The sequence below is a fragment of the Pseudomonas sp. WS 5078 genome (assembly GCF_012985745.1).
Taxonomy (GTDB): domain Bacteria; phylum Pseudomonadota; class Gammaproteobacteria; order Pseudomonadales; family Pseudomonadaceae; genus Aquipseudomonas; species Aquipseudomonas lundensis_A.
In genome coordinates this window covers 57,672-115,342 of record NZ_JAAQWX010000015.1, presented here as the reverse complement: position 1 = coordinate 115,342, position 57,671 = coordinate 57,672, and the positions used below count along the sequence as shown (strand labels likewise).

Sequence of the window (57,671 nt, the reverse complement as noted above, 5' to 3'; positions counted from 1 at the left end):
CGACCCGCTGTCGAGCAAGTCCATGGGCACCACCAACGCCTTGCGGCCCAGTGCGCGAATCGCCTGGGCCGTGCCATTCAAACTGCCGGGCAGCGGCGTGCCGTCGGGGTTGGATAAGCCGTGGCGATGGCTTTGGCCTTCCTCCACGCTGCGAGCACTGATGGCCAGGTCAAACCCGGCACGGGCAAACGCCAGTGCGGTCTCACGGCCAATACCACGGCTGGCACCGGTCACAAATGCCACTTTATTCATGGGAATTCCTTGGGCTCAAAATCGTTGGGGACGCGCCATGGCGTCCATCCCGCCGTCGACAAATAGCACACTGCCGGTGATGAAACTGGCCTGCGGCGATTGTAAAAAGGCCACCGCTTGGGCGATTTCAGCCGGTTCTCCGGCACGCCCCAACGGCGCTACAAACTCGCGCACGGCTTTGCCAAACCGGGCGTCGTCTTTGGCGGCTTGATGCAGCGGTGTTTCCACGGCGCCCGGAGCAATCACATTCAAGCGTATGCCCTGTGCGGCCCATCGCACGGCTTTGCGGCGCGCATCGCAGGTGACAGCATATTTGGAGCTGGCATAGGCAATGTGGGGCTGCGCCAAGGTGTTGGCCAGCTCCAGCGCTTGGGCTTCATCCCCAGCAAGCATGGCCGTGACCATGGGTTGTTGATCAGCGCCAGCATGGGTCGAGGCCACTGAGCCGATCACCAGCGCGGCCGGGTGAGCACCTTTGGACAATGCATCGGCCAGTCCCTCCAGCAATTCGCTGACGCCAAAGTAATTCACCGCCAACACCAGGCTGCTGGATGACGCAGTGACCCCCAGGCCGGCGCAACACACCAGCCCGTCCAGCACCCCGCCGCACTGTTCCAGGACCTGCGCTACCGCCTGTTCCCTGCCGGCTTTGCTGGACAAATCGGCAATCACGTCAGCCTGTGCGCGGTCGATCCCGATGATGCGATGCCCCGCTGCACGCAATGCCTCACACACGGCAGCCCCGATCCCGGACGCGGAGCCGCTGACAGCTGTCACTGGCATAAAATCTTCCTCGATAAGTACAGGCCCTTGGTGGCCCGATGGACGATCAACAGACGGCGGTTTCAACCTCTGCGTCTATTGGCTTAAAAAGCGTCAGGCGGTCTGTCGTATAGAACGTGCCAGTTGCGGAGCCGGGACCACCACTTTGTCAAGCGTTCGCAAGGCGCACTTGGGCTTTCCCAACGCGACCACGCTGTTCAGCAAAATCCTCACCAGTTCGGTCTGACGCCGCACGCCGGTTTTGGAGAAGATCGAGCGCAAGTGCGCCCGGGCCGTGTTGCGCCGAATATTGAGGTTTTCCGCGGCTTCTTCCAGCGACAAGCCATTGGCCAGCTCCATCGCCAGGGCGGTTTCGGCCTTGGTCAGGTTGAACAGCTGCTTGGTCACCACTTCGCTGGCCAGCGACTTGCCCACTGCGTCGCGGATGTACACCACGGCAGCGGGCTTGCTTTTACCCTCGGCCCACTCCAGCGACGGAATCGCTTCCACGACCACCCCGAGGCTGACCTGACCCGATGGCCGGGTGACGGACATGGCGTCCGCCGTCACGCCACCGTCGCGCACTTCGGCGCTGAAGGCGTGTTTGACCAGTCGCTGCAGCTCGCGGTTGTCACTGGGGTACGTCGCTTCCAGACGCCCGCCCACCAACTTCAGGCCGTCGGCGCTGCTGAGGATTTCTTCGGCAACCGGGTTCAGGCGCAAAACTTTGCCCGTCTCATCGAGCACGATGGTGGCCACCGACAGGCGACTGATGGCCTGGGAATACAGTTCGCTGATGGACTCACTGCGGTCCAACAGGTTGTGCATGTGCAGCGCGCGGCGTAAATGCGGTAGAAACATGCTGCACAGTGCCCGTTCAGACGCTGAAAACGCCGGTGAGGTTTTGGGTCGGGTAATGCGAAAGCGCAGTTTGCCGCCATCGGGCGTGGAAATATCGGCGCCCATCACGTGGTACACGTCCTGCGGCCCGCAGTAGGCCTTGAAATACGCTGAGGCGACCCAGTCGGCCTCGCTCATGATGTCTTCGACCGTGAACACCTGATCCAGCGCCTGCCCGGTAAACGGGGTATTGGTTTGCGGGTAGGTCTGGTAGGTCAGCTCGCCCTCGCCCTCAATGTCCCCCGCCACGATCATCAGGCCGAGGTCGGGCTGGTCCGGCACCCGTAAAATCAGCGTCGCGTAGTTGGCCTTGAACATCGTCCTGACGGCACACAAGGTGCGACCCATGATTTTCGGGTCCAGCGCGCCGTCATAAAAGCTGCCGACCATGTGATCGTAATCAGTCAATTCAAGTCCCAGGCTGGCCAGGGTCTGATGGTTCAAGGTCACTGTATCCATGGACGTTTCCTCGCAATGGGCGCAGTTCAAGACCTGCCCTTTTTTATTGTTATTGTTGCCAGCCGACCGACGCCGCAGCGCCTGTCAGTTAATCCGTTACGCCGTGCAAAGCGGGCCCAGTGTGGCGTTAATCCTGAACGGATCGCAATCCCGGGCAGCCCTGTGTTTTACCGGTTTGTGATGTCCTTGGCAGCGACGCTGGGTTTAAGCGGGTAATGCCCGCACGCGCGCTCTTTGGCAGCGTTTTTGACCTTGACCAGCGGCCGTCCGAGATTGAACCAGGCCGCCAGCGCCGGCAGCAGAAAGATCGCGCCCAGCACGTTGACCAGGAACATGAACGACAGCAGCACGCCCATGTCGGCCTGGAATTTCAACGGGGCAAACGCCCAGGTGCAGACCCCGATGGACATGGTCAGCGCGGTAAATACCGCCGCAGTACCTCGCTGGCACATGGCTTCATAAAAAGCGGTGCGCAGGTCCTTGCCATCGGCCATTTCATGCTGGATGCGCTCATACAGGTAAATGCCGTAATCCACCCCGACCCCGACCCCCAATGCCATCACCGGCAACGTTGCGACTTTCAGGCCGATGCCCAGCGTGGCCATCAGCGCATTACACAGAATAGCGACAATCGCCAGCGGCACCAGAATGCACAGCACTGCGCGAAACGAGCCGAACGTCAGCCAGCAAAACAGCGCCACCGAGCCAAACAGGGCCGCCAGCATCACCACTTCGGCCTGCTTGACCGCATCGTTGGAGGCCGCCATGACCCCGACATTGCCCCCCGCCAGCAGGAACTCGACGTGTGGGCCCTGCACGCTGGCGATGATGCGCTTGGTTTCGTCGACCACGTGGCTTACCGTGGCGCCTTCGTGGTCGGTCAGAAACACCAGGATCTGCATGCGCTGGCAGCCTTCAGTCACCAGACCGTCGTCCGGCATGTAAGCGCGCGCGCCTTGGCTCAGACCGCGTTCAGAACCGGGGATCGCTGACCAGCGCGGGTTGCCTTCGTTGTTGCCGGCAATCACGTTTTTACTCATGCCGGCCACGCTCTGCACCGACTGCACACCGGGCACGCTGCGTATCTGGAAGTCAAACGACTCGACAGCGCGCATCACCTCAGGTGCCAGGCAACCTTCTTCAATGCCCTTGACCTGCACGAACACCGACATCACGTCCAGACCGATGGAGTAACTGTTGATGATCTTCTGATTGTCCTGGTTGTAGCGCGAATCCGCCCGCAGTTCCGGCGCGCCAAGGCCAATATCGCCGACCGCCAGATCCCGTGCTTTATAGGCGCCGATGCCGAGCAGCATCAAGCTCACCGCAAACACGGCCATCGCCGGGCGCGGCTCGGCCAGTGCTGAAAGGCGCCACCACAAGGCATGCCTGCCGCGGGCCTGCAAGCCTTGACGCAGGGCACTGCGCTCTAGGGTCAGGTACGACAGGATGATGGGCAGCATCAGTTTGTTGGTGATGATCATCAGCATCACCCCAATACAGGCTGTCACCCCCAGCTCATGCACGATGGGAATGTCGATCAGCATGATCACGCCGAAGCCCAAGGCATTCATCAGCAATGCCAGCGAGCCGGGGATGAAAATCTTGCAAAACGCACTGTGCGCCGCCTGAACCGAGGAGCTGCCAGCCAGTACGTCCTGTTTCCAGGCGTTGGTCATCTGCACCGCATGGGACACGCCGATGGAGAAAATCAGGAACGGCACCAGAATCGACATCGGGTCGATGCCCAGACCCAGCAGGGGCAACAGGCCCAACAGCCAGACCACCGGCAGCAAGGCCACCACCAGCGCCACCAGCGTCAGGCGCCACGAGCGCGAATACAACCACAGCAACAGCCCGGTGATAACGAAGGCAATCACGAAGAAGCCGATAACCGTGTTCAGGCCCTCGACCACATCGCCCACCAGCTTGGCGAAACCGACAATATTGATTTCAATCTCGTCGTTGCTGTATTTGCTGCGAATGTCCTCAAGGCGCTGCGCGACCTCGGCATACGACACCGACTGGCCAGTCGTGGGGTCGAGGTCCTGCAAGTCGGCCCGTACCATCGACGACTTCAGGTCATTGGCCACCAGCCTGCCGATTTGCCCGGAACGCGCCACATTACTGCGCACTTGACTCAGGTCGTCGTCCGAGCCGGTAAAGCGAGGGGGCACCACAACATCCCCGAAAAAACCGTCTTCGGTGATTTCGATGTAACGCACGTTGGCCGTGAACAGTGACGTGACACTGGCGCGGCTGACGCCATTGATGAAGAACACGTCATCCGTGACTTTATTCAGGGTTTCGAGAAAGGCGCGGTTGTAAATATCGCCCTCGCCCTTCCAGCGCACGCTGACCAAAAAGCGGTTGGCGCCGGTGAAGTACTGGCTGAAATTGAGGAAGTTGACCATGTACTCGTTGCGCACCGGGATCTGCTTGTTAAAGCCCGGGTCGAGACGGGTGTGCGTGGCGCTGTAGCCCAGTGCCAGCGTCAGCAATACAAACAGCGCCAGCAGCGCCTTGCGCCAGTGGATCAACAGGTCGGCGGTGCGCTCGACCATGCGCGTGACAGTGGATTTAGCAACGTTCATTTAGCGCCTCTCATTGAGCTCGCGCAGCAACGCTGCTGTCCGTGCCCTGGAATACTCCGCGTTCACCGCCCACCAACAGGCGGTTGGCCCCCACCAGCACGGCCGAGGTCAATGTCCCCAGCCCCGACAGGCGCGTGGCACTGACCAGTTGGCCCTGGCCATCCAGGCGCACCATGGAACTGCCTGCGCCGACGATCAGCACACCCTCACCATTGGGCAACAGCGCATGGCCGTACAGCGGCAAGCTGTTGCCCACTGCCACCTGGTGCCAGGAATGACCGAAATCCTGCGTCACAAAAACATGGCCACGCATGCCGTAGGCCACCCAGCGCTGCGGGTTCAAGCGCACCACGCCAAACAGAGAACCGTTGTAGAACGGCGGCAGGGTTTCCCAGTGCTGGCCCGCGTCGTCGGTGCGCATCACCAACCCTTGTTCGCCCACCAGCATGCGCCGGCCGTCCGGCCCGCCGTCCATGCCGTTGAGGTGAGCGCTGTCCACGCTCAAGGCGGCGGTTTGCCAGGTGCGGCCATCATCGTCGGACTGATAGAACTTGCCGAAGCTGCCAAAGGCCAACACGTGCTTGCCGCCTGCGCTCCAGATCCCCAGCAGCGGTTCGCCCAGCTCGCTGTCGTGACGCACCTCCTGCCACTGAGCGCCCCGGTCGGCGGAGCGCAGAATCCAGCCGTCATGGCCAACGGCCAATAAGCTGTCATCCGCCAACGCCACCACTGCTGTGAGGGTCAGGTCGCGCTGCGGCTGGACCGTCGCCGGCTGCCAGGACACGCCCTGATCATCGCTGAGCAAAATCGTCCCGCGCTCCCCCACCGCCACCACGCGCTGGTCGAGGTAGAGCATGCCGTTGATTTGCAGGCGATCCGGGCGCAGTGGCTCGGCGGCGACGTCCAGGGTTTTGCGGGGGGCGAAGGTAAAGCCGATGGTGGCCGCGACGATCAGGCACACCAGATAACCGATTATCGAGCGCATGGTCGAGACCTCGTCACACGAGGCAGTTGCAGGGCGAATTGCATGCGGCCAGTCCTCTTCTTTTTATAGTCGTGGGTGCTCTGGCGAACTCAGCGGCGAGGTCGCTGGAACCTGGCCCCGATCATCGGACTGGTCAGTCACAGGCACATCGTCCAAATGGCCTAGCTGTCTGGAAGGAGGGTTTGAATCAGCGCGGGTGGCCGTTACGGTCGGCAACGGCCACCCATCACGCGGCAGATCAGATCAGGCGCTGGATCTGTTTGTGACGCCACACCAGGCGGTAGTAGGCGGTTTGCAAGGCCAGCATGGTGAGGTACGTAATCGGGAAAGCCATCCACACCCCTTGCAGGCCAAACTGCGCGTCCAGCAGGTACGCGACTGGCAACTCCACGCCAAGCACGCAGAAAATCGTGATTCCCATGGGCACCAGCACGACACCGCTGGCGCGCATGATGCCGCCCACCACCGCCTGAAAGCCAAAAAACAAAATGCTCCAGAGCATGATGTGCAACAGGTGTTCTGCCCGCACCCGCGCATCGGTATCGGTAATGAACAAGCCGAGCAGCCAGTGCGACAGCGCATAGCCCACCACTACCAGAGCGCCAGTCAGCCACAGATTGATCAGCAGCCCGGTGCGCAGGATCGGCCCGATGCGCTCCAGACGGCCCGCACCAATGGCCTGTGCGCCGAGGATCGAGGCAGTAATGGCGATCGACAACGCCGGAAATTGCACATAGTTAACGATTTGCGTCACCGCACCGTAGGCGGCCGTGGCCTGCGAACCGTGACTGTTGACCAGCGCCAGAATCACCAGCTCCGACAGCGACAGCACCACCATCTGCACACCGGTCGGCAAACCGATGCGCAACACCTTGCCCAAAATGGCGCGATCAAGGCGCAGTGCGGCCCACAGCTCACGGTCCGGCGCCATCACGCTGTTTTTGTAGCGCAAGCGCAGCCCGAGGAAGAGCATCGCCAGCACGTTACCCGCCAAACCGGCGTAGGCAGCACTTTGAATGCCCATGCGCGGCAAACCGGCCCAGCCGAGAATCAGTGCTGGGGTCAACAACAGCCCCACGGCCGTGGACACCATCAGCGCCAACAGCGGCGACACGGTGTCGCTGACACCGCGCAACAATTGGGTAAACAGGATAAACACCAGCAGCAGCGGCATGATCAACATCATGATGCGCGCATAGGCCACGGCATCGTCCAGCACATCGAGCGGCGTGCCCAAGCCTAGCAACGCGGGCCGCGCAAACAGACTGCCCACCACCGCCGCAAGCAAACCGATCACTAATCCCAGGGTCAGCGTGGCGCCGGTGATTTTCTTCACCATCGTCGTCTCGCTCGCGCCCCAGGCCTGCCCGATCAACACCGATGCCCCGGCGCCCAAGCCAATCACCAGGGCAATAAAGAAAAACACAATCGGAAACATGCCCGACACAGCCGCCAGCGCCTGAGTGCCCAGCATCTGCCCGATATAGATGCCATTGAGCGTGCCGGAGAAGCTTTGCAGGAAGTTAGACAGCACCATCGGTGCCAGAAAAATCAGGTAGATCTGCCACAGCGGCCGTTGTGACGGGGATCGCATAACCGGTTGACCTCAAAATAAAGCAATGAGGGGTTATACCGTAAATGGCGTGCTAATGGCGGGTTGTAGGCCATCTCGGCGGGCGCGGGCTGAGCGCCGGGCGGATGATCCTGACACCGCCCGGCCCGCACGTGAGGCTGTTTCAGGTGAGTTCAAACAACCCCGCCGCGCCCATCCCGCCGCCAATGCACATGGCCACTACGGCAAACCGGGCGCCGCGACGACGGCCTTCGAGTAAGGCATGCCCCACCATGCGAGCCCCCGACATGCCAAATGGATGCCCGATGGAAATAGCACCACCGTTGACGTTCAGGCGCTCGTTGGGAATGTGCAGAACGTCCCGGCAATGCACCACCTGACAGGCAAACGCCTCGTTGATTTCCCACAGGTCGATGTCCGAAACCGTCAGCCCGAAGCGCTTGAGCAGTTTGGGAATGGCGTACACCGGGCCGATGCCCATTTCTTCGGGCGCGCAGCCGCTCACGGCCATCCCGCGATACACGCCCAATGCTTCAATCCCGCGTTGCCGGGCTTCAGCGCGGCTCATCAAAAGAACTGCCGAGGCACCGTCAGAAAATTGCGACGCATTGCCCGCGGTGATGAACGCTCCTTGTTGCACCCAGTTACCGTCTTTCCATACCGGTTTGAGCGCGGCCAAATCGGCCAGCGTGGTGGACGGGCGATTGCATTCGTCGCGGTCCGCCACTACGTCCTGGTGACCAGCAGGCTTGCCTTCTTTATCAAACAGCAGCTTGCGCGCCGCCAGCGGCACGATTTCATCGGCAAACAGTCCTGCGGCCTGGGCTGCAGCCGTGCGTTGCTGGCTTTGCAGCGAATAGGCATCCTGCACCTCGCGGCTGATGCCGTAACGCGTGGATACAATCTCGGCGGTTTCCAGCATCGGAATATACGCCGTCGGCATGCACTCAAGCACTGCTTCGGACTGCGCCCGGTAGGTGTTTTTGTATTTGTTTTGCGTCAACGACAGCGACTCGACGCCCCCGGCCACGGCAATCGAAAGGTCGCCCGCCAGGATGCCGTTGGCCGCCAGGCCGATGCTCATCAACCCCGACGCGCACATGCGATCAATCGCCATGCCAGGCACCGTGTCGGGCAAGCCGCCGGTGTAGGCACACAAACGCCCGATGTTGTAGCCCTGGGTGCCCTGCTGCGCCGCCGCACCCATGATCACGTCCCCGACAGCGCCCGGTTCAATCCCCGCACGCTCGACCACGGCGCGTACCACATGGCCGCCGAGCACGGGCGCCTCGGTGTCATTGAATGAACCACGAAACGACTTGGTCAACGCCGTACGGGCAGTGGAAACGATCACGACATCATTGGCATTCATGCACAGGCTCACTGTTCAAGAGGGTTGAAGGTGTAACGGCTGATGGTGTCCACCACACAACCGGGGCGATCGCTGCCCTCGATTTCGACACTGATGCGCACCACCGCTTGCAGTGTGTCGCCCAGTGTTTCAACACGCAGGATTTCTCCGTGGCCGCGCACCCGCGAGCCAACCTTGACGGGGGCCGGGAAGCGCAAGCGGTCGCTGCCGTAATTCACGCCCATGGCCAGGTTGGCGAACTGCATGAGCTGGGGCATAAACAGGTTGGCCAGCGCCAGGGTCAAGTAACCGTGGGCGATACAGGCCCCGAACGGTCCCGTTGCAGCGCGTTCGGGATCGACGTGAATCCATTGATGATCGCCGGTGGCTTCGGCAAACAGGTTGATGCGCTCCTGGGTCAGTAGCAGCCAGTCAGTGCGGCCCAAATCCTGCCCCTGTGCCGCCAGCAACTGCTGCGCACTGTTAAACAGCGTACTCATGCGCGGCTCCTCAGGCTTGTTGCGAACTGACCGGCAACACTTCACCGACCATGTACGAGGCGTAATCACTGGCCAGAAACACCATGACATTGGCCACTTCCCACACTTCGGCGGCACGGCCAAAGGCTTCGCGACTGGCCAGTTGTTCCAGCAGGTCATTGCTGGAGGCCTTCTTTAGAAAATCATGCAAGGCAATCGACGGCGCCACGGCGTTGATACGCACCCCGCTTTCGGCCGCTTCCAGGGCGCTGCAACGGGTCAGGGCCATGACCCCGGCCTTCGCAGCGGCGTAATGCGCCTGTTCTTTCTGCGCCCGCCAGCCCAGTACTGAAGCGTTGTTGACAATGGCCCCGGCGCCGCGTTTTTCCATGTACGGCAACATGGCGCGGGTCATGCGCATGGTGCCGGTCAAGGTGATATCCAGCACCGATGACCACTGTTGGTCGGTCATGTCCGTCAGGCGCACCTGCCCCCCGAGCCCGGCGTTGTTTATCAGCACATCGACACCACCCAGCGCGTCTTCGGCAGCGGCGACCAGTGCTTGCACCTCGGCTTCTACCGTGACGTTGCACAGTTGCCCGAACACCGCCTGCAACCCGGTTTCGGCCTTAAGGCGTTCAACGGCTTCTTCGAGGCGACGCGGATGAATGTCGGAAATCATCAACGCGCGACAACCTTCTTCAGCGCAACGCTTGGCGGCGGCATAGCCGATCCCTGCGCCTGCGGCGGCAGTAATCAGAATGGACTTGCCGGCCAGCAGTTGGTGGCCGGGAACATAGGGAGGCGCCTGTTTCATGGTTGTGACTCTCTTGTGTAAGGTTTCAACATTTCAGCTTCCCCACACCCGTTGCGGCCTGGGCGCTTCGGCAAGGATCTGATCCAGCGCTTGCCCGACCTCTTCTGGCCGCCATTGCGCCCCTTTGTCCCGGGTCACCCCGGTACGCCAACCGTCGCCCAACGACAAGCGCCCGCCCTGACTCTCAATGACCTGCCCGGTGACGTGACCCGACAGCGCGCTGCCCAACCACACCACCAACGGCGCCACGTTTTCCGGCGCCCAGGCATCGAAGCCGCCGTCCTGGGGCTTTTTCACCACGTCCGGCATCGCACTTTCAGTCATGGACGTGCGTGCTGCCGGCGCCAACGCGTTGGCCGTCACACCGTAGCGCGCCAGTTCCGCGGCCTGCACCAGCGTCAACGCGGCAATCCCGCCCTTGGCTGCGCTGTAATTGGATTGCCCCACCGAGCCCTGTAAACCGGCACCCGAGCTGGTGTTAATGATGCGTGCGGCCACCGGCTGACCGGCCTTGGCCTGATCCCGCCAGCGCTTGCCCAGAATATTGGCGAGGCAAAAGTGCCCCTTCAAATGGACCCGCATCACCGCGTCCCACTCCTCTTCACTGAGGCTGATAAACATGCGGTCGCGCAGGATGCCAGCGTTATTGACCAACACATGGACATCGCCAAACGCTGCCAACGCGGCATCGACAATGCGCTGCGCAGTCGCCACCGTGGTGATGTCGTCAGCGTTGGCGATGGCCTGGCCGCCGCCCTCACGGATTTCTCCCGCCACCTGCTCGGCGGCTTCCTGACGAATGTCGTTGACCACCACATTCGCGCCTTCTTGCGCGAACGCCAGCGCATAAGCGCGCCCCAAGCCACCGCCCGCCCCCGTGATAATCACGGTACGTCCTTCACAAATCGCCATCTCTCTGCTCCTAAAGACGCTCAATAATCGTCACGTTGGCCTGTCCGCCGCCTTCGCACATGGTTTGCAAGCCATAACGGCCGCCCGTGCATTCCAGTTGATGGAGCAAGCTGGTCATCAGCCGCGCACCGCTGGCACCCAACGGGTGACCGAGGGCAATGGCACCGCCATTGGCATTGGTGCGTGCAGGGTCGTAATCGAGTTCGCGGGCCCACGCCATCACCACCGAGGCGAAGGCTTCGTTGATTTCCACCGCGTCGATCTCATCCATGCGCATGCCCGCTTTTTTCAACGCAGCGCGGGTGGCGGCAATCGGCGCAGTCAGGTGCCAGATCGGGTCATCGCCCATCACTGATAAATGATGAATACGCGCGCGCGGGGTGAGGTTGTAGCGTTTTAGCGCGGCTTCGGAGACCACCAACAGGGCGGCCGACGCATCACAGGTCTGACTGGAAACCGCAGCGGTAATGGAAGGAAACTCCGCAGCCACCGGTTCGAGCTCGGCCATTTTGGCCAGGCTGGTGTGACGGGGCGTTTCGTCGTCCACTAACCCTTCACAGGGCACGATTTGCGCTGCAAAACGGCCGCCGGCAATTGCCTCCAGCGCCCGACGATGACTTTCCAGCGCATAGGCTTCCATGTCCTGGCGGCTGATCTGCCAGTGATCGGCAATGCGCTGCGCAGCGTAAAACTGGTTCACGGGCTGATTGCCAAAACGCGCCTGCCAGCCCTTGCTGCCGGAAAACGGGTCGCTAAACCCCAGCGGCTGACCCGCCAGCATCGCGGAGGAGATCGGAATCTGGGTCATGGTTTGCACGCCGCCGACGGCAATCACGTCCTGCGTGCCGCTCATGACCGCCTGCGCCGCAAAGTGCAGGGCCTGTTGCGATGAACCGCATTGCCGGTCAATGGTGGTGCCCGGCACATTCAACGGCAGACCCGCCGCCAGCCAACTGGTGCGGGCAATGTCACCGGCTTGCGAGCCGATGGTGTCGACGCAGCCGAAGATCACATCATCGTATTCGTCGGCGGGTATCGCGTTGCGCGCTACCAGCGCCTTGAGTACATGGGCGCCGAGGTCGATGGCATGCACATGGGCCAGCGCGCCTTTGCGCTTGCCGGTCGGGCTGCGCAGCGCGTCAACAAGGTAGGCTTGGGGCATTGTTTAATCCTCGAAGGTATGGCCGGGGCCCAAGGGCGCGCCGCTCAGTACATGGGCTGCCACCCGGGCTTTATGCAAGGCGCGATCGCCCCATGCGCTGTCGAGCGCCCATGCGCGCTTCATGAACATTTGCAGGTCGACTTCCCAGGTGTAGCCCATGGCGCCATGCACCTGAATGCCGTGACGCGCCGCCAGCCAGCTGGCTTCGCAACAGGCCAGACGCGCCTGAGAGACCCACACGGGTGCCGTGCTCTGGCCATGTGCCAGCGCATAAGCCGCGCGATAGAGCACGGGTTTGGCGAACTCCAGTTGCGTGGCCACATCGGCCAGATGATGTTTGACGGCCTGAAAACTGCCGATGGGTTTGCCGAATTGCTTGCGCTGGGCGGTGTAATCCACCGACAGGTCCAGCATGCGCTGGGCCAGCCCCAACAGTTGCCCCGCCACGGACAATGCGCCGCGGCTGAGTGTTTGCGCCCACAAGGTGCGACCCAATTCACCCTCGGCCACTAACGTGGCGGCACTCGGCTGCCAACTGACCTGCCCCAGACGTCGCGAGGCATCAATGCTGGTGTGGTGCTGCACATCGACCTGCGAGCGCGGTACGGCATGCACTTCGTCGTCATGGGCCAACAGCAACAAGTCAGCATGCCCGGCGTCGGCTACCCACGGGTTGACCGGGTGCCCGACGGCAACCCGCAAACTGCCGTCGGCGATACCCGCCAGCCATTCGCCTCGCTTGAACACGCTGTCCGGCAACCCGGCAATCAGCGCGCAGGCCACATAAGCCGTGTCGGCCAGCGAATCGGGAATCGCGTAGTAACCCAATTCCTGGGTCATCAGGGACCACGCCACATCGTCCATGTCCAACCCGCCAAACGCTTGCGGCACCGACAGCGCCGTCAGGCCCTGGTCGGCAATTTTGTTGCGCAGGTCCGGGGAGCGGCCGACGTCGGTCTCCCAGATTTCACGCAGCATTTCCGGCGCGGCTTCCGTCATCAGAAACCGGCTGATGGCTTCGCGGAAGGTGAGTTGGTCGTCGCTAAAGGTAAAGTCCATACCCGCCCTCACTTCGGCAGACCGAGCATGCGCTCGGCAATGATGTTGCGCTGGATCTCATTGGTTCCGGCGTAGATCGGCCCGGCCTGAGCGAACAGGAAGCCTTCAAGCCAGTCATGGCCATCGCTGGCAGGTCCTGTCAGCTCGCCTTGGGCGCCCAGAATGCGCAGGGCCGTTTCGTGCATGCGCAGGTCCAGCTCCGACCAGATGATTTTGTTGGTGCTCGACTCAGCGCCGATCTGTGCACCACGACTCAGCCGTCCAACCGTGTGATAGGCCGACAAGGCATAGGCTTGCGCGTCCATCCAGGCTTTGCACACGGCCTCGCCGAGGCCCGGATCGCGGTCGGCGCTTTCGCGGTTGGCCTGGTACAGCTCCACCAGTTTTCGGGCGGTGTATTGAAAGCGGGCCGGGGAACGCAGCAACAAGCCCCGTTCGAATCCGGCAGTGGCCATCGCCACATGCCAACCCTGCCCTTCCTCGCCGATGCGGTTTTCCAGGGGGATGCGCACATCATCAAAAAACACTTCCGCGAACGCGTCTTTCCCGTTGAGTGCCTTGATCGGGCGCACCGTCACCCCCGGTGCATTGAGCGGCACCATGACAAATGACAGCCCGTGGTGACGGCTCGAAGTCGGGTCGCTGCGAAACAGTCCGAACAGCCAGTCAGCAAAGATGGCGCGGGTGGACCAGGTTTTTTGACCGTTGAGCACATACCCATCGCCATCGCGTGTGGCTTTGCTGGTAATGGCCGCCATGTCGGAACCGGCATTAGGTTCCGACCAGCCTTGCGCCCACATATCGACACTGGCCGCCATGCGAGGCAGAAACCGTTGCTTTTGCGCCTCGGTGCCGAACTCCATCAACGTCGGGCCCAACAGCAACTGGCCGTTCTGGTTGACGCGCATGGGCGCTCCGGCGCCGTAATACTCTTCTTCAAAAATCAGCCACTCGATCAGGTCACAGCCACGTCCACCCAACGCCGTGGGCCACATGACCATCGAAAGCCGGTTTTCAAACAGGGTGGCTTCCCATTGGCGGTGCTGCTCAAAACCTTCGCGGGTGTCATAGCTGGCCAATGGGGCCTTGGGCGCATTCGCGGCGAGCCAGTCGCGCACTTCCTGGCGAAAGGCGTTTTGTTGCGGGGAGTACGTCAGATCCATCGTCAGCACCTCAAAACGTAGCGTCGCGTTTTTCGACAAACGCACGGCGGGTTTCCGCGGAATCCGCACAGGTGTAGGCCTGCAACGTAAACCCCTGCTCCCAGCGGTATTTATCTTCCAGATTGCCGTCTTCGATGCCGTTGAGCGCCTCTTTGGCGATACGGATCATGGCGGGGCTTTTGCTCGCGATGGCGCGTGCGATCTGCAAGGCGGTTTCGCGCAGTTGTTCGCGAGGCACCACGCGCTCGATAAACCCGTACTGCTGCGCCTCGAGCGCGCCGATTTTGTCGCCCGTAAAAAACAGGTAACGCACTTTTTGCACCGGAAACAGACGCTGCAAATGCGCACCGCCGCCCATGGCGCCGCGGTCGACTTCTGGTAAGGCGAATGTGGCACATTCAGATGCCACCACAATGTCAGCGGCGCCGGTAATCCCGATGCCGCCGCCCAAGACAAAACCATGCACCGCGACGATCACCGGCACCGGGTTGCGGTGTACGGCTTTAAACGTGGCGTAATTGCCCGCGTTGACGTCAACGATCAGTTCCGGGTGCGCGTCCAGTTCCTTGATGTCGACACCCGCGCAAAACCCGCGCCCTTGTGCGCGGATCACGATGACTCGCACGTCGGGGTTTTGCCCAAGGGCATCGAGGGTGTTGGCCAGTTCCCGCCACTCGCGACTGTTGAGCGCGTTGACCGGCGGCCGGTCGATCACCAGTTCAGCGATTCCCGCGTCGATACTGGTGTGAAATGCGGTAGAGATTGCGCTGTTCACATGTGCTCCTGAGGTGGCGAAGGCATGGGAGCAGTATGGGAACGCAGACAGTGAGGATCATCGTCCGTTGAGACTAAACATACCCTCTGTACAGCGGCTTTCTGGCCACTGCCGCGCGCTCAGCGCGCGGGCACTTGCGCTGCGGCAGCAAATGATTACTGGCCGTCGACGATGGCTTTCGCCGCGTTGTTGAGCAGGTTATGCACCCTCTGAATCTCCTGAGGGCTCCAGCGACCATGATGGAGTTGCAGGGCATGGCGCACATTGTGAATTGCCTGATGAATCTCGGCTGGCCGGTCCTGGCCGCACAATGACCGGCGGCTGACGTCCATACGCATCCTTACCCCATTGAGCGCCACCGTTTGCTGACTCAATGAAAAGCGCCCGGCATCGGTAATGCGGTAACACTTCTTGCCACCATGAACGCTGACATCAACGAGTTGCCCCGCCTCAAGATGGGCCAGTGTGGGATAAATCACTCCGGGGCTGGGGCTGTAGGCCCCCTCAAACAACCCTTCTATTTGCAGGATCAGGTCATACCCGTGACAGGGCTGTTCAGCAATCATCGCCAGTATCAAAAGTTTTAAATCACCCGGAGCAAATACACGCGGACTTCGAATACCGCGCTCGCGAACCGCGCGCCTTTCAAATCCATCAGGGCTTTTCTCCCCTTGCCGCTCCTTATAATGACCGACCATAACTCCTCTCCCCTTGCGTTAAAAACGCCACATAAAACACACCTTAAAACACAACTCAAGCCACACTTGTAACGCCCATCAAAAAAACAGCTTACTTAACCTCGCCACGATATAACTTCCTTAAAGTTTTAAACTATCACACGGACTTTTCCACGCGATATAACGCAAATCAATCATTAAAAATACGCTCCCCACGCCCCATACAAGCTGAAGGACGCCATCACGAGCAATATCAATCAGAAATCATAAAGCCATCTCATTGATAAATAACAACTTTATTGCGTACAGAATCGAAATATCGTATTCAACCAGAAAGTTCATACAAACATAAAGGGATGCGTACTACGCAACGAAAAGAAAAAAACCACTCAAAGATTTATAGGCAACCTAACTAAGTTAGTTAATACTCTCGCCGCACTTTAAGTTCACCGCCCTTGACTACTTCAAAGTTGAGACTGTTGTTATACCCGCCGCCTACCTTACGGCCAATGGCGTGTGTTTAAACATGCGGTGACTTCGTGCACTTCACTTTTACTCATCACTGGATTTCAAACATGTTGAAGAAAATTGTGGCTGTCTCCCTGTTTGCCCTTACCGTTGGTTCCACCGTTGCCCAGGCTGCTGGTGAAGCCAGCAGCCTGATCAACATCAAGGCAACCATCCCGACTAAAACCTTCTTCGTCCTGCCGCACGACCCTCAGTTCGGTAAAGATGAAACCCTGCACTACAACCCCATCAACGGCACCTTGGGCAGCGTGAGCCAGCCATTCAACGTCAAAAATACCGACGGTTCCATTCACGCTTACATCGAAGGAGGCCCGGCCAACCTGTTCAACGGCAACCCGACCCAGAACATCGCCCTGAAGACAACGTTCAACGGCGTCACCCTGACGGCGTCGCCTCAAGAAGTGGTTGACGATGCGACCTCAACTCCCGGGGCCCGTGCAGACCTCGTCATCACAGCCGAAAAGCCCCAGGACGGCCAGGTCGGTGACTACACGGCGTTGTACACCGTGATCTTCGACAACGTCCCCCGCGTCGTCACGCAGTAACTACCGACTCCCCGTGGCATGACGGCGTTGCTCATGCCCTGCGCCCGGAGTCCATCCGGGCGCTGCGGGGCGCTTAAATTGCCTGCAATCAGAGTAATAAGTGAATGTTACCGATGACTCCCATCGCGGCGGCGCTTGCCTTGATTTTCGGCACGTCTGCGTTTGCTGCTCCTCCGGCAACCGGCACAACCCCACGTAGTCTGCTGGCTCAGGCCAAAGGCTTGCCTGCCGACTTCGAGGAACACTTATTTGATGTTCCGCTGGCCGTTCAAGTCGAACGCGATCAACAACAGGTGGGAGAAGCAATGATCGTCCTGACACGCGATGATCGACTTACCCTGCTCGAATTCACCGAGCATGCAAGCAGCCCACTGTCCCTCGACGAACGTGACTTATGGGCCAGTTACCTTAAACAGGGAGTGCAACTGGGCAACTGCACGGGCGAATGCCCGGAGCGACTGCTGGCCGTGCATTACGACCTTGAAAATTCACGCGTGTCTCTGCTAACCGAACGCGCAGAACGCGAGAGTCGAATCAGCCAGTACTACGAACTGCCTGCCCAGGGAAGCCGGGGGCTGATTATGCGCAACCAGCTCAATCTCAGCGCAGGACAGGATGAACACCTCAGCGGGCGGTTGGCAGTGGAAGCCAGCAGCAGCCTGGGCAATTGGTCCCAAGGCTTCAACTTGCAATTGTCCCGTCAAGGCGACCCTGAAGACAGCACGCTTTATCACGCTGTTTATGAAGCGTTTACGCAACGCGAGCTGGAAGGCAACTTTTTACGCCTGGGTTATTTCACCCCGAGCGCCGAAGGCCTGACTCGCCAGATCCGTACATTCGGCGCCACTCCGGACACCGCCCTGGGCGTGATGTATGGCAGCTCAGACAGCCTGGCTATTTCAATGCCCAAACCCAGCATTTATCCGGTCTACGTCACCGCTAACCGTCAGGCGTCAGTAGAGATCTACCGCAACGGCGTGCTGATTAACACCCAGATGGTCAACGCCGGGTTGCAAAGTCTGGACACCCGCCCACTCCCAGGGGGGATATATGAAGTGCAAGTGCGCCTGATCGAGGACGGACGCGTTACCAGCACCACCCCGGAACTCATCTACAAACCCAACAATTGGCGCAACCCCGACCAGCGCTGGCGGTACAACGTTTTCGCCGGGCGCGAGAGTACGCTGCTGAGTAATTGGGAGGAGCAAGCCAGCGGCGACATGACCGCCGGGGCCGCATTCAATTACCTGTTGCACCCTCGGCTTGTGGTCGGAGGGTCAGGGCGTCAGGTGAAACAAAATCTGCAACTGGGCACCTCCTTCGACTGGTCCATCGCGAACAACGCCAATCTGTACGCGAATGTGTACGAGACACAGAACTATGGCACCGGCATTGACCTGAACGGACTCTACAACTATGGCAACGGCAGCCTGGTGTTCAACCATACCCGCAGCTGGCTGGATACCCGCAGAACGTATGAAACCTTGCCCGACGGTACGCGCATTCGACAGCGCTCAGTGTTTGTTGGCCAAACCAGCAACTCATCCCTCGCACTGAACCACCGCTTTACCCCCAAAAGCAGCCTGAGTGCCCGGGTGTCCCACAGCCAGGGTTACACCGAAGGCATGGGCCTGGATGTGGGCTGGACACAAGTGGCTCATTGGTTTGGCAGCGACGGTAACTGGCGGTTTTCTTTATTTGACCGACCCGCCAGTGTGAGCTCCGGTGCAGCCCGCAATCGAGGATTTGACTTGACCTTCAGCCTGGCCCTCGGCGCTCCGGGCGAGCGCTGGTCTGCCAGCGTTGGCGGCCGCTCCGATCGTGACGGGGGACGCGACAACAATGCATCGGTCACCTACAGCAAGGACGTAAACGGCCACGTGCTGCAAAGTGTTTCGGCAACAGCGTCCGCCGATACCTACGGGGTGGGGTTGGCCGGCCGCGCCAGCTTTCAGACCGACACCCTGGATGCAGACGGATTTGTCCAACGCTCGTCCTACAACGGCAACCTGACAGGTGGACTTAACCTGGACAGCACATTCGCTGCCGGGGGAGGCAAAACGGTCATCACCCGCCAGCATCAGGGTCAGGGCTCCGGCATGATTGTCGACGTGGTAAGCGATGTAGAAGACATCCTGTTGCGCGCGGATGACCTCAGCGGTAGCAGTACAACATTGCGTGCGGGGCGTAACTTCGTACCCCTGACTGCCTATAAAAACAGTTCATTAAGTTTCGACTTCGAAGGCAACCACGCTCCGGCGGCCACGATTGCACCTGCACGCACGCGCTATCACTTGAATAAAGGGGGGGTGGGCTATCAAACAATCAATGTGCTGCAAACCGTCACGGTACTTGGCCGTCTGATTGATCCGTCGGGCCATCCGCTTAAAGGTCATCACATCATTAATCACGCAAGCCGTGGTGTCAGTGAAGTGGATGGGTTCTTTTCCATGGAGTTGAATAAACAGGCCCCCACACTGGAGGTACGCAAGGGTGATCGTGTGCTGTGCATGTTCCGTATCAATACCAATAAACGGTCGTCATTAAATGATGTCGTGGAGATCGGCGACCTGCGCTGCCATCCCGATACGTTGGCGCAGCCTGTCAATAAAGGTGAGGTTACAGGGTGAAACCACAGACACATATAAATCACACAGGCCATACCCCTGGCCTACAGTCGTCCCTGACGCGGCCTATTAAAACCGTGCTCATTCGCTGCTTTATTTCGCTCAGCTGTTTACTGGCACTCATTCCGGCGGCGGCGCTTGAGATGAACATTAGTGCCCAATTCAAACCGGACCCGTCGAACCCTCAGCACAACGTATTTGAGAATTTAACGCCCAACAATGGTGGTTATTGCAAATGGTACCCGGCCGCCTGTGAGGCAAAGGGCATTAAAAGCTTAAAAATTAAAACATTCTTCAGTTCAATTAATCCCATCGCGGCCAATCATACAGACCCCCGACAAGGTGCAATGGTCAGCGCGCCTTCAGAGTGGCGTTCATTAACGGTTACCCATAACCAGACGGGGGAAGTAGAAACCGTCAAGGTCCGAATTAATGGCTTGGGTTCTTCGGTTCGAACTGCTGCTGTCATGTCACTGGTCGAGGGCAGCGCCGGGTCTCCCTGGCAGGCACACAATGTGCTTTGGAATGGCGGCAACTGGGGAAATGCGCCAGCGCCGTGTGCCCGCCTGATGAATGGCAGTTTATATACCGTTGACTCGTTTGATTTCTTTTGGCAGATGCCCAGTCAGGGTGGCAGCTGTGGCAAGTCGCCCAAATACCCTATTCCGTGGATGCGATTTAACTACATTGACTTCTCTTATGAACTGGCCACCCCGAATCCACTGAGTATGTCATCCGGCGACTACACCGGCAGCATTACCTATACCCTGGGGCCCCGTCAGGATTTTGATATGGGCGATAACTTCCTGCCCGACGACCCGATACTGACATTGAATTTTTCACTCAGTGTCAAACACGTCATGAAGATTGAACTTCCTCCCGGTGGCAACCAAATCGTTCTTGAACCCAAAGGAGGCTGGCAACTTTGGCGTGCGGGGCGCAGGCCCGAAACATTATTTCGCGATCAAACCTTCCTGGTGTACGCCAGTTCACGTTTCAAAATGCAATTGGCCTGCGAGCGTGTTATCGGCGATACCTGCGGCCTGAGTAACGGCTCGCAACATGCAGTGCCCGTCCATTTATTTGTGTCACTGCCCAACGGATTACGACACGCCAATGGCGCGTCTGTTAATCGCCAGCCGTTATTGTTGAGCGGTGTAGGCACCGAGATGTTTGAACCCACTCAATACGTGGATCGAAAACCGGGAACATTGCACTTCGAAATAGACAACGCCTACGTCGCCGAGATGTTATTTCAAGAAGGCACCTATAAAGGAAGCGTCACGGTCATTTGGGATTCTGAAGTTTAAAAACTCACGCCACACACTTTTTGAGAACAAGAGCATGATCAGAGCACTCACGGGCCTATTGAGTATTTGGCTCATTTCACTGAACACGTTGGCCGGTCCCAATATTAATGTGGGCATGGTGTATGACTATATGGACGGGGATAAAAGCACGTACTTGAAACGCGTATTCAATGGGGGTGATAGTACCGCCTTTATCCGGGTGTCAATCAAGGAGATCGTTTACAAAGCGGACGGTTCCCGCGAAGAAGTCGAGGTCAAGAGCCACACAGACAGACGTGCACGCAATGGTTTGATGTCCAGCCCTGCGCGTTTGATCGTGCCCCCCAACGGCACACAAGGCGCACGACTTTTGTTCATGGGGCCACGGGATCAGGAGCGCTACTTTCGCGTGCGCTTCATACCTGTTGTACCCGAAAAAGAAGACGAGTTCGCATTGTCTGCCGACCAGGCCAATGACTATAAAAAAACCCTGTCGGCAGGCGTGAATGTATTGGCCGGTTACGGCACCGTGTTTTTTGTCAGGCCTGAAAACACCCACTTTGATACGTACATTGAAAACACAGCGAAACACTACCTGCTGCGCAACCAAGGCAACAGCGTGATTGTGGTCGACGAATTCAAGGACTGCGCTGCGAACGACATGCTGCAATGCAACCCCACCACTAAGACCCACATTCTGCCGGGACGTACGCTGCGCTTCGACAAACAGTCAGGGCGGCATTACCGATTCACGCTGGTGGAAGGCCATGCGCAAAAAAATATCGAGGTCAAACGCTGATGCGCCAGCTCCGCTTACCGGCGGCGCTGCTCACCGCGGCAGCCCTGTCTATGTGCACATCCTTTGCTTATGCAGCCCGGGATGAACACCGGTTTGATATCAGCGTCACTATCCCGACCTTTGATTTCTATGCCATCCCGGCGGACCCCGAGTTTCTTCAGCATGAACAACGCATGCCCTGGAATCTCGCCACAGCGACGCTGGATCCCTTGCGGACACAGTTCGACATGATCAATTCATCAGGCCCCATGACAGCCCGTTTGGGGTATGAACCCGTACTGTCTAATGGCCGTAGTACGTTTGGGCTAAAGGTCACGTTCAATAAGCAAGTCCTGACGTTATCCGACACCCTTGTCGTTTCTGCGGCGGATGCCTACCACGGCATACGCGTGCCGGTGCGCATTGACGCCCTGCCCCCTGGCGCGGGTTTTGAGCCGGGGGACTATTACGGCAGCGTGCAATTGATCTTTGACACAACGCCACCTTGATTGTGCTGGTTTGTCGGGTTCAAACGGACTAGTCCGGGTCAGGGTTTACGCGTGGATCACGCAACTTCATGCTGGCCGCCTCAATGCAATAATTAGGATAAGGAGCCGGTATGCAGCTTGCCCTGACAGATGAGCAGCGGATGATCCAACAGTCTGCGGAGCGCTTTCTGGCGCAGGTCGCCAGCTCCGATGCCGTACGCAGCGCCATGGCCAGTGAACGCGGTCAAGACCCACACACCTGGACGCAGATTGCGCAGGAACTCTATTGGCCAGCCCTGGCGATTCCAGAACTCTACGGTGGATTGGGATTAGGGTTTGCTGAGGTCTGTTTGTTGCAGGAACAACTGGGGCGCTGCCTGCTGCCCTCTGCGTTCTATGCCACTTGCTGCCTCGCGCTCCCCGCCTTGTTGCTGAGCCGTAACGAGGCACTCAAATCTCACTGGCTGCCGTTGATGGCAGCCGGCGAGATCACCGCCAGCCTGAGCTACACCAACACTCAACGCTGGGACGACAGCAGCATCGTGGTGTATGCCACGCCTCATAAAGGCGGCTACCAGCTCAGCGGCGAGTACCTGAATGTCATCGACGGCGCCGATTGCGACTTGTTGATCATTGCGGCCCGCACGCCGGGCAGCGTCGGGGAAGCCGGCATTCGCGTATTCGCCTTGCCTGCCGATACACCGGGGCTCGTCAGAGAAACCTTGCCGACCCTGGATCAGACCCGTCGCCTGGCCCGCATCACCCTTGAAAACGTCGTATTAAGCGATGAGCAGCTACTCAGCGAACCCGGCCAGGGCTGGGCGCTGCTGCGCGACACCTTGCATTTTGCCTGCGTGGGCTTGGCGGCCGAACAAACCGGCGGCGCCCAACAGTCGCTCGACATGACGCTGGCCTACATCGCCGAACGTCAGCAATTCGGGCGAAGCATTGCCAGTTTTCAGGCCATCAAACACCGCTGCGCCGACCTGATGCTGGCCGTTGAATGCGCACGCTCGGCCAGTTACTACGCCGCGTGCATCGCTGATGCGTGCCTGAACATCGATGCAGACCCTCACGTGCGCGAGCAACTGGCTGAGGCCGCCGCCACGGCCAAAATTCACGCCAGCGAAGGTTTCTTCCAATGCGCGGGCGAGTCGATTCAATTGCATGGGGGGGTGGGATTCACATGGGAATACGACCCGCATTTGTACTTCAAGCGCGCGCGGGCCAGTGAACAATTGTGGGGATCACCCGCCTTCCATCGCGAGCAATTGGCCAGACAGATCTTCGGGGAGCAGGCATGAATATTGGCTTCAGCGCGAAAGACGAACAGTTTCGTCAACACGTGGCGCAGTGGATGCAACAGCACCTGAGCGGTGAATTCAGCATTCTGCGTTTTCGCGGCGGACCGGGCGATGAGGATTTTGCCCCGCAGTTGCGCAAACGCTGGGAGCAAGAGCTGGCCAAAGGCAGCTGGATTGGCGCCGGGTGGGCTACTGAACACGGCGGCCAGGGTTTGAGCATCAATCAGCAAGTGATCTTTTACGAAGAATATGCACGCGCTGGCGGCCCTGGGCGCATGGGGCATATCGGCGAAGGCCTGGTAGGGCCGACGCTGGCGGCCTTCGGCACAGCGGAGCAACAGCAGCGATTTTTACCACCGATTTTGGCCGGTCAACAGTTTTGGTGTCAGGGATACTCCGAGCCCGGCGCGGGCTCCGATCTGGCCAACATCAAGACCCGCGCCAGCTTCGACGCGCAGCGCAATGAATGGTTGATCAACGGGCAAAAAGTCTGGACATCGCTGGCCCATGAAGCCGACTGGTGTTTTGTGCTGGCGCGCACCGAGCCCGCCAGCCAGGGCCATCACGGTCTGTCGTTTTTGTTGGTGCCCATGGCCCAGCCAGGCATCACGGTGCAACCCATCAAACAATTGACCGGCACCAGTGAATTCAACGAAGTGTTTTTTGATCAGGCGCGCACGGGGGCAGACAACCTGATCGGTCAGCCCGGCGAAGGCTGGAAAATCGCCATGGCGCTATTGGGGTTCGAGCGCGGCGTCTCAACGCTGGGCCAGCAGATGCAGTTTCAAAATGAGTTGGACGAGGTGGTGCGCATTGCCAAGGCCAATGGTGCGGCGCAAGATCCGGTTCTGCGCCAGCGCATTGCGCAAGCCTGGAGCGGTTTGCGCGTGTTGCGCTACAACTCGTTGCGCATGTTGTCCGGCCCGCAGGACGGGAGCCTGCGCCCCGAAGCGACCATCTACAAATTGGCGTGGTCCACCTGGCACCTTGAACTGGGCAAGCTGGCCATGGACGTACTGGGGCCACAAGCCGAGCTGCTGGCTGGCGCGCCCTATGCGCTGACACGCCTGCAGTCGCTGTTTTTATTCACCCGCGCCGACACCATCTACGGCGGCAGCAACGAAATTCAGCGCAATATCATTGCCGAACGCGCCCTCGGGATGCCCAGGGAGCGACGCTGAACCTGCCAGTCAGGGTGCGTCCTGCAGCCGTGCCAGCTCGCGACGCACCATGCTTGCGTATTCTGCCGGGCGCAGCGTGTACAACTGCCCGGCGACCCACGTAAGCCAACCATTGCCCATCTCGGGCTGCCGGGCTAACAGTTCAACAGCCTTGGCCGTTGCCTGTTCTTGATGCTGGCGATGAAATTCGCCGCGTGGCACTGTCACTCTTTGCTGGCCTTGAAGGTCAACTCACCTTTGCGCCACTTCGCCGCTTTGGCTGTGACCGCCTTCAGGGTTTTGCTCAGGCCCGTGGCCAGTTGTTCATTGGCGGCGAACACCAACATCACCCGCTGACCTTCCTTGAACACGATGCCTTCGCCTTGCGGCGAGCTGACATAGGCATAGTCGCCAATGCCATAAATGGTCATTTTGATCTCGCGGAACTTGATCTCGAACTTCCCGCCTTCACGGCTGGCAAGTACCGCCGCAGTGAAGTGATCGCCTACCTTCAACTTCAAGCCCGGTTTGTCATCGACGACCAATGCGGCTTCGGTATCGATTTCGGCCATGTAAGTATCTTCAGCCGTCTGCTCGGTGACATACACGAAACGGGATTGAAACAGTTTGACCAGACGCGCTCGCAGGTCACCCAACACAAACAACGCATGCATCTCCAGATTGCTGACTGCCAACGAAAAACCCTCGAAATATGAAGTTGTACTGCCAAAAAAGACAGGCAGCGAATAGCAAGCCTTAACTTGCCGATTTTGAAATCTGCGTTCAGCAAAACCTCCTGGACCACGGGTTCAGAAGTGACTGCAAGCCATCAGAGTGAAGGATTCCCGCCCCGACGCCACGCGCAATATGTACGGGCGTTTGTAGTACGTAGCCGCAGATTTAAACGACGAAACGGACTAGCGCAGTTAGGGGAGAAACCTGCTTTTAAAGACGTAATGTCTGACGCAGCGTTTTAAAAAAAAACCTTACAAATAGACGAACGCCGAAGGCCGACGTTTCAGTGCGTCCCAGCCTCGATACGAAAAACCTGTTGCTATGACAATTTAAACAAAGGAAGTCGTTCCATGGACAGATCAGATTTTCGTGCCTCACCCGTCAATGACGCTCATCGCACAGGCGACCCCGTTGACGGTGGGCCATTCTACCGGCTCCACACCGATTTTGGGTATACACAATCCCACCACTATCAAGTGATACCGATCAGTCACGGCTTTTTTCATGTGCGAGAAGCCCATACCGGCCAGATCAGGGGCTTTCGTTGCTCTCACCACGAAGCCTGCGCACTGGCAAGCCAGCTTGAAAGAACACAGCCCGATTTACCGGGTTCAGCCCCTCTTTGAAAACATCGCTTTCGTCAGTTCAATGACTTAACTGCGCCACTGCCTGTCAACAACTGCCATACTCGCGCAACAATCGACCCGGCCCATGCCGCCGGGTCGACCTGGCTCCATTACCTCCAAGGGAAAGTGACACGTGACGGAATTTGATATTGGCGAATTTTTTATCCGCGGTGAAGCCAGAGAAGTTGATGGCGAGTTTCAGGCAGTGATTGTGATGCGTGCCAAACCCCCTCTCAAGACCATCACCTACCACCAGGTCGAGAAAGACCGCTGGTTCAAAACTGCCGATGTTGCTGAAGTCGCAGGCAAAGAAGCTGCAAAAGCCCTGAAGGAAGCCGTGGATGCGGGCGCCTTGAACGCCTGAGCCCCGCCCTTTCGCTCAAGAAGCGCAGCAGCAGGCCGATAGCCTGGGTGAGTAGTGTTTAAGGGCATCACTGATGATTAACTTGAATTCAGCCCCTCGCCTTGCTGACTATCGTGCGGTTCTGACGGAAGACTCCGTGGCACCTGCCGCAGCGCCCAGTCTGGTGCAGCACATGCTGCGTGCTGATACACAACGCCCGGATTCGTCGGGCGACAGCCCGATAGAAGCCTTGCAAAAGCGCATCAAACTGCTGAAGAAACGCCTTGAACAGCTTCAGCAGCAACTGCGCCAGGCCAATGCGCGGATGGCCGCTGTCAAAGCCGGGCGCTATCGCAATGATGAGGCACGCATGGCCGCCATCATGAAGGCGAAAAGCCAGGTAGTCTCGCTCAACAGTGCGGCCTCTGTTGCACTCAGCTCACTCTTCGAAGCCGAAAAAGCATTGATCGGCAGCGTTAATCTCGCCATTTGAAGCCATGGTCTACAGTGCTACACGCACATCGGGTCGAACTCTCAGGGTTCAACGGCCTCAGATACCGTGTACTCACTTAGTTGCCTCAGGAGATGAACATGGACGAGACACCCATCACGCTGGAAAACCTGTTCAACCAGCTCGGCCTGGATGCAGATAGAGCTTCCATCGAGCAATTCGTTGCAGACCATTTTTTGGCTGAAGACGTGAAGCTGGTCGAGGCGCCCTTCTGGTCAACGGCGCAAGCGAGTTTTCTGAAAGAGAAGCTGGATGAAGACGGTCCGTGGGCGCTAGCGGTCGACGAACTGAATGTACGCCTGCACGAATCGGTTCACGCCTGAAGGCGTATTCCCACAGGGTTGGCGCTTAACTGCGCCAACCAGGCTGACTGACACTCTTCGGCTTCAGCGCGCGTTGAAAACGCGGTCCCGCGTTGCTCTCCATTAACCAACACCACCCAGCAGGCTTTCTGTCCGGCGTCGCGCATGCCCTTGGGCACCCCGCTCCCAATCATTACGGCGATATCGACTTGATTACGCATGATGGCCACTCCACCTGATTAGTTAGTCTCCTAACGATGTCGGCCATCTTAGTGACTAAATGCCGCAGGAAAAAGCTATGCCACGCATAGCTGAATTGCATGAGCGGTAACAATACCGTCACACGCTCAGGCTAAAAGTGGATCGTGTTGATCGTAAACCAGACGCCCGCCGTCTTGAGGCAGGTTGAAAAATGCTTGATCGACTGCGCCAATCCCGTCACCAATTGCTGCATTCCAGTTCGCAGACTGGTGAATGTAGCGCTGGCGAAGCAACCGCTCGTCTTCATGGCTCAACGCTATGCGCCCGGTCATTACGTGCATCAGAAGCTTGTCTGCAATGGGCAGCAACGCTTCAGGCAATCGCGTATCGGCCGTGTCTGACAGTGCCTTGAAAGGCACCCCTTGCTCACGGGCCAACGTGTGCATGACCCGTAAATACACCCGTGACAGATGCCCATACACACGCCGTCGCATATAAATCGCTGCCTGCACGCGCTGGAGCGGATCTTTGCGGGTGCCTAGCTGATGCGAGGCTGTGCGAATTTCCAACAGGGCCTGAGGGTCCGTATCGTCCAGTAAATCCCGCGCCTGCCACAACGGCAACTCAGCTGCAGTGGCCTTCCAGGCCTGGGTGAGCATTGGCGAAGTGCCCGGGCTCACCAGGTTGGTTTTCCACCGCGTGAGTAAGACGTCTTCCAGCATCTCCAGGGGATAGCCTCCACCGACGTCCGCATGTACGCCCGGAACGGCGACGTCCATCGGCCACTGCGGGGCAATTCGACTGAGAGCAAAATTGCGCCGCACCTCATCCCGCGCACTGAGCTGCACCACGTGGCGAGCACTGTCCGGGCCCAGATACAGATTGAGCCCGGGGTTCACGTCATCACTGATGTTGCCCACGTCTACCAGACCGCCCATGGCCGCCACTGTGTCAAATAGCCCGATGAAATTAATCTCGCAGGTGAATCCCGGGGCCAGTTCGAACAGCGTATCGAATCGGGTGGCATTCACCTCATTGGCAAAATGCCGCGCTGCCGCCGCCCCCCGGCTGAAGCCGAACAGATCCAGCTGCACACGCTGCAAGGCACGAGGCGGCAATACCTCAACAGCCTCCATCAGGCACTGCAACAGCCGTGCGTGCGCCTCTTTCGCCTTGCCCACTACACCGGTACTGCCGCGGCCGTAGGTCTGCGCCGGAAAGCGTGTATCCGCCTTGCCGGTGGTGGTCCCGATACCGCTGATATAGAGCGACGTCATCCTGATGCCATCAGCCTCAAAGGCCGACTGCACGGGGTAGTGCCGGTGAAGAAGGGCAATATTGGTGGGGACGCTGGCATAGCTGCTAGTGGGGTCTACCGTCAGGCCTTGTGCCCGACGCGCCTGCCCCAACTCGCTGTTGTACTGGTTATTGGCCGTTCCATCAAAAAAGACACCGACCCGCAACACCCTTCCTGTGTTGCTGGAATGACTCATCACACCTGTGCCCCTCTAGTAAGTGGTCCTCGTGCACACTGCGCGAGCCAATATAAGGGTGCAAAAATGCGCCAGCCAGCTCAATGTTGGACGGATGTGTACGCAGGTGTCACAAGAAAATGCCGAGTGCCAGCCAGGACGGCTGCTTGGCCAATCGCGCTACCGGGGCCGCTTGGCGCGGCCCGGCGAGGGCAGGCTCAGGCCTGACGCTGATGCTTGTCGATTTGCTCGTGACGCTCTTGAGCTTCGATGCAGTACTTGGTGGTCGGGCTGATCAACAGGCGTTTGAGGCCAATGGCGTCACCGCTGTCGTCACACCAGCCAAAGCTGTCGTCCTTGATGCGCTCCAGCGCTTGTTCCAGCTGAGGCAGCATGCGCTGGTCACGGTCAATCGCGTTGACCAGCCAGGTACGCTCTTCTTCAACCGAAGCGGCGTCTGCAGGGTCGGCCGGGGTGTCCAGGCTCTCGATCGCGATGCGATTCTGCTCAATCCGCTCGTGGGTTTCGACCTTCATGTTTTGCAACAGCTCAGTGAAAAAAGCATGTTGCTCGGCATTCATGTAGTCATCCGCCGGCATGGCCAGCAACTTATCCTTTGTCATTGATTTCTCTATAAAAAATACGTGCATTAAGGCGAATTAGGGAGCGTCCTGACCGATCTTCATCCCAACCAGTTAGGTGCTATCTATTTCAAGCGCCACCCGGCACTCAATTTACGAGGGGCGGCAGTCTACGGCCGAGTTATCGACTCAGCAACTGAAATGACAGCAATTTGTCCAGCAAAACCTGGAAAAAGACGAAAAACATGTCACGCAGAGGCTAATGGAGTGCATTGACGGCAAGAAATTCAATGCACTCACTGAAATCGCCCCCTTTTAGAGCACAAAAACCTGACCCTCGCGTGCGTTATCGCCAACGAGGGTCAGGTTTAAGAGACGGCGATTGCCGGGGACGCTACACAGCCCTGTCAGCGCTTAAGTTTGCGCTTGTTGCGGTACTGGTCGATCACCACCGCCACGACGATGATTAAGCCCTTGATGATGTCCTGAATATAGGCATCGACCCCCACAAAGGTGAAGCCGCTGGCCATGACGCCCAAGATCAGCGCGCCAATCACGGTGCCGGTAATTCGCCCTACCCCGCCTGCCAGACTGGTGCCGCCAATCACGGCCGCCGCAATGGCGTCCAGCTCATAGGACATGCCCATGCCCGCCTGGCCCGTGGCCGCGCGTGCCGAGGCGACCACGCCCGCCAACCCCGCCAGCAACCCGGCAATGCTGTAGACGATGATCAAGTGACGCTTGACGTTGATACCCGAGGTGCGCGCCGCCTGCATGTTGCCGCCGATGGCATAGGTGTATTTGCCGTATTTGGTGTAACGCAGGGCAATGTGGAAGATCAGCGCCACCACCAGAAAGATGATCACCGGCATCGCTCCATGGCCGATGGCCGTGTAGGAATCAGACAGCATGCTGACCGGTTGGCCTTCGGTGTAATAGCGCGCCAGACCGCGGGCGGACACCATCATGCCCAAGGTTGCGATAAAGGGCGGTATGCCGGTAATGGCGATGATGCTGCCGTTAATGGCACCGGCCAGCAGCCCGACCCCGAGCCCGGCGACCACCGGGATCCACACAGGCAAGTCGGTCAGCGAAGGAAACACGGCCCGGCTGAAGTCCGAGGTTTGCGCCAGACTTGCGGCCACCATGGCCGACAAGGCCAGCACCGACCCCGAAGACAGGTCAATCCCGGTCGTGATGATGACTTGGGTCACGCCAATCGCCAGCAAACCAATCACTGACACTTGCAGGATCATCAGCACCAGGCGCTGGGAGTTCATCAAAAAGCTCTGGTCACGCACGATCCAGCCGAACAATTCGAATACCAGACCGATGCCGATCAGCACCAGGAAGATGCTCAGTTCAGTCGGAAAGCGGCGACGGGATTTACTGGGTGCCATGGCAGGTTTGTTATCAGTTATTGCGTTCATGGACATGTGCCCTCTCACTCTGCGGTACGACCGGCCCAGACGCGGCCGGCGTGCTGAAACGGTTAATGAATCGCCGTGATGCCGGAGGCCAGTTGCATGACACGCTCTTGAGTGGCGTCGGCCCGATCCAGCGTGCCCATTTGCTCACCTTCATGCATGACCATGACCCGGTCACTCATGCCCAGCACTTCAGGCAGCTCCGAAGAAATCATGATCACAGCCATGCCTTCACTGGCGAGCAATGAAATCAGCCGGTAAATCTCGACCTTGGCGCCTACGTCAATGCCACGGGTCGGTTCATCCAGAATCAACAGCCGCGGGTTGGTCATCAACCAGCGCGCCAGCAAGGCTTTTTGCTGGTTGCCTCCGGACAGGGTGTCAATGCACTGCTCAAGCGACGGGGTTTTGACCCGCAGCTTCTTGCACATGTCCTCGCACAACGCGCGCAGAGCTTTTTGCTGGATGAAACCGTTGCCGGCGTAATGCGGCAGGATCGCCATTTCCATGTTTTCCAACACGGAAAGGCAAGGAAACAGGCCCGTCAACTTACGGTCTTCGGTCAACAGCGCGAAGCCCTTTTCAATCGCCAGGTTGGGGCTGGTGATGCGCAGTGCCTGACCGTCAAGCTGAACCTCACCGCCATCACTCGGGGTGATACCAAACAGGGTTTCGGCGATGTTGGTGCGGCCCGAGCCCATCAGCCCGGCGATCCCCAGGATCTCCCCGGCATGCAGATCGAACGACACACCGTCAAACACCCCGTCCAGACGCAAGTCACGCACTGACAACAGCAACTCCCCCAGCGGGTTTTCCCGCACCGGGAACAATTGCGTCAGCTCGCGGCCTACCATCATTGAAATCAGGCTGTCGCTGTCCATACTGTCGGCACGTTGCAGGCCGATGTAGGCGCCGTCACGGAACACCGCCACTTCATCGGCGATGGCGAACACTTCGTTCATTTTGTGGGTGATGTAAATGATGCCTTTGCCCTGCGCCTTGAGGTCGGCAATGATCGAAAACAGGTGGTCGACTTCTTTATCGGTAATGGCCGAGGTCGGTTCATCCATGATCAGAATGTCCGAGTCATAGGACACCGCCTTGGCGATTTCAACCATCTGGCGCTCGGCAATGCTCAGGTGGCCGACCAGCTCCTGCGGATCAAGGTTAATGCGCAAGCGCTCCAGCAGTTGCGCAGTGCAACGGTACATTTGGCGGTGATCGATCATGCGCAGACTGTTCAGCTGTTCGCGGCCGATCCAGATGTTTTCAGCGATGCTCATGTGCGGCATCAGGTTGAGCTCCTGATGAATCATGGCAATCCCGGCCTGCAAGGCCGCCAGCGGCCCATTGAAGGAGACGGGTTGGCCACGCAAGCGCAACTCCCCTGCGTCGGGCTGGTAGATACCGGCGATGATTTTCATCAGGGTGGACTTGCCGGCGCCGTTCTCGCCCATCAGCGCCAACACTGAGCCGGGGCGCACGCGCAGCTGCACGTCATCCAGGGCAATCACACCAGGGAAGCCCTTGCTGACACTCACCACTTCCAACAGGTAGGGCGCATCCTGCGCGGTGGCGTCAGGGGCAGACGCCACGGGCGGGGTCCTTGAAACAGTCGCTGACGCGAGCATAGCCAGTACTCCTCAGGCGCCCCGGTCTGTGCCGGGACAGCGGGCGAGGCCTGAGCCTCACCGCTTATTGTTGTTGTGGGGTTGAGTTGACGACTACTTTTTATACTGGTTGACGTTGTCTAGGGTGATCCGTTGGAACGGCACCCAGACCGCTTGCTCGTAGGGCTCCTTTTTGATCATTTTCAGCGCCGTCTCGACTGAGCCGTTGGCCTGCCCGGTGGCGTCCTGGAATACCGAGAGGGTTAAATTGCCCTTCTCGACCGCCCGCACACCGTCTTCAGTACCGTCGACGCCCGCAATCAAGACCTTGCCTTGCGCAACGCCTGCCTGCTTGAGCGCCATCGCGGCACCGATGGCCATTTCGTCATTGTTGGAGACTACGGCATCGAACGCCTGGCCCTGGGTGATCCAGTCATTGGTCAGGGTCATGGCTTTGTCCCGTAACCAGGCGCCGGTCTGCTCCTGAGCGATTTTGATATCGGGGTACTTGGTCAGTACCTCTTTCACACCCTTGGTGCGGTTAGTGGTGGAGTTGTTGGCCAGATCGCCGAGCAGAATCACAATATTGCCCTTGCCGCCCATCTTCTCGGCCAGGTACTGCATCTGCATGCGCCCGGCTTCAAGGTCATCGGAAGCCACTGTGGCTACGCCCTGCGGCAGGTCGGGGTTGTCGGGACGGCGGTTGACGTACACCAGCGGGATCCCTGCCGCGACGGCGGCGTTGGTAATACGGTTGGTAGTCGCCGTGTCCACCGGGTTGACGATGATCGCGTCGACCTTTTGGCTGATAAAGTTTTCGACCTGACTCAGTTGCTTGACCACGTCTGCACGGGCGTCTTCAAACTGCAACTTGACCCCTTCAGGATAGGTTTTGGCTTTGTCGTTCATCGACTCGCGCAGGTACGTCAGGTAAGTGTCATCGAACTGCGACATGCTCACGCCAATGTTGACATCGGCCAGGGCCGCGCCGCTGGCGAAGAGGATCGAGAGGGCAAGGGATGCGATACGTAAGCTGGGTTTCATTTGGGGCAGTCTCCACATTCTTGTTGATTTTATAGATGCGGTACTTGGTGGCGCTAAGCTGAAATTGACTCTATTGGAAAATAATTTCTACATCAACTGATTTTAGAATTTATAGCGTTCTATTTTCTATTTTAACCCTCAGCCAACGTCACAACTTCGCCCAGCTGCGCACTGCGTCGCGCAGCATCCAGCACCTGCAACGCTTGCACGGCTTCCAGCGGTAACACCGGTACAGGCCCTTGCCCTTGTACGGCCGCGATCATTTGCCGATAGAACTGATCCCAGCCCCCATGCTCGGACGGCACCCTTTCCCGCTCCTCGCCCTGTTCAAACCACCCCCAGCGTCGATGTTCTTCAGCCCCCCAGTGATCCCCTTCGCTTTTGGGGGTGCGACCTGCGAGCAACGCCGCTTCTTGCCCGTCCAGTCCTTCAACGCTGTAACAACCCGAAGTACCGCTCACCCGAAAACGCGGGCGCGGGCTGTTTTGCAGGACGCTGGCGCCGAGGTGGGAAACCACGCCATTGCGATGGGTCAATGCCATAAAGAAGCTGTGGTCAACGTCCGGGGCTTGAGGGCTGCTCGCCATCTCGGCGTACACCGACCTCACCGGGCCAAACAGTTGCAGCGCTTGATCCACGAGGTGACTGCCCAAATCGCGCAGCACACCGCCGCCGCTGGTAGTGCCTGCCGACGCAGGCGCATACCGCTCGATGAATGACTCCAGGCGCGTGACCGTCCCCAATGCCCCGGCATCAATCAGCTTGCGCACGGTCAGAAAGTCCGAATCCCAGCGCCGGTTTTGATACACACTCAGCAACACGTTTTGACGCTCTGCAGCGTCCATCAGCTGTTGCCCTTGCACAGTGTCGGCAGCGAATGGTTTGTCACTCACGACCGCAATGCCCAGCTCGATGGCTTGCATCACCACCTCGGCTCGCCCGTGCAGCGACGTGCTGATCACCAACAGGTCAACCCCGGCCTCTGCCAGTTGCGCCAGGCTGTCAAAGGGCCTGACTGCGGGGTAATCGTTGGCCAGTAATTGACGGCGCTCTGCTGAGCGCGTGACCACACCCGCGAAGGTCACGCCGGGCAGACTGGCGATCAACGGCGCATGAAAAAAGCGGCCACCCTGGCCAAATCCGACCAGTCCAATGCGCATGGCAATACTCCTTGATAGATCTGTGATCGGATTTGAGCAGCGCAAGGATGAGGGAAAGCTAGCAGCCTCACGCTACTCGGCAGCGACTACGCAGGGGGGGCAATAAAGAGGCGTCAGCCGTAAAAGCGCGGACGTTGCGGCAGTTCAACCTTTACGATTGCCCCGCTCTGCTGCGCTTCGATGCAGGCATCGGCTGCCACGGCGGCGGCAAAACCGTCCCATGCCGAAGGGCCACCAACGTGCCCGGCACGCACGCCGTCAATAAAGGCTTGCAGCTCGACGTCATAGGCCGCGATGAAGCGATCTTTCCAATCCATCAGAATCGCATTCGACAGTTTGGCCTCACTGCGCAGCTGCACTTGCGACGGCTCCGGGAGTTTGGCAATACCGGTTTCACCCACCACTTCGCATTGAATGTCATAGCCGTATTGGCAGTTCACGAATACTTCCACATCGATGCGCGTGCCTTTGGCGGTTTCCAGTAGCACCACTTGCGGGTCCCGCAGGTGCGCCAACGCTTTGCTGGTTTTGCGCGGGAAGACCACTTGCACCGACACATAATCGTCGTCGAGCAACCAGCGCAACACGTCCAGCTCATGGATCAAAGTATCCGTGATGGCCATGTCAGTTTTGTAGTTCTCACCCACTCGCGGGTTGCGGTGAGCACAATGGAGCATCAGCGGCTCGCCGATCTGGCCGCTGTCGATGACGGCCTTGAGCGCCTGATAACCCGCGTCGTACGGGCGCATGAAACCGACTTGCACCAACCGTGTGCCATGGGCGATTTCCGCGTCGACGATGTTGCGACAACCGGCCGCCGTTACTGCCAGCGGCTTTTCGCAAAACACCGGTTTGCCGGCCTGGATAGCCGCCAGCACATATTCTTCATGGCTCGGCCCCCAGGACGTGACCAGCACGGCCTGGACCTCAGCCGCCTGAATCAGCGCGTGCGCGTCCGGGTACACCTCGGCGCTTATGCCCAGCTCGGCAACCACCTGCGCCGCCTGTTGCAGGTTGATGTCCGTGACTGCCACCACCTGACTGCCGAGCAAGGTCTGGCTGCAACGACGAATATGATCACGGCCAATCGCGCCGGTCCCGATTACGCCCAACTTCAAGGCTTGAGTGTTCAACGACATGTGCAGACTCCTGTTGGATTTATAAGAGAGCGTTGCAATCAGTACTGCCGCACGTGGGCGAGCTGACGGTTTAGGTGCTTCGCGGCTTCGGCCGTGCGTGCGCTGGTGGACACTTGCGCCACGCCCACACGCCACCACGACAGGTAGCCGTGGATCATGGTTTTGGGAAGCACTTTGATATCAATGAGGGTGGACACCGTCTGCTGCCGGGCATCGGCCAGCGCCGCATGAAGTTGCTCAAGGGTGCTGACTTTATAGGTTTTGCAGCCGTAAGCCGCTGCACTCATGGCAAAGTCCACCGGTACCAGGCCGCCGTCCAGCTTGCCGGTCTCAGGGTTACGGAAACGGAACTCAGTGCCGAAGCTGTCCATGCCGTTGCCCATCTGCAAGTTGTTGATGCAGCCGAATGCCATGTTGTCGAGCAGCACCACGTTGATTTTCTGGCGCTCCTGAATCGAAGTGGCTAACTCGGAGTGCAGCATCATGTAGGAACCATCACCCACCAACGCATAGACCTCGCGCGCAGGCTCGGCCAGCTTGACCCCCAATGCGGCGTTGACTTCATAGCCCATGCACGAGTAGCCGTACTCCACGTGGTAAGTGTTCACGCCCTTGCTGCGCCAGGCCCGTTGTAGATCCCCGGGCAGGCTGCCTGCGGCCGCGACGATCACAGCGCTGTCGTCGAGGCTGTGATTGAGTACGCCCAACACCTGGCTTTGGGTCAGGCACGAACCGGTCAGCTCGATAAACTCACGCAGCACGGCCGGGTCCATGTGGTCACTGATTTCGGGCGTGAAGTCCGGCTGTTGGTAGTCGACCTGAAATACACGGTCCACTTCAGCCTCCAGTTGTGCCCTGGCCTGATGCGGTGCGTCACCCCATTGCGCGTGGTAGCCGCTGGCCGCCAAGCATTCACTCAGCCCTTGCAGCCCCGCCAGGGCATCGGCAACCAGTTGCACGCCATCAAGCTTGAGCGCGTCACAGGGGCTGACGTTGAGGTTCAGAAATTCGACTTCCGGGTGCTTGAACAACGATTTGGACGACGTGGTGAAATCGGTATAGCGGGTGCCGATGCCGATAATCAGGTCCGCCTGCGGCGCCAGCAGGTTGGCCGCCAAGCACCCGGTTTCACCGATACCGCCCATGTTCAGCGGGTGCGCTGACACGATGGCACTTTTACCAGCCTGCGTTTCTGCGAACGGAATCCCGAAGCGTTCGGCAAACGCCTGCAACGCGGCATTGGCGCCTGCGTATTTAACGCCGCCGCCACAGATGATCAGCGGCGTGCGCTTGCGCTGCACAATCGCCTGCGCATCGGCCAGCATCGCTACCGTCGGCACGCGTCGATCAATACGGTGCACGCGTTTTTGCAGAAAGTAATCCGGGTAATCGTAGGCTTCAGCCTGAACATCCTGCGGCAGGGCCAGGGTCACGGCACCCGTCTCGGCGGGATCGGTCAGCACACGCATCGCATGGAGAGCGGCGCTCATCAACTGTTCCGGGCGGTTGATGCGGTCCCAGTATTTGCTCACGGCTTTAAAGGCATCGTTGGTGCTGATGCTCAAGTCATGGAACTGCTCGATCTGTTGTAAAACCGGGTCGGGCTGGCGACTGGCGTACACATCCCCCGGCAACAGCAACAGCGGGATACGGTTGGCAGTGGCCGTGGCGGCGGCCGTCAGCATGTTGGCCGCGCCGGGGCCGACCGACGCGGTGCAGGCGTAGATTTTGCGCCGCAGGTGTTGCTTGGCAAACCCGATGGCCGCGTGGGCCATGCCCTGTTCGTTACGGCCTTGATGCACCACCAGGCTGCCGCTGTCTTGTTCCAGCGCCTGCCCGAGGCCCAGCACGTTGCCGTGGCCAAAAATCGTAAACACCCCGGCCACAAATTTGCTCTCGACCCCGTCCACTTCGACGTACTGGTTATCGAGAAACTTGACCAGCGCCTGGGCCATGGTCAGTCGTGTTGTCGTCATGTCTGCACCCTTGAACTTGCACAGCAGCTGCGGCAACCGGCGGTCCGGTTGCGCAGCGTTGTGAGCGATGATTATTTGGCCGTTGGCATGCTGAATTCAGGGCCTTTGGCGATGCTGTCAGGCCAGCGTTGCATCACGCTTTTGTAACGGCTGTAGAAACGAATGCCTTCTTCGCCATACGCATGATGATCGCCAAACAGCGAGCGCTTCCAGCCGCCGAACGAGTGCCAGGCCATGGGCACCGGAATGGGCACGTTAATCCCCACCATGCCGACCTTGATCGTGCGTGCAAACGCCCGCGCCACGCCGCCATCGCTGGTAAAGCAGGACACACCGTTGCCAAACTCATGAGCATTGATCAACGCCACCGCACTCGCGAAGTCCGGTACGCGAACGATGCCGAGCACCGGGCCGAAAATTTCCTGCTGATAAATGCTCATGTCGGGCGTCACCTGGTCGAACAGCGTGGCGCCGACGAAAAAGCCCTGCTCGGCACCCGGCACCTTGAGCTCACGACCATCGACGATGAGCTGTGCGCCTTGGGCCACGCCCTGATCGATAAAGCCGATCACCTTGGCCCGGTGCTCCGCCGTCACCAGCGGGCCCATTTCGCTGTCGGGCTGAAGGCCGTTGCCGACTTTGAGCCGGTCGATGCGCGGCAACAGTTTCTCGATCAACTGATCGGCCACATCACCGACTGCGACGGCAATCGAGATCGCCATGCAGCGCTCCCCGGCCGAGCCATAGGCAGCTCCCATTAATGCGTCTGCCGCTTGATCGAGGTCGGCATCGGGCATCACGATCATGTGGTTTTTGGCCCCGCCCAGCGCTTGAACCCGCTTGCCGCGCGCTGTCCCTTGCTGATAGATGTACTCGGCAATGGGGGTTGAGCCGACAAAAGAAATGGCTTCAACGTCCGGGTGTTGCAACAGTGCATCGACTGCGGCTTTGTCCCCTTGCACCACGTTGAACACGCCGTCCGGCAGGCCGGCTTCGGTCAGCAGACGTGCCATCAACAGACTGGCGGACGGGTCGCGCTCCGAGGGCTTGAGGATAAAACAGTTGCCGGTCACCAATGCCAGCGGAATCATCCACAACGGCACCATCACCGGGAAGTTGAACGGCGTTACACCTGCACAGACGCCCAGTGGCTGGCGCAGGTTCCAGTTGTCGATACCGCCGCCGATGTTGTCGCTGAAATCGGTTTTGAGCAGTGTCGGCGCGCCACAGGCGTACTCGACGATTTCGATCCCGCGGGTGACTTCACCCTTGGCGTCGGAGAAGACTTTGCCGTGTTCACGGCAGATGATTTGCGCCAGTTCGTCGTGATGCTCGTCCAGCAGTTGCTTGAACTTGAACATCACCCGGGCGCGGCGCAGTGATGACTGTTCCGACCACGCCGGGAACGCCTTGAGGGCGGACGCGACAGCGTCATCGACGGTGCGCTGGGTGGCAAGGGCCACACGCGCCTGCACGCTGCCCGTCGCCGGGTTGAAGACATCACTGAAGCGTTCGCTGCCAGCATCCTGAACGTGGCCGTCAAGGTAGTGGCCAATCACCGGGGTCGTGCTCATGCGTAGTGTTCTCCTAAAAGTTAAAGGTCCATCAGCCAGCTGTGTTGCGGGTCATTGTGGAATTGCCAGACCCGCTTGGGCCCTGCCATCACGTTCAAGTAATACGACTCATAGCCATAAGGCACGCTGACCGGGTGATAGCCCTTGGGCACCACCACCAGGTCGCTGTTCTCTACGGCCATTGCCTGATCGAGGCTGCGGTCATCGGTGTAGACCCGTTGAAACACAAAGCCCTGCGGTGGATTGATCTGGTGGTAATAGGTTTCTTCTAGAAAGCTCTGGTGCGGCAAGTCGTCGGTGTCGTGCTTGTGCGGCGGGTAGCTGGAGGAGTGTCCGGACGGCGTGCGCACCTCCACCACCAGCAGCGAATGGGCAGGCTCGGTGTCGGGCAGGATGTCGCACACATAGCGGGTATTGGCGCCCTTGCCGCGCACACTGCGTTTCATGCTCTGCGGGGTAATCAGCCGAGGCCCAAGCCCGGCCGTGCTGGCACCGGGGGCGGCGCAGACGGCGATATGGACCTCGTTAAGCGCGTGCACCTGCGCCTGACTGCCGGGTGGTAGATAAACAGCAAAGGGCGATTTGTCCTCAAACACCGACTCACGATCGCCAATACCCTCCCACTGAAACACGCCCTGCCCGGGCGCTTCACCGGAAACGTTCGCCCGCCCGCTGAGCAACACCAGGCACAGCTCTTGCTGCCCGGCCGTCACCGGCAAGGTCTCGCCCGCGTGCAGCCGATAAGCACTGAACCCCACATACTCCAGCGCACCGGAGGGCAGTTGCACCAGGGGCTGGCCCGTTTTCTGGCGCTTAATCAGTAAATTCATGCCCGCCCCCTCTCGTCCAGCAGCGCGCGCAAGGTTTGAAACCCTTTTTGCGCGTAGGCAAAACTGGGCGCCACGGCCGGGTCCTGTTCGGCTTCTACCACCAGCCAGCCGTGGTAGTCGGCGGCCAGCAGGACGTCCAACAACTCGCCAAAATCAATGTCGCCGTCCCCCGGCACCGTGAACGTGCCGTTGATGATGCAATCGGGGAAGCTCCACAGGTTGTTGCGCGCCAGTTGCACCACAGGCTTGCGCACGTCCTTGAAATGCACGTGGCAGACACGGTCAATGTGCGTGCGCAACACCTCGACCGGCTCACCGCCGCCCATGTAGCAGTGGCCGGCGTCGAACAGCAGGCCGACTTCAGGCCCGGTCAGGCGCATCAGGGTATCGATGTCCGCAGGGGACTCGACGTAAGCGCCCATATGATGGTGATACGCCAAGCGGATGCCGTGCGACAGGGTGTAGCGCGCCAGTTCATTGAGCTTGTCGGCATAGTCCTGCCAGGCCCGTTCGGTATAAAAACGCGGGCGTTCAACCAAGGGAATACGCTGGCCCTGAATCGAGTCGGCCACTTCGCCGTACACCAGCACCTTGGCGCCGTTTTGCGCCAACAGCTGCACGTGGCTGGCAATGGCGTCGATTTCTTCGGCGGCCGAACGTTGTGCCAGACGGCTGGAGTACCAGCCCGACACCAGGGCCAGGTCGTAAGGGCGCAGGACATCAGCGACGCCCTGAGCACTCTTGGGGAACTTGCCGTTGAGTTCAAACCCTTCATAGCCGATCTGCTTGCCTTCACTCAGCGCGGTGCTGAGGGGTGTCTCACCGCCCAGCGAGGGCAGGTCATCGTTGCTCCATGAAATCGGGTTGATGCCAATACGGATAGCGGGCATGGCTGCACCTATTATTGTTTTGGAAGGTTTGCGGGGCGTCGCGGCCGGATCAGCTGCGGGCCGTTCGCCACGCGTCGATCAGTTGCACAAAAGTGCCCTGTACCTGCTCGATCAGCGTCGCGTCGTCGATTTCACCGGCCAGCCAGGCGCGGCCCGGTTCCTGGAAAATCGTGCGCCCCACCGCGAAACCACGGCACGTGGTGCTCCGGGATGCCTGGCGAAAGCCTTCGGCCAGCGCACTGGCAGGCGCGTTCAGGCCCAGAAGCACAACACCGCGGCAATACGGATCACGCGCTTGGATCAAAGCATCCAGTTGCTGCCAGACCTCGGCCGGTTGGGCTTCGATTTTCCACCACGCCGGGTAAATGCCCAGGTTGTACAAGCGCTTGATGGCGCGGTAGAGCACATCCGGGTGGGTCGAAGGGTGATCCTTGGGCGGGATGATTTCCAGCAGCAGCTCATGGCCGCTGGCCAGCGAAGCCTGATACAACCCCTTGATTTGCGCTTCCTGTTCCAGCCGCAGCAAAGGCTCATCGTCCGGATGGAACTGCACCAGGCATTTGATGATTTGTTCGTGCGGCCAGGCGATGAGGTTGCTGCCAATGGAGCGCCCGTGTTCAAAGGCCAGCGGTCGCGAACCCTGCACCTCCACCGGACGGGCAATCCACCAGCCACGGCCGCTGGCGGCATTCAACGCGTCCTGGCCAAACCGTTGATCGGCCAGCAGGCCCACATCGGCTTCGATGCCCTGGCGCCGCAAATCGGTTTCAACACGCTCGACCGCCTGGATGAACAGCTGCTTCAAGGCGCATATGCTGTTCGGGTCACGGCCGTACTGCTGCGCTATTTCCAGCAGTTGCCAGCGATGATCGAAGGCAAACACAAACAGCTGTTTCCATTGCTTGCGAGGGACGCTGACTTGATGCAGACGTTGCAGCGCAGTGTCCTGATCCGGCCGGGTGATGGGCACCGGGCTGTTAAACAGGTAGTCGAGTTCAGCCCGGGTGGGCATGGCGGGCGCGCAAGCATGCCGTGACACCACCAGGCCTCCGCAGGCATTGGCTAACTGGCAGCAACGCTCGTCACTGGCGTCTTCCAGCCAACCACTGAGAAAGCCCGACATGAAGGCATCCCCTGCCCCGAGTACGTTGAGGACTTCAACGCGCACACCGGGGTAAATGGCGCCGTCTTCCAGGCGGGCCGGGATCTGGCCATGAATCACCGTGCAACCTTGCGGCCCCAGCTTGACCACCAACGTGGCGTCGGTCAGCGAACGCACCTTACGCAAGGCCGCCAGCAAATCCGTGCCGCCCCCCGCGATCAAAAATTCTTCTTCGGTGCCGACAATCAGGTCGAAACGCGGCAGGATCGATTGCACGTGGGCGCTGACTTTCTCGTCAGCGACAAAGCGCGTTTCCCCGTCAGCCTTGCCGGCCAGCCCCCACAACACCGGGCGATAGTCGATGTCCAGCACCCGTTTGACGTTGTGCTGCGCGGCGTAATCCAGGGCCTGAATACTGGCCTGATACACGCCCTCGGTAGAAAAGTGGGTCCCGGTAATCAGCAGCGCTTTGCTTGAGGCAATAAAGGCCGGGTCGATGTCGTCGGCGCGCAGTGCCATGTCGGCGCAGTTTTCGCGGTAGAACACCAGGGGAAAGGTTTCGCGGTCTTTCAGGCCCAGCAATACCAGCGCCGTCAGACGCTGCGGGTCAACCGTGATGCCGCTGACGTCACAGCCTTCACGGGCCAGCGACTCCAGCAGGAAACGCCCCATATGATCGTCCCCGACGCGGCTCAGCATGGCCGAACGCAAGCCCAGCCGTGCCGTACCGAACGCAATGTTGGCCGAAGAGCCGCCGAGGTATTTGGCAAAGCTGCTGACATCTTCCAGCCGCGCCCCGACTTGTTGCGAGTAAAGGTCGACGCCCAAACGGCCCAGGCAGATCACATCCAAATCACGGCCTGCGGCAAAACGAGTCTGTCCCATGGTGGCTCCTGTTATTTTTATCAGCCTGCACGTGGCACCCGTCAGGGCCCAAGCGCTGTAAGTGGGATGAAGACTAAAACGTCACAGCGCAATAAACAATATTTATTCCATAATTTTTTAATGTAGAATTTTTGTTCCATATTGCATGCGCCGCGATGATTTTCCCGCGTGCATCGATTCAGCCCACGCTGGATTGATCGGCTGGTCAGGATTTTATTTGCACCTACCCTGTAGACTGCGCAGCTAAAAAACCTGCCCCCGTGACCACCCAGCGCCATTGATAAGGACACCTCTATGTCATCCACCGATCAGCCGGCATCCGTCGAGCCAACGCCAGAGCGCGCATTGACCAGCCCGCCGGTGAGTGCCGAGCGCCTGTTGCAACTCATTACCGAGGAATACGAAAGCCTGCCGCGCCAGCTCAAGCGGATCGCCAGCTACATGAGCCAGCAAAGTGACCGCATCATGGTGGATCGCATCAGCGATATCGCCCGCGAGTGCGACGTGCACCCGTCGGCCATCGTGCGGTTTTCCCAACGCTTCGGGTTCAGTGGTTTCAGCGAAATGCAGGCCCTGTTCCGCGAGGCGTACACCCACAAAACCACCCCGGTGCAGAATTACCAGCAACGCATTCGCAACATGATTGCCAACAAGTCGCAGAAAGCCAGCGGCGGCGATCTGGCGCGCGAGTGCATCAATGCCACGCTGTCCGGCATCGAACGCCTGGGGCTGGAACTGGATGATCTGGCCTTCGACAAAGCCGTGGACCTTGTCGTCAATGCCGACAATATTTACGTGGTCGGCGTACGACGTTCCTTCGCAGTCGCTGACTACCTGGTCTACAATCTGCAACACACCAACAAGCGCATTCATCTGGTCTCAGGCCTGGGTGGCAGTTACCGCGAGCAAATGCGCAGCGTGCGCGCCAACGACCTGGTAATTGCCATCAGCTTCACTCCCTATGGCAAAGAGACCCAGCATTGCCTGCGCATTGCCCAGCTGCATCAGGCCAAGACCCTGATCATCACCGACAGCAACCTGTCACCGCTGGCCAAGCGCGCCAACAGTGTGTTGCTGGTCAATGAAGGCAGTTCCTTTGCGTTCCGTTCGCTCAGCGCGACGTTGTGCTTGTGTCAGGCATTGTTCATTGCAGTGGCGTATCGCCTTGAACTGAAGGTTGACGAGATCCATGAGCAGGTCGGGTTTGATGATTAATGCGATCCCGATGCAAAAGCCTGTAACCCAATAGGGCTGAGGGCGGTCGACTAGTGTTGTAAGGCTTTTGCATCAACAGGTGTCCAACCTTGGATCGAATAGCGTCAGTAAAGGGCAACCGAAAACCCTTTCTTCGATATTTGAAAGATCCTACGACTTTCTCCGTAAATCTTATCGTCAGCTACTCACTGCCTGACAACATGTCCCTCGCAAGCGGCCTTACAATCGCCCCTTTGGATCTAAGATCTCGGGCCGTGTAAACGCCGTTTGTGTCACCCGTTGTATCGCTGCCAGATCTGCCGCTGGCTGCTGCCACGCGATGTGTTCCCACCCTTAAACCGATTCGCTGAGCCCACCACCCCAGACCTGTTGTTTCAAGGGATTGCACACCTGTGTGCGGCCCTTGAATTGTCATCAAGGAAGCGCGCCCAAAGTCCCTGGATAAATGGAGTACAACATGACGAGTGAAGTTTTTTTGGCCAACGACCGTGACCTGCCCGAGCAATCCGCCCATGCACTCTGCCCCCCCCGTGAAATCGTCCGGCCATTGGCCGACAGGCGAGAAATGATGCACACACCTGAACTAAGCAGGTTGGTTAAACTTCGCGATGCTTTGCTTGTACTCAAAGGTTCAATGAGCCCCAGCGTCGACCTGCATGAATTTCTGGAACATCAATTGTTGAGCAATGACGTTCATGACCGGGTGCTTGGCAAACTGGCAGAGACGCGACCGGGCCTGGCCAGCTAAACCAAACATCAAAACCATTGCACTCAACCCTCATTATTATGAATTTGCGGATTGTATCGGCGCGGGTCAGACTACGCCGGTCCCTTCCCCCATGAAGGAACAGTTCAAGGGCTTGCCGGGTCCCCCGCCAAGCCCTTTTTTGACCTGCTGCCTGACTCTCCCGGACGTTCTCCACCATGCCAATCCGCTGGATCAGCCGCCTTTTGCCTGCGGCTACAAATACCCGCCCCATCGAATGGAGCCGCGCCGCCATTGGCGTCTCCCTGGGTACCCTGTTCAGTGTTTGGCTGTGCAGCCGTTTCTTCGGCCTGCCGGTCGCCCTGCACCTGATCGGACCGCTGGGTGCCTCCGCCATCCTGTTGTTTGCCGTCTCTTCCGGCGCCCTGGCACAGCCCTGGTCCATACTCGGCGGCTACCTGTGCGCCACAGTTGTGTCCTTGCTCGTTGCACATTATTTGGGCCGCGACCTGACCAGCGCTTGCCTGGCAGTCGGCCTCGCGCTGGTGGTGATGTGCCTGTTGCGCTGCCTGCATCCGCCCGCCGGTGCGCTGGCCTTGCTGGTGGTACTGGCCGACCCGGACAGCGCCCGCCTGGGCTGGGAGCTGCTGGCCCCGGTCATGCTCAGTGCCGTGTGCATGCTGCTGGCGGCGCTGGCCTACAACAACCTGACCCGGGTGCGCTACCCGAAAAAAACTGCCGAACCGGCGCCCAACGTGATCGCCCCTCCTGTCGACGGTGATCCGGGCATTACCGCCAAGGACCTGCAACAGGCATTGGCCGAGATGGACGCGTTTATCGACGTCACCCCGCAAGACCTCGAAACCCTGATCCGTACCAGTGAACACTATGCCCGCCGTCGCAGCGTGGGCGAGGTGCTTGCGCACGTCGATTGAGCACGCGCCTTTCTTTGGCCTGCCCCTGAACGATCCGCACGGCTAACCCTCCAACTCCTGCTAGGGTTATCGGTGCGTGGTCCGGGAGGCGTTGTCTTGGCCCCCTTGATGACTCGGACCCACGACCGCTGAACGCTCCCTTCAACGACCGTGATCAAGGCTTGCAATGCTCAAGACCCTGGAAAATGAAATCTCAAAGCACGCCGCGCCGCCCGCCTTGCAAGCTGAATTCGCTCAACACGACTTTGAAAAACTACGCACCTTTTGCCGTCTTACCTACATCTCCAGCATTGTCATCTGGCTGCTGTTTGATCTGATCGTCAGCTTTAAGGGGCTTCAGGGCTTTACCGCGCTCTCTATGCTTTTTTTCGGCACCATGGTGGTCTTGACCATCGTGCTCGGGTTTATCCGCAAGGCCCGTCACTTCGACGTTCTTAACCTGATTTATGTGCTGGTAATCACCACGGGCATCCGCCTGATCGTGTTTGGCTTGCCCAGTGACGCGCAGCCCATCTGGCTGATCCTCGCCACCTCCAGCCTGCTCTACAACGCTGCGGTGTTGCCGCTTAGCCGTTGGGGATTTTTCTCGGTCGTGGGCGTGACCTGGGTCGTACTCAACCCTTTTTGGATGACCGACGTCGAGTTCTTTGACCTGCGCGGCACGTTGATCCTGAGCTACTACGTGTTTCTCAGCGGCCTGACCATCTACAGTTTTTTCAAGCTGCGACGTATCAAACTCTACAACTACACGATGTCCAAACTGTTGCTGACCCAGGCCTACATCGACACCCTGACCGAGATTCCCAACCGACGCTCCTTCATGACCCGCGCCACTGAATTACTGACCCACACGCCGCGCGAACAGGATCATTATCTGGCGATGATCGACATCGACAATTTCAAAAAAGTGAATGACCTGTACGGGCATGACATCGGCGATGAGGTGCTCAAGCGCACCGCCGCCAGTATCAAGACCGTCATGCAGGGCTATGAATATGCGCGGTTGGGCGGCGAAGAGTTCGCGGTGTACTTGTCCGGTGTGCGGCGTGATGATGTCGAAATGTTGATGGCGGCGCTGTGCAGCCGGGTGCGTAACGACCCGGCAGCACATCCTGTGACCGTCAGCATCGGCCTGGTCAGGGTTGGGGACCTGGACACCCTTAATCAGGCGTTGGCCAAGGCCGACAAGGCGCTGTATGAATCAAAAAACGCGGGCAAGGACCGGTTTACGTTTCACCGTTAGCAGCCAATGGCGTTACGGCCTGTCAGCTTTTTCACGGGCGCTCAGATCGGTATTGCCGTCCCAGCCACCGCCCAGCGCGGCAATCAGTTTCACACTGGCGAGCAACCGATTCTGCTCCAGCGTGAGCATGGTGCGCTCCGCATTCAGGGCCGTGGCCTGAACCACCACCACATCCAGATAGGCAATCAGTCCGGCCTTGTACTGATTGCGGGTCAAACGCAACGACTCGCGGGCCGACTCCAGTGCCTGACGTTGCACCACCGCCTCGTCCTCCAGCACTTTTAGTTGCACCAGATAGTTTTCCACTTCGCGAAAACCATCGAGTACGGTCTGGCGGTATTTGGCGACCGTCTGGTCGTACACCGCTTCATTGCGATCCACCTCGGCGGATCGCTGGCCGCCATCGAATAACGGCAACGAAATTTTCGGCCCCACCGACCAGAAGCGGTTGGGCACGCTGATCCAGTCTTCGTAGGTGCTGCTGCTGTACCCACCTTGCAGGCTCAGGCTGAAATCCGGGTAATACGCAGCCTTGGCTACTCCGATATTGGCGTTGGCGGCGATGATCGCCCGCTCGGCCGACGCGATGTCAGGGCGTCGCTCCAGTAATTGCGAAGGCAGACTCAGCGGAATGCGCGGCAAGTCCGGCACGTTCTGTATTTCAGCCAGTGTGAAACCGGCTGGCGGTTGGCCGGTCAGCACAGCGATTGCGTTTTCAAACTGCGCCCGTTGCCAGATCAGGTCGATCAGGTTGGCCTGGGTATTGCGCAACTGGGTTTGCGCCTGCGCCACCGCATCTTTCCCGGAGATCCCGGCCCGGTATTGGTTTTCGCTCATTTTCAGTGAGCGCTCATAGGCCTGCACCGTGGCTTCAAGCAGACGCTTTTGCTCGTCGATTACCCGCAATTGCAGGTAGTTCTGCACCAATTCCGACTGTTGGCTCAGGCGCATGGCGGCCAGGTCGGCCAGGCTGGCTTCGGCGCTGGCCTGGTTGGCCTCCAGCCCGCGGCGCAGTTTGCCCCACACGTCAGCCTCCCAGCTCACGCCGACTTGCGCGTTGAGGGTGTCGCGGATGCCGCTGCTGGAACTGGTCAGGCTGGAATTGGAACTGCCGGTGCCCTGGCTCGAACGGGTCTTGCCCACACTCAGGTCGGCGCTGGGAAAGAACGCACCACGCGCGCTGCGCACCAGGGCTTGAGCCTGACGGAACTGCGCTTCGGACTGCGCCACGCTCTGGTTGGAACGGTTCAGGGTTTCCACCAGCGCGTTAAGCTGCGGATCGCCGTATAACTCCCACCAAGCGCCCCTCTCCAATGCGTCACTGGGATTGGCCTGGCGCCAGCCTGCGGCTTCTTTAAAGGCCACGGGTGTGGCCGCTTCGGGTCGCTGATAGTCCGGGCCTATGGCACAGGCACTGAGCAACAGCCCGGACAACACCAGCCCCAGCAGGCGCGAGCCACGGGCCAGCGCCCAACGTTGTGGCGACAGGGCCGGAGCGAGGGTAAGCAAACGAGACGTCATAGCGGAGTTTCCAGGGCTGCATCAGTGCGCACGCCGCGCCATTGATTGAAGCGACGGCGTGCACGGTCGAGATAGAGGTAAACCACCGGAGTGGTGTAAAGGGTCAAAATCTGGCTGAAAATCAGGCCGCCGATAATGGTCAGGCCCAGCGGCTGCCGCATTTCTGCGCCTTCTGCATGGCTGAGCATCAGCGGCAAGGCGCCCAGCAACGCGGCAAGCGTGGTCATCAAAATCGGCCGCAAGCGTTGCAGGCACGCACTGCGGATCGACTCCTGCGGGTTCATGCCCGAATGGCGCTCCAGTTGCAACGCCAGGTCGATCATCAGGATGGCGTTTTTCTTGACCACGCCGATCAACAAGAACAGCCCCAACAGCGATATCAGGCTGAATTCCCCGCCGGTGATGTAGATGCTCAACAGCGCACCCACCCCGGCCGAGGGCAACGTCGACAGAATGGTCAGCGGGTGAATGTAGCTTTCGTACAAAATCCCCAGCACCAGATACACCGCCACCAACGCGCCGAGAATCATGAAGGGCTGACTCTTCTGCGTGGCGGCGAAGGCATCGCCAGTGCCGGCCATTTTGGCAATCACGTCTTCGGGTAAACCGAGTTTGGCAATGGCCCGCTCGATGGCCGCCGTACCCTGTTCCAGCGATACGCCGTTGGCCAGGTCGAAGGCTATGGTTTCAGAGGCAAACTGCCCTTCGTGTTCCACCCGGTCGTCTTGCAGGCTGTTTTCATAATGAGCGATGGTGGACAGCGGAATGCGCTGCCCGTCCGCCGTGATGACCTGCACCTGATTCAGGGTTTGCGGGTCCCGGGCGTATTTGGGATTGACCTCCATGACCACCCGGTATTGGTTCAGGCTGTCATAGATGGTCGATATTTGACGCTGGCTGTAGGCGTTATTGAGCACGGCCGTGACCATGTTCATGTCCACCCCGAGGCGCTTGGCCTGATCGCGGTCGACGACCAGGGTAACTTGCTGCGCACCGCGACCTTCGCGGGCATCAATCGCAGTCAGCTCGGGCAGCGCCTTGAGGGCTTCAACCACTTTCGGGTACCAGGTGCGCAGCTCACTGAGGTCGCCACTTTGCAAGATGTACGAATACTGCGAACTGGTTTGCTCGCGACCGCCACCAAACTGCAAATCCTGATCCGCCATTAACATCAGGCGCCCACCCGGGACTTTAGGCAGGGTTTCGCGCAGACGCTCAATGACCTTTTGCGCCGAAATCTTGCGCTCCGAAATCGGCTTGAGGCGCACGATCATGATTGCGTTGTTGGTGCCGCCGTTGCCGCCGATAAAGCCCGCGACGCTTTCAACCGCCGGGTCAGCCAGCACGGCTTTGCGGAAGGTCTCCATTTTTGGCTGCATCACGCTGAACGACAGACCGTCATCCCCGCGTACGAATCCGATCAACTGCCCGGTGTCCTGCTGCGGCATGAAGGTTTTGGGCACGACCACGTACAGCGCCACGTTCACCCCAATGGTGACCAGCAAACTGAACAGCGTCAGCCGCTTGTGCCGCAGCACCCAGTCCAGACTGCGGGCATAGCCGCTGACCATGCGCTCGTTGAGCCTGTTGCTCCAGCGCTGCATGGCATTTTCAGTGCCCGGCACATGGGGCTTGAGCCAGCGGGCACAGAGCATCGGGGTCAGGGTGAGCGACACCACCAGCGACACCACGATCGAGGCCGCCAGGGTGATGGAAAACTCGCGAAACAGGCTTTCAATGATGCCGCCCATGAACAGGATCGACAGGAACACCGCCACCAGCGACACGTTCATCGACAACAATGTGAACCCGACTTCCTTCGCTCCCAGGTACGCAGCCTTCATGGGCGCGATCCCGGCATCGATGTGGCGCGAGATGTTCTCCAGCACCACAATCGCATCGTCCACCACCAACCCGGTGGCCAGAATCAGCGCCATCAGCGACAGGTTGTTCAGCGAAAACCCGTAGAGGTACATGATGGCAAAGGTGCCAACCAGCGAAACCGGTACAGCCAGTGTAGGAATCAGTGACGCGCGGAAATTGCCGAGAAACAGAAACACCACCACAATCACCAGCGCCACGGCGATCAGCAAGGTCATTTCCGCCTCATGCAAGGTGGCCTTGATCACCGGGGAGCGGTCCATGGCCAGGTTCAGCTTCACGCTGGCCGGCAACACCGCTTGCAGCGCAGGCAACTGGGCCTTGATCGCGTTTACGGTCTCGATGATGTTGGCGCCCGCTTGCCGATTGACCACCAGCAACACGGCCGCGTCATTGTTGAAGAAACCACTGTTGTAGCGGTCTTCCACACTGTCCTGAACCTTGGCCACATGGCTCAGGCGCAGCGCTGCGCCATCCTGATAGCGGATGATCAGCGGCTCGTAATCCTTGGCCTTTTCCAGTTGATCGTTGGCCTGAATCTGCCAATTGCGTTCACCATCGGACACCGCGCCCTTGGGGCGTCGCACGTTGGCGTTGGCAATGGTGTTGCGCACCTCGTCCAGCGACACGCCGTACTGGTTGAGCAACTGCGGCTCCAGCTCGATACGCACGGCGGGCAGCGAACTGCCGCCGATCTGCACTTCGCCCACCCCCGGAACTTGCGACAAGCTTTGCGACAAGATGGTTGAGGCCAGGTCGTACAGCTCGCCCTTGGACAGCACATCCGAGGTCAGCGAGAGCACCATGATCGGGGCTTGCGACGGGTTGACCTTTTTGTAGGTCGGCATACTGCGCATGCCGCTGGGTAACAAGTTGCGTGACGCGTTGATCGCTGCTTGCACTTCACGGGCGGCGCCATTGATGTCGCGGTCCTGATCAAATTGCAGAATCACCCGTGTCGAGCCCTGACTCGAACGGCTGCTCATGGTGTTAACCCCGGCAATCGCGCCGAAAGAACGCTCCAGCGGCGTGGCCACCGTGGATGCCATGACCTCGGGGCTTGCACCCGGCAAGCTGGCCGACACCACAATCACCGGGAAGTCTATCTGTGGCAGTGGCGAAACCGGCAACAACCCGAAACTCACCCCGCCCAGCAACATGATGGCGAGACTCAGCAGCATGGTGGCGACGGGCCGCCGGATGAAAGGGCCGGACAAATTCATAGCGGCGCCTGCTCAGGTTCGGCCGCGTCACCGCGCCAGCGGCGGCCCAGACGGTCGAAGTACAGGTAAATCACCGGCGTGGTGAACAGTGTCAATACCTGACTCACCAACAAACCGCCGACCATCACCAGGCCCAATGGCTGGCGCAATTCCGCACCCGAGCCAGTGGCCAGCATCAACGGCACAGCACCGAAAAGGGCCGCCAGCGTGGTCATCAGGATCGGCCTGAAACGCAGCAAGGCCGCCTGATAAATCGCCTGCTCCGGGGCCATGCCCTGATTACGCTCTGCGTCGAGGGCAAAGTCGATCATCATGATCGCGTTTTTCTTCACAATGCCGATCAGCAAGATGATGCCGATGATGGCGATCATTCCCAAGTCATTGCCACTGAGGATCAACGCCAGCAAAGCGCCGACCGCCGCCGACGGCAAGGTCGACAGAATGGTAATCGGGTGAATGTAACTCTCGTAGAGCACACCCAGCACGATGTACATGGTCACCACCGCCGCCAAAATCAGCAGCAAGGTGCTCGACAACGAGGCCTGAAACGCTTGCGCTGCGCCCTGGAACTGGGTCTGGACGCCCACCGGCATGCCGATGTCTTTCTGCACCTGATCAATCAGCTCAACCGCCTCCCCCAGTGCCACGCCGGGAGCAAGGTTGAAGGAGACCATAACGGACGGAAACTGGCCGATATGCGAGACCGCGAGTTGCGCCTGACGCTCTTCGACTTTAGTCAGGCTCGACAGGCGAACTTGCCCGCCGTCAGTGGTTTTGACATGGATCTGGTCCAACGCCTGCGGGCCGATTTTCTCGCCGTCCTGCGCTTGCAAGACCACACGGTATTGGCTGGCCTGGGTGTAGATGGTGGAAATCTGCCGCTGGCCAAATGCGTCATACAGCGCATCAGTAATGTTGGCCACCGTCACGCCGAGCCGCGAGGCGGCATCACGGTCAATCACCAGGTACACCTGCAAACCTTTGTCTTGCAGGTCGCTGGCAACGTCGGTCAATTGGGGCTGGTTGGACAGCGCGGTAACCAGCTTTTGGCTCCAGGTGCTCAGCAACTCGGCATCCGGGGATGACAGGCTGAATTGATACTGGGTACGGCTTACCCGGTCTTCAATGGTCAAGTCCTGCACCGGTTGCATGAACAACCGGATGCCCGCCAGTTTGTCGAGCTGCGGCTGCAAGCGCGCAATTACGTCCGAGGCGCTGTCGCTGCGTTCGCTGTGGGGCTTGAGGTTGATCAGCATGCGGCCGCTGTTCAGCGTGGCGTTATCGCCGTCGACACCGATGTACGACGACAGGCTTTCTACGTCCGGGTCCTGCAGGATGATGGCGCCCAACGCCTGCTGACGCTGGCTCATGGCGCTGAACGAAATGGACTGCGGCGCTTCGGAAATACCCTGAATCACCCCGGTGTCCTGCACCGGGAAGAAGCCCTTGGGCACGATCAGGTACAGGAACACGGTCAGGGCCAGCGTGCCGATGGCCACCAGTAACGTCAGCGGCTGGTGTTTGAGCACCCACTGCAACATGCGGCCGTATTGCGCAATCATCCAGTCAATCGTGGCGCCGCTGGCCCGGTAGAAACGGCCCTGCTCTTCTTCCTTGGGTTCAGGTTTGAGCAAACGGGCGCACATCATCGGCGTGAGGGTCAACGACACCACCAGCGAGATCAGGATCGCCACCGCCAGGGTAATGGCGAACTCGCGAAACAGACGCCCGACCACGTCCGCCATGAACAGCAACGGAATCAACACGGCAATCAGCGACAGCGTCAGGGAAATCAGGGTAAAGCCAATCTGTTTGGCGCCCTTGAGCGCCGCCTGCATCGGGCTGTCGCCTTCCTCGATGTAACGCGAGATGTTTTCCAGCATGACGATGGCATCGTCCACCACGAACCCGGTGGCAATGGTGAGTGCCATCAAGGTCAGGTTGTTGATGGAAAACCCCGCCAGGTACATCACGCCAAAGGTGCCGATCAATGACAGCGGCACGGCAATCGACGGAATGAGGGTGGCGCTGGCACGCCGCAGAAACAGGAACGTCACCATCACCACCAGGGCAATGGCGATCAACAGTTCGTGCTGCACGTCGCGCACCGAAGCGCGAATGGTTTGCGTGCGGTCGGTCAACACCGTGACATCAATACCCGCAGGCAAGTTGTCGGTAATGCTGGGCAGTAAGGCCTTGATGCGATCGACCACTTCAATGACGTTAGCGCCCGGCTGACGCTGGATATTGAGCAGGACCGCCTGGTTCTCGTTGGCCCAGGCCGCAAGGCGCTCGTTTTCGGCACCATCGACAATCTCGGCCACGTCCTTGAGTCGCAAAGGCGCGCCATTGTTGTAGGCGAGGATCAGCTCGGCGTACTCCTGCGGTGTTTTGAGCTGGTCGTTGGCATCCAGCATCGATACACGGGTCGGGCCGTCAAAGTTGCCTTTGGGTTGGTTGACGTTGGAGGCACCGATCAGCGAACGCACGTCCGCCAGATTCAGGCCATTGGCCGCCAGCGCCTCGGGGTTGACCTTGATCCGTACTGCCTGACGCTGACCGCCCGCAATGCTGACCATGCCCACACCGCTGATCTGGGCGATCTTTTGTGCCATGCGCGTATCGACCAGGTCATTGAGCTTGGGCAAGAGCATGGTTTTGGATGTAATGGCCAAGGTCAGTACCGGCGTGTCGGCCGGGTTGACCTTGTTGTACACCGGCGGTGCTGGCAAATCGCTCGGCAACAGGTTGCTCGCGGCATTGATCGCGGCCTGCACCTGCTGCTCGGCCACGTCCATGTTGATGTCGAGGTTGAACCGCAACGTCAGCACCGAGGCGCCGCCAGAACTGGTGGACGCCATTTGCGTCAGCCCCGGCATCTGCCCGAACTGACGCTCCAGGGGTGCCGTCACCGCACTGGTCATCACATCCGGGCTGGCGCCGGGGTACAGCGTCATGACGCGGATGGTCGGGTAATCCACCTGGGGCAAGGCCGATACCGGCAACAGGCGGTAGGCGATGATCCCGGACAGCACGATGGCCAGCATGCACAGCGTGGTTGCGACCGGGCGCAGGATAAACAGCCGCGACAGATTCATTCGTGGGCCTTGGTCTTGGCAGCGTCGGCAGCAGGCGTTGCCGCGTCACCCGCCGCCGCACCGCCTTGCAGGTGCGAAGCCGGGGTGGCGGGTACGTCGGCGCTGTCATTGACCACCTCTACCGCCCCGCCATCGCGCAGGCGGTCAGTGCCCTCAAGCACCACGCGATCGCCGGGCTCAAGCCCCTCCTCGATCACCGTCACATCACCGTCAGTGGCGCCCACTTTCACGCTACGAATCTTGACCTTATTGTCGCCGTCCATCGCATACACGAACGAGCCGTTGGTGCCGAACTGGATAGCCGCCGACGGGGCAAGGATCACATCTTTCAAGGTGTCTGCCAGCAAGCGCACGTTCACGAACTGATTGGGGAACAGCGTCTGGTCGCGGTTTTCGAACAGCGCCTTGAATTTCAAGGTGCCGGTGGTGATATCAATCTGGTTATCGATGCTGCTCAACACGCCCACTGCCAGCTCTTTGCGATCCCCGCGGTCCCACGCCTGAACCGGCAGCTTGGCACCCGAGCGATAGCGCGCAATCACCAGCGCCAGATCGTTCTCGGGCAAGGTGAAACTGACCACGATGGGCTCGGTCTGGGTGATGACCACCAGGGCCGTGGTGTCATTGGCCGCGACCAGGTTGCCGACGTCCAGTTGACGCAAGCCTACGCGGCCGCTGATGGGGGCACGGATCTTGGTGAATTCGAGGTTGAGCTTGGCATCGTTGACCGCTGCCTGATTGGTTTTCACCGTGCCCTGATATTGGCTGACCAGCGCTTCGGCCGTGTCCAGCGTCTGCTTGGCGATACTGTCTTCGGCATACAGGCCGCGATAGCGCTGCACATCGACCTGAGCATTCTTGAGTTGGGCCTGGTTCTGCAACAGCGTGCCTTCAGCCTGAAGCAAGGCGTTTTGATAGCTGCGCGGATCGATTTCAGCCAGTAACTCGCCGGCTTTAACCATCTGGCCTTCCTTGAAGTAAACCTTGACCAGTTCCCCCGCCACGCGGCTGCGCACATTGATGGTATTGAGTGCTGTCACGGTGCCCAGCGCCTTGTAGAACACCGGAAAATCCCCGCGCTTCACGTCAGACACCCGCACCGGCACAGGTTGGGTCGAACCGCCAAACCCCGGACGCATCATCCCCGACTTACTGGTACGGCCCTCAGGCTGGGCGGCCTGTTCTTTTTTCGACGAAGTCGGCCACAGCCACCAGCACAGACCGATGACGATTAACACGAGCAAAAGGCCAACCAGCCAACGACGGGATTTGTGTGAAACAGTGGATTGCATGGAATGATCAACCATTGGGCGCGAGGGCTTCTATTCAGGAAGGCTGAACGATAAGCAGTGTGGACCGTTAAGAAAAGGTTCTTTACCGGGTATTTACGTAAGCGGGACGTCTGGACGGGTTAACTGCTGCGTATTGAACGGCTTGCAGGGAGTGACGGCACCTGGCGGGACGCAAAAAAAACGGCCTGGCAGCGAGTGCCAGGCCGTTTTTTGCCGTGCAGGTTTGAACTTACTTCAGAACAGCCAAGGCTGCTTCGTAGTTCGGCTCATCAGCGATTTCTTTAACCAGCTCGCTGTGCAGCACGTTGTCGTTTTCGTCCAGCACGACAACGGCACGCGCCGTCAGGCCTTTGAGCGGGCCGTCAGCGATGGCCACGCCGTAGTTCTGGATGAACTCTGCGCCACGCAGGGTCGACAGGTTTTGAACGTTTTCCAGACCTTCCGCGCCGCAGAAACGCGCCTGCGCGAAGGGCAGGTCGGCAGAGATGCACAGCACGACCGTGTTAGCGATGTCATTGGCCTTGGCGTTGAACGTGCGCACCGAGGTCGCGCAGGTCGGGGTATCAACGCTTGGGAAGATGTTCAGCACTTTGCGCTTGCCGGCAAAGCTTGCTAGCGTTACATCGGACAAATTACCCGCTACCAGCGAAAACGCCGGTGCCTTGGAGCCTACTGCTGGCAGCTCGCCGTTAACCTGAACAGGATTGCCTTTAAGCGTCACTTGAGCCATGAACGATGTCCTTCTTGACGGTTTTTGGAGAGGCCGAAGTTAAACACGAAACCTACCCTCGACCTATGCCCTGCATGCAAATTGTCATGCAGCACTTCACAAAAAGACGAATCTTAATAGTCTGCGCATAATTGCCTACAAAACAGCCCGGCCAGGTTCAGGTGCATCGTTCAGCACCGGCCTGGCCGCACGTTCTGGACAAGGTACGTTACTTTTTAAGCTTCAAATACGATTGGTGCAGGTCGTCTGCCCAACCATCAATGACGTTTTTCACGTCGTCGGCCTTCATCACCTGGCTGTCGTTTTCCAGCGGCTTGCCGGTGCCTTTGCGCACCACCTGTGCAACCACAGCTTGCGATCCGCCGTCGATAAAGACCGCCTCGGTGGCCAGATCCGTTTCTTGATCGCGAATACCCGAGGCCGTGCTCACCGCTGCCGCGACTAACGCGACCGGGATGTACTCGTAGGGCTTAAGGCTTTGGGTCTGGCTGCTGACCGCGGTAATTGCCGGACGTACCACAATCACACCCGGGCCTGGGGCGCTGGCCAGCGGCAACGACTTGCCCAGCTCACGCTTGAGTGCCTGATCGTAATACTGGGTAATGGCCGTGAGGGTGCTTTGAGGGATCTTCGCACTGGGCTTGGGGGCCGGGTAGAACTGGCTTGGCTCGATATACACGCTGCGGTACTGACCCGCCTTCAAATGAGGATCAACCCAACGCATCACGTCCGCACCCGACGGCGATTTGGCTTGCTTGAGGCGACTGTAGTCCTTCAAAA

51 protein-coding genes (2 of these 51 cut by a window edge) are annotated in these 57,671 nt (G+C 59.3%); 14 read left to right on the top strand and 37 right to left on the bottom strand.

What is annotated here, in order from left to right; translation table 11 throughout:
* The 15 genes from HBN68_RS18580 to HBN68_RS18510 all read right to left on the bottom strand — a co-directional run.
* Positions 1-252 carry the beginning of an SDR family oxidoreductase gene (locus tag HBN68_RS18580; RefSeq protein ID WP_094993391.1) on the bottom strand. It extends 576 nt beyond the left edge of the window, so the window shows 252 of its 828 coding nt (coding positions 1-252); it begins with the start codon at positions 250-252; the stop codon falls past the left edge of the window.
* A gap of 15 nt (positions 253-267) precedes the next feature.
* Complete coding sequence (locus HBN68_RS18575; protein ID WP_169965594.1) at positions 268-1,035, bottom strand: SDR family oxidoreductase; 768 nt, start codon at positions 1,033-1,035, stop codon at positions 268-270.
* A gap of 93 nt (positions 1,036-1,128) precedes the next feature.
* Positions 1,129-2,373: a helix-turn-helix transcriptional regulator gene (locus HBN68_RS18570; RefSeq protein ID WP_169965596.1), complete on the bottom strand. Its 1,245-nt coding sequence runs from the start codon at positions 2,371-2,373 to the stop codon at positions 1,129-1,131.
* Positions 2,374-2,540: 167 nt separating this feature from the next.
* Positions 2,541-4,967 (bottom strand): MMPL family transporter, encoded by a 2,427-nt coding sequence (locus HBN68_RS18565; RefSeq protein ID WP_169965598.1) that lies wholly within the window; start codon positions 4,965-4,967, stop codon positions 2,541-2,543.
* Positions 4,968-4,977: 10 nt separating this feature from the next.
* Positions 4,978-5,952: a YCF48-related protein gene (locus HBN68_RS18560; protein WP_169965600.1), complete on the bottom strand. Its 975-nt coding sequence runs from the start codon at positions 5,950-5,952 to the stop codon at positions 4,978-4,980.
* A 238-nt stretch (positions 5,953-6,190) separates the two neighbouring features.
* A complete protein-coding gene (locus HBN68_RS18555) occupies positions 6,191-7,546 on the bottom strand; it encodes an MATE family efflux transporter (RefSeq protein ID WP_094993386.1) in 1,356 nt (451 codons plus the stop codon).
* A 142-nt stretch (positions 7,547-7,688) separates the two neighbouring features.
* A complete protein-coding gene (locus HBN68_RS18550) occupies positions 7,689-8,897 on the bottom strand; it encodes an acetyl-CoA C-acyltransferase (RefSeq protein WP_094993385.1) in 1,209 nt (402 codons plus the stop codon).
* Between the two features lie 8 nt (positions 8,898-8,905).
* Entirely contained in the window at positions 8,906-9,376 is a 471-nt protein-coding gene (locus HBN68_RS18545; protein WP_094993384.1) for a MaoC family dehydratase, read from the bottom strand.
* Positions 9,377-9,386: 10 nt separating this feature from the next.
* A complete protein-coding gene (locus HBN68_RS18540) occupies positions 9,387-10,172 on the bottom strand; it encodes an SDR family oxidoreductase (protein ID WP_094993383.1) in 786 nt (261 codons plus the stop codon).
* Between the two features lie 33 nt (positions 10,173-10,205).
* Positions 10,206-11,084 carry an SDR family oxidoreductase gene (locus HBN68_RS18535; protein WP_169965602.1) on the bottom strand — a complete coding sequence of 293 codons (879 nt, stop codon included), beginning with the start codon at positions 11,082-11,084 and terminating at the stop codon, positions 10,206-10,208.
* A 10-nt stretch (positions 11,085-11,094) separates the two neighbouring features.
* Positions 11,095-12,246: an acetyl-CoA C-acetyltransferase gene (locus HBN68_RS18530; RefSeq protein WP_094993381.1), complete on the bottom strand. Its 1,152-nt coding sequence runs from the start codon at positions 12,244-12,246 to the stop codon at positions 11,095-11,097.
* Positions 12,247-12,249: 3 nt separating this feature from the next.
* On the bottom strand, positions 12,250-13,305 hold the full coding sequence (locus HBN68_RS18525; protein WP_169965604.1) for an acyl-CoA dehydrogenase family protein: 1,056 nt from the start codon (positions 13,303-13,305) through the stop codon (positions 12,250-12,252).
* Positions 13,306-13,313: 8 nt separating this feature from the next.
* Entirely contained in the window at positions 13,314-14,468 is a 1,155-nt protein-coding gene (locus tag HBN68_RS18520; protein ID WP_094993379.1) for an acyl-CoA dehydrogenase family protein, read from the bottom strand.
* Positions 14,469-14,478: 10 nt separating this feature from the next.
* Positions 14,479-15,231, bottom strand: a complete 753-nt coding sequence (locus HBN68_RS18515; RefSeq protein WP_094993406.1) for an enoyl-CoA hydratase family protein — start codon at positions 15,229-15,231, stop codon at positions 14,479-14,481.
* Positions 15,232-15,398: 167 nt separating this feature from the next.
* Positions 15,399-15,941, bottom strand: coding sequence for a PadR family transcriptional regulator (locus HBN68_RS18510; protein WP_094993378.1), 543 nt, complete (start codon positions 15,939-15,941; stop codon positions 15,399-15,401).
* 554 nt (positions 15,942-16,495) lie between these two features.
* Between HBN68_RS18510 and HBN68_RS18505 the strand changes: the two genes are divergently transcribed.
* The 7 genes from HBN68_RS18505 (at position 16,496) to HBN68_RS18475 (ending at position 24,660) form a co-directional block, all read left to right on the top strand.
* Positions 16,496-16,993, top strand: coding sequence for a CS1 type fimbrial major subunit (locus HBN68_RS18505; protein ID WP_169965606.1), 498 nt, complete (start codon positions 16,496-16,498; stop codon positions 16,991-16,993).
* 104 nt (positions 16,994-17,097) lie between these two features.
* Complete coding sequence (locus tag HBN68_RS18500) at positions 17,098-19,623, top strand: TcfC E-set like domain-containing protein (RefSeq protein ID WP_169965608.1); 2,526 nt, start codon at positions 17,098-17,100, stop codon at positions 19,621-19,623.
* A gap of 140 nt (positions 19,624-19,763) precedes the next feature.
* Positions 19,764-20,930: a hypothetical protein gene (locus HBN68_RS18495; RefSeq protein ID WP_262373570.1), complete on the top strand. Its 1,167-nt coding sequence runs from the start codon at positions 19,764-19,766 to the stop codon at positions 20,928-20,930.
* A gap of 34 nt (positions 20,931-20,964) precedes the next feature.
* Positions 20,965-21,708, top strand: a complete 744-nt coding sequence (locus tag HBN68_RS18490; protein ID WP_169965612.1) for a molecular chaperone — start codon at positions 20,965-20,967, stop codon at positions 21,706-21,708.
* Positions 21,708-22,196 carry a fimbrial protein gene (locus HBN68_RS18485; RefSeq protein ID WP_262373571.1) on the top strand — a complete coding sequence of 163 codons (489 nt, stop codon included), beginning with the start codon at positions 21,708-21,710 and terminating at the stop codon, positions 22,194-22,196. Before HBN68_RS18490 ends, HBN68_RS18485 begins: the two co-directional genes overlap by 1 nt.
* 110 nt (positions 22,197-22,306) lie before the next feature.
* Positions 22,307-23,479 (top strand): acyl-CoA dehydrogenase family protein, encoded by a 1,173-nt coding sequence (locus HBN68_RS18480; RefSeq protein ID WP_169965614.1) that lies wholly within the window; start codon positions 22,307-22,309, stop codon positions 23,477-23,479.
* A complete protein-coding gene (locus tag HBN68_RS18475) occupies positions 23,476-24,660 on the top strand; it encodes an acyl-CoA dehydrogenase family protein (protein ID WP_169965616.1) in 1,185 nt (394 codons plus the stop codon). Before HBN68_RS18480 ends, HBN68_RS18475 begins: the two co-directional genes overlap by 4 nt.
* A 9-nt stretch (positions 24,661-24,669) precedes the next feature.
* Here HBN68_RS18475 and HBN68_RS18470 read toward each other — a convergent pair whose 3' ends face one another.
* From HBN68_RS18470 to HBN68_RS18460, 3 genes are all read right to left on the bottom strand, one after another.
* Positions 24,670-24,867 carry a hypothetical protein gene (locus HBN68_RS18470; RefSeq protein WP_094993371.1) on the bottom strand — a complete coding sequence of 66 codons (198 nt, stop codon included), beginning with the start codon at positions 24,865-24,867 and terminating at the stop codon, positions 24,670-24,672.
* On the bottom strand, positions 24,864-25,334 hold the full coding sequence (locus HBN68_RS18465; RefSeq protein ID WP_169965618.1) for a hypothetical protein: 471 nt from the start codon (positions 25,332-25,334) through the stop codon (positions 24,864-24,866). The genes HBN68_RS18470 and HBN68_RS18465 overlap by 4 nt, the downstream gene beginning before the upstream one ends.
* A gap of 414 nt (positions 25,335-25,748) precedes the next feature.
* The gene (locus HBN68_RS18460; protein WP_141232180.1) at positions 25,749-25,928 is read right to left on the bottom strand and encodes a hypothetical protein; all 180 of its coding nucleotides are present in this window, start codon (positions 25,926-25,928) and stop codon (positions 25,749-25,751) included.
* A 205-nt stretch (positions 25,929-26,133) separates the two neighbouring features.
* Here HBN68_RS18460 and HBN68_RS18455 point away from each other — a divergent pair, with 205 nt between their 5' ends.
* From HBN68_RS18455 to HBN68_RS18445, 3 genes are all read left to right on the top strand, one after another.
* A complete protein-coding gene (locus HBN68_RS18455) occupies positions 26,134-26,364 on the top strand; it encodes a hypothetical protein (RefSeq protein WP_047274826.1) in 231 nt (76 codons plus the stop codon).
* Positions 26,365-26,437: 73 nt separating this feature from the next.
* Positions 26,438-26,836, top strand: coding sequence for a hypothetical protein (locus HBN68_RS18450; protein WP_094993369.1), 399 nt, complete (start codon positions 26,438-26,440; stop codon positions 26,834-26,836).
* A gap of 98 nt (positions 26,837-26,934) precedes the next feature.
* Entirely contained in the window at positions 26,935-27,177 is a 243-nt protein-coding gene (locus tag HBN68_RS18445) for a DUF2789 domain-containing protein (RefSeq protein ID WP_094993368.1), read from the top strand.
* Here HBN68_RS18445 and HBN68_RS18440 read toward each other — a convergent pair.
* The 13 genes from HBN68_RS18440 to iolC all read right to left on the bottom strand — a co-directional run bounded on the left by HBN68_RS18440 (position 27,168) and on the right by iolC (position 43,047).
* The gene (locus tag HBN68_RS18440; RefSeq protein WP_094993367.1) at positions 27,168-27,377 is read right to left on the bottom strand and encodes a hypothetical protein; all 210 of its coding nucleotides are present in this window, start codon (positions 27,375-27,377) and stop codon (positions 27,168-27,170) included. The genes HBN68_RS18445 and HBN68_RS18440 overlap by 10 nt on opposite strands.
* 126 nt (positions 27,378-27,503) lie before the next feature.
* Positions 27,504-28,850, bottom strand: coding sequence for a DUF2235 domain-containing protein (locus HBN68_RS18435; RefSeq protein ID WP_169965620.1), 1,347 nt, complete (start codon positions 28,848-28,850; stop codon positions 27,504-27,506).
* A gap of 197 nt (positions 28,851-29,047) precedes the next feature.
* A complete protein-coding gene (locus HBN68_RS18430; RefSeq protein WP_047274833.1) occupies positions 29,048-29,452 on the bottom strand; it encodes a TraR/DksA family transcriptional regulator in 405 nt (134 codons plus the stop codon).
* A gap of 365 nt (positions 29,453-29,817) precedes the next feature.
* Positions 29,818-30,840, bottom strand: a complete 1,023-nt coding sequence (locus HBN68_RS18425) for an ABC transporter permease (RefSeq protein ID WP_047274971.1) — start codon at positions 30,838-30,840, stop codon at positions 29,818-29,820.
* A 62-nt stretch (positions 30,841-30,902) separates the two neighbouring features.
* Positions 30,903-32,468 (bottom strand): sugar ABC transporter ATP-binding protein, encoded by a 1,566-nt coding sequence (locus HBN68_RS18420; RefSeq protein WP_094993365.1) that lies wholly within the window; start codon positions 32,466-32,468, stop codon positions 30,903-30,905.
* Positions 32,469-32,561: 93 nt separating this feature from the next.
* Positions 32,562-33,491 (bottom strand): sugar ABC transporter substrate-binding protein, encoded by a 930-nt coding sequence (locus HBN68_RS18415; RefSeq protein ID WP_094993364.1) that lies wholly within the window; start codon positions 33,489-33,491, stop codon positions 32,562-32,564.
* Between the two features lie 131 nt (positions 33,492-33,622).
* Entirely contained in the window at positions 33,623-34,651 is a 1,029-nt protein-coding gene (locus tag HBN68_RS18410) for a Gfo/Idh/MocA family oxidoreductase (RefSeq protein WP_169965622.1), read from the bottom strand.
* A gap of 113 nt (positions 34,652-34,764) precedes the next feature.
* Positions 34,765-35,790: a Gfo/Idh/MocA family oxidoreductase gene (locus HBN68_RS18405; protein ID WP_094993362.1), complete on the bottom strand. Its 1,026-nt coding sequence runs from the start codon at positions 35,788-35,790 to the stop codon at positions 34,765-34,767.
* A gap of 38 nt (positions 35,791-35,828) precedes the next feature.
* Positions 35,829-37,766, bottom strand: a complete 1,938-nt coding sequence (iolD, locus tag HBN68_RS18400; protein ID WP_094993405.1) for a 3D-(3,5/4)-trihydroxycyclohexane-1,2-dione acylhydrolase (decyclizing) — start codon at positions 37,764-37,766, stop codon at positions 35,829-35,831.
* A gap of 71 nt (positions 37,767-37,837) precedes the next feature.
* Complete coding sequence (locus tag HBN68_RS18395; protein ID WP_094993361.1) at positions 37,838-39,340, bottom strand: CoA-acylating methylmalonate-semialdehyde dehydrogenase; 1,503 nt, start codon at positions 39,338-39,340, stop codon at positions 37,838-37,840.
* Positions 39,341-39,360: 20 nt separating this feature from the next.
* Positions 39,361-40,170 (bottom strand): 5-deoxy-glucuronate isomerase, encoded by an 810-nt coding sequence (iolB, locus tag HBN68_RS18390; protein WP_094993360.1) that lies wholly within the window; start codon positions 40,168-40,170, stop codon positions 39,361-39,363.
* Positions 40,167-41,060 carry a myo-inosose-2 dehydratase gene (gene iolE, locus HBN68_RS18385; RefSeq protein WP_169965624.1) on the bottom strand — a complete coding sequence of 298 codons (894 nt, stop codon included), beginning with the start codon at positions 41,058-41,060 and terminating at the stop codon, positions 40,167-40,169. Before iolE ends, iolB begins: the two co-directional genes overlap by 4 nt.
* 49 nt (positions 41,061-41,109) lie before the next feature.
* The gene (iolC, locus tag HBN68_RS18380) at positions 41,110-43,047 is read right to left on the bottom strand and encodes a 5-dehydro-2-deoxygluconokinase (protein WP_094993358.1); all 1,938 of its coding nucleotides are present in this window, start codon (positions 43,045-43,047) and stop codon (positions 41,110-41,112) included.
* A gap of 294 nt (positions 43,048-43,341) precedes the next feature.
* Here iolC and HBN68_RS18375 point away from each other — a divergent pair, with 294 nt between their 5' ends.
* The 4 genes from HBN68_RS18375 to HBN68_RS18360 all read left to right on the top strand — a co-directional run bounded on the left by HBN68_RS18375 (position 43,342) and on the right by HBN68_RS18360 (position 47,146).
* A complete protein-coding gene (locus tag HBN68_RS18375) occupies positions 43,342-44,262 on the top strand; it encodes a MurR/RpiR family transcriptional regulator (protein WP_094993357.1) in 921 nt (306 codons plus the stop codon).
* 457 nt (positions 44,263-44,719) lie between these two features.
* Positions 44,720-45,010: a hypothetical protein gene (locus HBN68_RS18370; RefSeq protein ID WP_169965626.1), complete on the top strand. Its 291-nt coding sequence runs from the start codon at positions 44,720-44,722 to the stop codon at positions 45,008-45,010.
* Between the two features lie 176 nt (positions 45,011-45,186).
* Complete coding sequence (locus tag HBN68_RS18365; RefSeq protein ID WP_094993355.1) at positions 45,187-45,903, top strand: HPP family protein; 717 nt, start codon at positions 45,187-45,189, stop codon at positions 45,901-45,903.
* A 166-nt stretch (positions 45,904-46,069) separates the two neighbouring features.
* Positions 46,070-47,146 carry a GGDEF domain-containing protein gene (locus tag HBN68_RS18360; protein WP_094993354.1) on the top strand — a complete coding sequence of 359 codons (1,077 nt, stop codon included), beginning with the start codon at positions 46,070-46,072 and terminating at the stop codon, positions 47,144-47,146.
* Positions 47,147-47,158: 12 nt separating this feature from the next.
* Here HBN68_RS18360 and HBN68_RS18355 read toward each other — a convergent pair whose 3' ends face one another.
* The 6 genes from HBN68_RS18355 to HBN68_RS18330 all read right to left on the bottom strand — a co-directional run.
* Positions 47,159-48,667, bottom strand: coding sequence for an efflux transporter outer membrane subunit (locus HBN68_RS18355; RefSeq protein WP_169965628.1), 1,509 nt, complete (start codon positions 48,665-48,667; stop codon positions 47,159-47,161).
* Complete coding sequence (locus tag HBN68_RS18350) at positions 48,664-51,771, bottom strand: efflux RND transporter permease subunit (RefSeq protein WP_094993353.1); 3,108 nt, start codon at positions 51,769-51,771, stop codon at positions 48,664-48,666. The genes HBN68_RS18355 and HBN68_RS18350 overlap by 4 nt, the downstream gene beginning before the upstream one ends.
* The gene (locus HBN68_RS18345) at positions 51,768-54,869 is read right to left on the bottom strand and encodes an MdtB/MuxB family multidrug efflux RND transporter permease subunit (RefSeq protein WP_169965630.1); all 3,102 of its coding nucleotides are present in this window, start codon (positions 54,867-54,869) and stop codon (positions 51,768-51,770) included. Before HBN68_RS18345 ends, HBN68_RS18350 begins: the two co-directional genes overlap by 4 nt.
* Positions 54,866-56,176 (bottom strand): MdtA/MuxA family multidrug efflux RND transporter periplasmic adaptor subunit, encoded by a 1,311-nt coding sequence (locus tag HBN68_RS18340; RefSeq protein WP_169965651.1) that lies wholly within the window; start codon positions 56,174-56,176, stop codon positions 54,866-54,868. The genes HBN68_RS18345 and HBN68_RS18340 overlap by 4 nt, the downstream gene beginning before the upstream one ends.
* 214 nt (positions 56,177-56,390) lie before the next feature.
* The gene (gene tpx / locus HBN68_RS18335) at positions 56,391-56,891 is read right to left on the bottom strand and encodes a thiol peroxidase (RefSeq protein ID WP_169965653.1); all 501 of its coding nucleotides are present in this window, start codon (positions 56,889-56,891) and stop codon (positions 56,391-56,393) included.
* A 208-nt stretch (positions 56,892-57,099) separates the two neighbouring features.
* A protein-coding gene (locus tag HBN68_RS18330) for a DUF3313 domain-containing protein (RefSeq protein ID WP_169965656.1) crosses the window boundary here: on the bottom strand, positions 57,100-57,671 show its 3' portion. 97 nt of this gene lie beyond the right edge of the window; 572 of the gene's 669 nt are visible here — the last part of the coding sequence; the start codon falls outside the window, past its right edge; the stop codon is at positions 57,100-57,102.

Bases quoted from the DNA above. Each gene is read 5' to 3' on its own strand.
- HBN68_RS18575 (WP_169965594.1), bottom strand. From the start codon at position 1,035: ATGCCAGTGACAGCTGTCAGCGGCTCCGCGTCCGGGATCGGGGCTGCC.
- HBN68_RS18570 (WP_169965596.1), bottom strand. From the start codon at position 2,373: ATGGATACAGTGACCTTGAACCATCAGACCCTGGCCAGCCTGGGACTT.
- HBN68_RS18565 (WP_169965598.1), bottom strand. From the start codon at position 4,967: ATGAACGTTGCTAAATCCACTGTCACGCGCATGGTCGAGCGCACCGCC.
- HBN68_RS18560 (WP_169965600.1), bottom strand. From the start codon at position 5,952: ATGCGCTCGATAATCGGTTATCTGGTGTGCCTGATCGTCGCGGCCACC.
- HBN68_RS18555 (WP_094993386.1), bottom strand. From the start codon at position 7,546: ATGCGATCCCCGTCACAACGGCCGCTGTGGCAGATCTACCTGATTTTT.
- HBN68_RS18550 (WP_094993385.1), bottom strand. From the start codon at position 8,897: ATGAATGCCAATGATGTCGTGATCGTTTCCACTGCCCGTACGGCGTTG.
- HBN68_RS18545 (WP_094993384.1), bottom strand. From the start codon at position 9,376: ATGAGTACGCTGTTTAACAGTGCGCAGCAGTTGCTGGCGGCACAGGGG.
- HBN68_RS18540 (WP_094993383.1), bottom strand. From the start codon at position 10,172: ATGAAACAGGCGCCTCCCTATGTTCCCGGCCACCAACTGCTGGCCGGC.
- HBN68_RS18535 (WP_169965602.1), bottom strand. From the start codon at position 11,084: ATGGCGATTTGTGAAGGACGTACCGTGATTATCACGGGGGCGGGCGGT.
- HBN68_RS18530 (WP_094993381.1), bottom strand. From the start codon at position 12,246: ATGCCCCAAGCCTACCTTGTTGACGCGCTGCGCAGCCCGACCGGCAAG.
- HBN68_RS18525 (WP_169965604.1), bottom strand. From the start codon at position 13,305: ATGGACTTTACCTTTAGCGACGACCAACTCACCTTCCGCGAAGCCATC.
- HBN68_RS18520 (WP_094993379.1), bottom strand. From the start codon at position 14,468: ATGGATCTGACGTACTCCCCGCAACAAAACGCCTTTCGCCAGGAAGTG.
- HBN68_RS18510 (WP_094993378.1), bottom strand. From the start codon at position 15,941: ATGGTCGGTCATTATAAGGAGCGGCAAGGGGAGAAAAGCCCTGATGGA.
- HBN68_RS18505 (WP_169965606.1), top strand. From the start codon at position 16,496: ATGTTGAAGAAAATTGTGGCTGTCTCCCTGTTTGCCCTTACCGTTGGT.
- HBN68_RS18500 (WP_169965608.1), top strand. From the start codon at position 17,098: ATGTTACCGATGACTCCCATCGCGGCGGCGCTTGCCTTGATTTTCGGC.
- HBN68_RS18495 (WP_262373570.1), top strand. From the start codon at position 19,764: ATGAACATTAGTGCCCAATTCAAACCGGACCCGTCGAACCCTCAGCAC.
- HBN68_RS18490 (WP_169965612.1), top strand. From the start codon at position 20,965: ATGATCAGAGCACTCACGGGCCTATTGAGTATTTGGCTCATTTCACTG.
- HBN68_RS18485 (WP_262373571.1), top strand. From the start codon at position 21,708: ATGCGCCAGCTCCGCTTACCGGCGGCGCTGCTCACCGCGGCAGCCCTG.
- HBN68_RS18480 (WP_169965614.1), top strand. From the start codon at position 22,307: ATGCAGCTTGCCCTGACAGATGAGCAGCGGATGATCCAACAGTCTGCG.
- HBN68_RS18475 (WP_169965616.1), top strand. From the start codon at position 23,476: ATGAATATTGGCTTCAGCGCGAAAGACGAACAGTTTCGTCAACACGTG.
- HBN68_RS18450 (WP_094993369.1), top strand. From the start codon at position 26,438: ATGATTAACTTGAATTCAGCCCCTCGCCTTGCTGACTATCGTGCGGTT.
- HBN68_RS18445 (WP_094993368.1), top strand. From the start codon at position 26,935: ATGGACGAGACACCCATCACGCTGGAAAACCTGTTCAACCAGCTCGGC.
- HBN68_RS18440 (WP_094993367.1), bottom strand. From the start codon at position 27,377: ATGCGTAATCAAGTCGATATCGCCGTAATGATTGGGAGCGGGGTGCCC.
- HBN68_RS18435 (WP_169965620.1), bottom strand. From the start codon at position 28,850: ATGAGTCATTCCAGCAACACAGGAAGGGTGTTGCGGGTCGGTGTCTTT.
- HBN68_RS18430 (WP_047274833.1), bottom strand. From the start codon at position 29,452: ATGACAAAGGATAAGTTGCTGGCCATGCCGGCGGATGACTACATGAAT.
- HBN68_RS18425 (WP_047274971.1), bottom strand. From the start codon at position 30,840: ATGAACGCAATAACTGATAACAAACCTGCCATGGCACCCAGTAAATCC.
- HBN68_RS18420 (WP_094993365.1), bottom strand. From the start codon at position 32,468: ATGCTCGCGTCAGCGACTGTTTCAAGGACCCCGCCCGTGGCGTCTGCC.
- HBN68_RS18415 (WP_094993364.1), bottom strand. From the start codon at position 33,491: ATGAAACCCAGCTTACGTATCGCATCCCTTGCCCTCTCGATCCTCTTC.
- HBN68_RS18410 (WP_169965622.1), bottom strand. From the start codon at position 34,651: ATGCGCATTGGACTGGTCGGATTTGGCCAGGGTGGCCGCTTTTTTCAT.
- HBN68_RS18405 (WP_094993362.1), bottom strand. From the start codon at position 35,790: ATGTCGTTGAACACTCAAGCCTTGAAGTTGGGCGTAATCGGGACCGGC.
- iolD (WP_094993405.1), bottom strand. From the start codon at position 37,766: ATGACGACAACACGACTGACCATGGCCCAGGCGCTGGTCAAGTTTCTC.
- HBN68_RS18395 (WP_094993361.1), bottom strand. From the start codon at position 39,340: ATGAGCACGACCCCGGTGATTGGCCACTACCTTGACGGCCACGTTCAG.
- iolB (WP_094993360.1), bottom strand. From the start codon at position 40,170: ATGAATTTACTGATTAAGCGCCAGAAAACGGGCCAGCCCCTGGTGCAA.
- iolE (WP_169965624.1), bottom strand. From the start codon at position 41,060: ATGCCCGCTATCCGTATTGGCATCAACCCGATTTCATGGAGCAACGAT.
- iolC (WP_094993358.1), bottom strand. From the start codon at position 43,047: ATGGGACAGACTCGTTTTGCCGCAGGCCGTGATTTGGATGTGATCTGC.
- HBN68_RS18375 (WP_094993357.1), top strand. From the start codon at position 43,342: ATGTCATCCACCGATCAGCCGGCATCCGTCGAGCCAACGCCAGAGCGC.
- HBN68_RS18370 (WP_169965626.1), top strand. From the start codon at position 44,720: ATGACGAGTGAAGTTTTTTTGGCCAACGACCGTGACCTGCCCGAGCAA.
- HBN68_RS18365 (WP_094993355.1), top strand. From the start codon at position 45,187: ATGCCAATCCGCTGGATCAGCCGCCTTTTGCCTGCGGCTACAAATACC.
- HBN68_RS18360 (WP_094993354.1), top strand. From the start codon at position 46,070: ATGCTCAAGACCCTGGAAAATGAAATCTCAAAGCACGCCGCGCCGCCC.
- HBN68_RS18355 (WP_169965628.1), bottom strand. From the start codon at position 48,667: ATGACGTCTCGTTTGCTTACCCTCGCTCCGGCCCTGTCGCCACAACGT.
- HBN68_RS18350 (WP_094993353.1), bottom strand. From the start codon at position 51,771: ATGAATTTGTCCGGCCCTTTCATCCGGCGGCCCGTCGCCACCATGCTG.
- HBN68_RS18345 (WP_169965630.1), bottom strand. From the start codon at position 54,869: ATGAATCTGTCGCGGCTGTTTATCCTGCGCCCGGTCGCAACCACGCTG.
- HBN68_RS18340 (WP_169965651.1), bottom strand. From the start codon at position 56,176: ATGGTTGATCATTCCATGCAATCCACTGTTTCACACAAATCCCGTCGT.
- tpx (WP_169965653.1), bottom strand. From the start codon at position 56,891: ATGGCTCAAGTGACGCTTAAAGGCAATCCTGTTCAGGTTAACGGCGAG.